A 57,671-nucleotide genomic window follows, 5' to 3' on the forward strand; every position below is an offset into this window, starting at 1 on the left:
TGTCGGAGGTCCCGTCGCCGGTCAGATCGCTTTCGGGGGCGGTCTCCGGTTCCGGAAGCGCGGCGGGAACGCGGGTCAGCGCGATCAGGTTCTGCGTCAGCACCTGATGAGGTGCCAGCGGAAGCCCGTCATGGGACTGGATGCGCAGCTCTTCCGTGCCGAAGCGCAGCACTGCGCCGTCGCTGGTCGCGGTGAACTCGATCTGTCCCAGATTGCGCAGCATCGGCCAGGCGGTCAGGTCGATCCGGTCCTGCGAAGGGTTGAAATCGCGGATCTCGTCATGGGTTCCATCCGCCTCCATGACGAAGACATCGCGCCCGGCCCCGCCGGTCAGCGTATCCTGGCCAGAGCCATCCATCAGCACATCGTCACCCCCGCCGGCCTCGATCATGTCATCCCCCGCGCGCCCGGCAAGCACCTCGCCCGCGTCGGTTCCCGTCAGGATGTTGGCTCCCGAGCCGCCGAGACGGGTTGTTCCGGTCGGGCCGGGATCGACGGTGAACTGGGTGATCCCGGTTTCGGTCCCGCTGCCCACAAAGACCTGCAACCGATTGTCCACCGCGGCGGCCCCGATGGCCGAGACATTTTCAAGCGTGGTGGTGAAGCGGTCGGCAATGGTGTCGTGCAAGAGCAGGCGACCGCCCGGCAGCAACTCGAAGAAGCTGACGCCATCATCCGCGCCCCCCGCAATGACGAAGGCGCGGTCATCAAGCATGACGGTTTCCAGCGATGTCACATGCTGAAAGCGTGTGGTCAGATCGTCGATGATGTGATCGACCGGGCTGAGCGTTCCGTCGGGGTCCATGCGCAGCACGCTGATGGACGAGCTGTCGCGTGCCGCCACGATCACGTAGTGACCATCGGCGAGGCTGATATGGTCCATGGTGCTGATCCCGGCGACGCCAAGCCCCTGATCCACGCCACAGACGCCGCCTTCGGTCAGGGCGCCGGTGCCGTCGACCCGGTAGCTGCGGACATGCTGGCCATCGGCATCGGCCATGACGAGGTATTGCGAGGCCCCGATATCTGCGCGGGCGAGCCCCGCCACATTGGCGGGGGAGGCCGAGGTTTCGACAACCGCGAGACTGCCATCGGGGCCCACCCGGAAGGCATCGAGCGCTCCGCTATCGGCATCGGTGCAGTAGAGGTAGCTTTCCTGCCCGATCTGCATCTGGACGAGGCTGTGCATGGCGGCGGTCTCACCTGACAGGGTCAGGGCGGTGCCGGTCATGCGACCCTCGCTGTCGAGGGTATAGAGCCGGGTGGAATCCTCCTGCGGGGCGAGGGTGACGACATAGGATTCGCCGCCCAGTGACAGGAAATCGATCCGGTCCGTGTCGGTGGATAATGTCTGGTGATCGGTCAGCGTGGCGCCGTCAGTTCCGGTGACGGTGAAGGCGGAGATGGCCGCGCCCGACCGGCTGGTCGCATAGAGGACCTGTTCGCCGGACTCCGCGATGCGGACATCCAGATCCGTTATACCCGTCAGATAGGTGTCGACGTCGCGTTCAAGCAGCGCAACGTAACTCAGTACCGGCATTCCCAGCCCCAGCCAAGCAGGGCCCCCACAGCTGAGCATCATGCCGAAACGGCGTTAACACTCGGTCAGGACTTTATGGCGCGGGCAGGGCGCTTGCCGTGAAGTTTCTGAAAAATGCACGAGGCCGAGGCAAGGGATGCGGGGGGGCAGGCGGGGGGTGGCTTTGCTGTCTAGCGACACGGCACGACAGGCGGTGTCGGGTGGGTCTGGCAGGTCCCGAAACGCCTCAGTCCGGCGTTTCGGCCCCGTATTCCACCAGTCGCTTGCGCAGGCAATCCGCCTCTGGCACCCCGGCCTCCAACGCATAGACATAGGCATGCGTCAGGTAGAAATTGCGCGCGACAACGGAACGGGCCGCCCCCGACGCCTCTTGATAGAGCTGGATCAGCGCCCCCCGGTCATCCACCGCGTGGGCTTCCAGAAGGCGCCGGTCGAGATCCTCAAGCATCGCGCTCGGTCCGCAGGGCCGCGACCTTGCCAGCCACCCAGTCGTGGAACAGATGCGTCGGTCCGTCCATTGCGGGTGAGAAGCGGCCGCCGTCGAAGCCCGGCGCGCTGCGGCCTTTCTGCATGCCCTCGACGACGAAAATGTCTTCGACGAAGACCGTCTTCCATTGCGTCGCGTTCTTCTGGCGCAGGGCAGCATCCGTGTCGGGCTGCGCGTAATACAGATGTACATGCTCGCGCGTTTGCATGTGGCTGACCGGTTCCAGAACGATGGCAAAGGCATGGTCGCGCTGCACGCCGAGCAGCACGTTGGGATAGACCGCGACGTATTCACCGCCCGCATCCCAGAAATCGGGAAGACCGTCGAAATCGGGGAATTTCTCGCCATCCTGCCCTTCGAGCTGGCGATAGACATAGGTGCCCTGACCCGAATAGTTGCCGGGCGATTCAATGTGGTAGTGATCTTCCAGCCGCGAATAGCTGTTCAGGCCCGGATGGACCCAGGGCAGGTGATAGCTTTCGCAGTAGTTCTCGACCGCAAGCTTCCAGTTGGTCTGCACGTCCAGCGTGAACCAGCTGTCCCATCCGCCATGGTAGAGCGGCTTTTCCACGTCGCTCCAGCGGCTCAGCAGATCGGCATGGACCTCTTCGAACGGAGCGGCATCGCCCGAGAGGTTGATGAACACCACGTCGCGCCACACATGGCTGCGCACCTCGATCAGGCCAAGATCGGAGCGGTTCATCTGCGGGTGGCTGTTTTGCCCCGGCCCGCCCACATGGGGGGTGGACACAAGACGTCCGTCCTTGGAATAGCACCAGCTGTGATAGGGGCAGCGGATCGCGCCTTCGATCTTGCGGGGTTCCTCGACAAGGATCATGCCGCGATGGCGGCAGATGTTTTCAAAGACGCGCAGGGTGCCGTCCTTGTCGCGCACCAACAGCAGGGGCTGGCCGAGAAACTCGATCGGTTTGCAGTCCGAGGGTTCGGGCACATCGGCGCCCACGGCCAGACCGGCCCACGTGCGACGCAGAACGGCCTCGTTTTCCTCGGCGATGGTGGCGGGGTCGATGTAGTGGCTGTTGGGTAGGCCCCGCGCGGCTTCGATGGGGGCGCGGACGGCGTCCAGCACGTTGAGTTCACGATCCTTAGGCATGTCATCCCTCCCGCTCGGTCCCAAAGACAATGGACCGGGGATAGGGCGTAATGGCCAGCTCGTCTTGCCTGTGCGCGACAGGGGAATGACGGAAATTGACACAGGTGTCGGGTTTGTCCCGTCAATCCAGAAGGAAGGTCACCGGCGCGCCGGGCGGCAGGTTCAGCCGCTCGCGCAGGGCCGCGCGGGCGCGCGACAGGCGAGAGGTGACCGTGCCCTCGGACAGGCCGGTGCGGATAGCGATCTGGGCGTAGGACAGCCCATCGACGGCGCGCATGCGGATCAGCGCGGCCTGCTCTGCGGGCAAGCTGTCCAGTGCCGCAAGCGTTTCGGCGCAGGCCAATCGGGCGGGCAGGGTGTTGCCGGCCACCGGATCGGGCAGATGCTCGTCCAAGCTTTGATCGGGCAGGGCCGCCCCACGGTCGCGCAGCCGATTGCGCAGGGCGGAAAACGCATAGGCGCGCAGATCGTCGATGGCGGGTTCGGCCGGGTCGGTCATTCGAGACCAGAGCCGCAGAACGATGTCCTGCACCATGTCCTCGGCGGCCGCCCGGTCGCGCAGCAGGTAGCGGGCCAGTCTCAGAAGGTCTGGCAAAAGGGCCTCCAGCTGGATGGCGGCCTTGGTGGGGATTGGGCGTGTCATGGCGCAACGAAAGGGGCGGAGCACCGGGCAAGGCAATCTCATTGTTCTGCCGGTCTCTGCGCGGGCCGCTCCTCGCCGCCGGTCGGCGGGGTTTCGCACGGGTTTTTGCCCTTGGCGGCTTGTTGCGCATGTCAGGCCGGGTTTTGGGCCTTCCGCCGCGCAGGGTACGGCCGCGATGGAAGGAATGCTCGGTCTGGCCGTCCTGTTCTGTGAGGCGCGGGGGACAGGCCCGGCCTTGCAACCAGGAACAGCTTGCGAAGGAGCAAGAGACATGACCTTTACTCATATCCTGCAACGAGGGATCTCCGGCATCATGGGCGCGGCCCTTGCCGGAGGCGCACTTTTGTTGGCGGCACTTGCCGCGCAGGGGGCACCGATGGATGCGGATGGCGACGGGCTGGTGACGCTCGAAGAGCTTCAGGCAGTGGTGCCCGAGGCCACGGAGGAGCTTTTCACCACCATCGACACCGATGACAGCGGCACGCTCGACCTGACCGAGGTGACCCGTGCCATCGACATGGGTCTGCTGCCCGAAGACGCCTGAGGGGTGCAGCCCGTGGCGGCAGCGATCCGGCAGGCGGGGTGCGCAAGGCTGGACTGCGGGACAGCCGCCACGACAAGGGGGCGCCGGAGTGTATCCGGCGCCCCCGATTTGTGTCTTTCAGTGGGCTTACAGACCGCGCGCCATAGCCGCGACGCCGGTCCGGGCCATCCGAACCTCGCCCAGGGGACGCATCAGATCGGCGAAGGCGTCGATCTTTTCCGGCGTGCCGGTCATCTCGAAGATGAAGCTTTCCAGCGTGCTATCCACCACATTGGCACGGAAGATCTCGGCAATGCGCAGGCTTTCCACGCGGGATTCCCCCTTGGCGAAGACCTTGATCAGCGCCAGTTCACGGCTGACATGGGGGCCTTCCACGGTCAGGTCGGCCACCTCGTGCACGGGCACCATGCGTTCGAGCTGCATCTTGATCTGGTGGATCACCTGCGGAGTGCCGCTGGTCACGATGGTGATGCGAGACCGTCGCCCGGTGTGATCCACCTCGGCGACCGTCAGGCTTTCGATGTTGTAACCGCGACCAGAAAACAGCCCGATGACGCGCGCCAGAACGCCCGGTTCGTTTTCCACCAGAATGGCAAGGGTATGAACTTCCACCACATCGGACATGTGGCTGCGAAGGTCGTAGGCGGAGTGGCTGGAAGAGCCTTGTTCGATATTGAGCGGGGACATGTGAACTTCCTTTCCCGAAAGCGGCTAGCGCGCCCGGCGGCGCGAGAGGAGGGTGGCCATCGCCAGGCCGAACGCGGCCAGGATGACAGGCGAGACGAAGAGACGAACGGGAACTTGGGCTCCGGTCGTCAGGATTTGAAACAGGATATAGGGCGCGGCCCCCAGCATCAGAAGCAGGCCGAAGCCATAGCCGACCCAGCCCGGCGGCAGAGCATCGGCGCGAAGAAACAGCAACAGCGCCGGGGCCAGAAGCGCGGTTTCACCGTACCAGAGATAGGGCGCAGAGAGGAGCGTGGCAGTCAGCAGAACGGCCCCTTGCAGATCGGGACCGATCCGGTCCGATGACCACGCGAGCCAGACCGCGATGGCCGCAACCCCGGCCAGCCCCCATTGCAGGCCAAGCGCCAGCGGTTCCGGCAGACCCAGTCCGACAAGGGCGGAATAGGCGCTGACCATGAAGTCGCCCTCGGCGATGCGGCTTCGCACGACCTCCAGATGGGATTGGCCCATCTCGGCCATGGCGGACCAATAGTCGGGGCCGAAGACAAGGGTGGCAAGCGCGGCGAATGCCACGGCCACGCCAGCGCCGACGCCAATGGCCGTCCACTGGCGACCGGCCAGAAGCGCGATGGCCAGCATCAGCCCCAGTTGCGGCTTGATCGTCAGCAGCCCGCAGATGACCCCGGCAAGCACCGGCCACCCCGCCTGCAAGGCTGCGAGCACCGCCACCAGACCAGCGGCCCATAGCACTGACACTTGACCCAATAGCAGCGCGGGCAGCATCGCCGGGGCAAGAGCGATGGCCGCCCACAGGCCGCGATTTCCGGCCGCCAGCGGGCGGATCGCCAATAGGATGGCCAGGATCGACAGGCCCGTGAACACAAGCCACGCGGCGAAGAAAGACAGATGCCCAAGCGGCAATAGGATCAGCAGGAAGGTCGGGGGGTAGACCCAAGGCAGCCAGTCATCGCCGGCGATGCCGTGGACCTCGATCAGCCGGGCCGGGTCGAACGCAGCCAGCGGGTCTCCGGCCACGGCCAACTGCGCGGCGGCCCAGAACACGCGGAAATCCACGTCGAAGCTGACCGCTCCACCGGGCAGCACCAGGCGCCAGATGAAAAACAGCCAGATCGCCAGCAGCAAGATTGTCGAGCCCGCAAACAGCACCCCGGCCCGAAGGCCGGTGCGGCCTTCGAGTCGATCAAGTGCAGGCTGCGAGGGCCCGGTCATCAGACCAGAACCGCGCCGCCGGACTGAATTGCACCCTGCGTGTCGGCCTCGCCCAGAAGCATCTCGTTATGGGCCTTGCCCGACGGGATCATCGGGAAGCAGTTCTCGTGCTTCTCGACGAGGCAGTCGAAGATCACCGGGCCATCATAGTTCAGCATCTCCATGATCGCGTCATCGAGATCCTTGGGATCGGTGCACAGGATACCCTTGGCGCCGAACGCCTCGGCGAGTTTAACGAAATCGGGCAGCGCCTCGGACCAGCTGTGGCTGTAGCGTTCGCCATGCAGCAGTTCCTGCCACTGGCGCACCATGCCGAGCCGTTCGTTGTTCAGGATGAACTGCTTGACCGGCAGGCGGTACTGCACTGCGGTACCCATTTCCTGCATGTTCATCAGCCAGCTGGCCTCGCCCGCCACGTTGATGACCAGCGCGTCGGGATGGGCGATCTGCACGCCGATCGAGGCCGGGGTGCCGTAGCCCATCGTGCCCAGGCCACCCGAGGTCATCCAGCGATTGGGGTCGTTGAAGCCCAGGAACTGGGCCGCCCACATCTGGTGCTGGCCCACCTCGGTGCAGATATAACGGTTATGGTCCTTGGTCAGGGCCTCCAGCCGTTCCAGCGCGTATTGCGGTTTGATGGTGGTCTCGGAGGGTTTGTAGTCGAGACAGCGGGTCTTCTTCCACTCCTCGATCTGCGCCCACCACTGTTTGACCGCCGCCGAATTGGTCTTGCGGCCCCGGCTTTTCCAGATCCGCAGTAGGTCTTCCAGAACATGGCCCACGTCGCCCACAATCGGGAAATCGGCGTGGATGACCTTGTTGATCGACGAGGGGTCGATGTCGATATGGGCCTTGCGGCTGCCGGGGCTGAAATCGGCGATGCGCCCGGTGATCCGGTCGTCGAAGCGCGCACCGATATTGATCATCAGGTCACAGCCATGCATGGCAAGGTTGGCCTCGTAGAGACCGTGCATCCCCAGCATCCCGAGCCATTTGTCACCATTGGCGGGGTATGATCCCAGACCCATCAGGGTGGAGGTGATCGGGAATCCGGTGGCCTCGACCAACTCGCGCAGCAGCTGGTTCGCGGCGGGGCCGGAATTGATCACGCCACCGCCGGTATAGAAGACCGGGCGTTCGGCGGTTTCCATCGCCTCGACCAGAGCGGTGATGATGTCGGGGTCACCCTTCACGCGCGGCTGATAGTGCGATTTGGAAACCTTGGGTTTGTTCGTATATGTCCCCGTTGCGAACTGAACGTCTTTCGGGACGTCAATCAACACCGGACCCGGACGACCCGAGGTGGCGATGTGAAACGCCTCGTGAATGGTGCCCGACAGGTTGTCGGTTTCCTTCACCAGCCAGTTCATCTTGGTGCAGGGGCGGGTGATGCCCACGGTGTCGGCTTCCTGGAACGCGTCCGAGCCGATCATGAAGGTGGGCACCTGGCCAGTGAGGCAGACGATCGGGATCGAGTCCATCAGCGCATCGGTCAGGCCGGTGACGGCATTCGTCGCGCCGGGGCCGGAGGTCACCAGAACGACGCCGGGCTTGCCGGTCGAGCGGGCATAGCCTTCGGCCGCATGAACCGCGCCCTGTTCGTGGCGCACGAGGATGTGGCGGATCTCGTTTTGCTGGAAGATCTCGTCATAGATTGGAAGCACGGCACCGCCGGGATAGCCGAATACGGTATCGACACCCTGTTCCTTCAGGGCTTCGACCACCATCCTGGCGCCGGTCATCTGGGTCATTGCTCTTGCTCCTTCCAGCAGTTGCCCCTCATGGGCTGTCCTTGTGTTTCTCTGTCACCGTCGCAAAAAAAAGCCCCCGGTGTGACGGGGGCGCATGGGGTACCGATATGGTTGTCGTCACCGACCCATGCGCGCCTTTCCTACAAGTACGAGAATGCGGTGCATTCGCGGGCTCCTCTTTGCAAGTTGCGGCAGCTTATGCACGGCTGAAAAAGCCCGTCAACCTTGCATGGGCGAAAGAATGTCGCGGATCGGTGTTTTTCCGCAACTTTCTGTCTGGAAAAGTGCGAGGGAAGTAATGTCCCCCCGCGCCGCTTGACGACATTGGGGCAGGGGACCGTTCAGGGGCGTTGACGTTAGGACACCCGGTCGCTCCGATTTCCCAGAAAAACCTGGTCGCAAATAGAGAATCAGCGGTCGCATTGAGACGCTGTTTGGCATTCATCTGCATACGACGGTGCACAGGTCGTTCGTGTTAGCGCCAGCAAATCGAGCTTTCTTCCGCAGCAACACCCGTTTTGCGGGAATTGGTAAAAAAATTTTACAATTTTCTGGCCAAACGCGCCAAAATGCGCTTTGTTGCGCTGAGAGGCTTCGCTAACGTGGCCTCACTAAAAACACTCAACCGCGGCCCGATGGGGGTCGTGGAGATCCAAATGGGGAGGATACCATATGGACCGTCGTTCTTTTCTGAGAACGTCCGCTGTCGGCGGCGCTGCTGCTGCTTCGACCGCACTGGCCGCACCGGCCTACGCACAGGGCAACCGCACCCTGACCATGGTCACCACCTGGGGCCGTGGCCTTGCGGGTGTGCATGACTCGGCTCAGCGCGTTGCCGATTCGATCACGGCAATGACGGATGGCCAGCTGACCGTCGACCTGCGTGCCGCAGGCGAACTGGTGGGCGCCTTCGAAGTGTTCGACGCCGTGACCTCGGGTCAGGCCGACATGTATCATGGCGCGGACTACTACTTCGTCAGCCAGCATCCCGGCTACGCCTTCTTCACCGCCGTGCCCTTCGGCATGACCGCGCAGGAACTGGCCAACTGGTACTACCACCAGGGCGGCATGGAACTGCATGACGAACTGGGCCAGATCTTCGGCCTGAAGTCCTTCCTCGGCGGCAACACCGGGGCGCAGTCCGGTGGCTGGTTCCGCAATGAAATCAACAGCCCCGAGGATTTCCAGGGCCTGCGCTTCCGCATGCCCGGCCTTGGTGGTCAGGCGCTTGGTCGCCTCGGCGCGTCGGTGCAGAACCTGCCCGGCGGCGAAGTGTACCAGGCGCTGGCATCCGGTGCGATCGACGGCACCGAATGGATCGGCCCCTGGGCGGACCAGTCGGCCGGTTTCCAGGAAATCACCAGCATCTACTACACCGCTGGCTTCCACGAGCCGGGTGCAGGCCTGTCGGTGGCGACGAACCGCGACGTGTTCGACAGCCTGTCGCCCGCGCATCAGAAGATCATCGAGATCGCGTCGGCAGAATGCCACCAGTGGAACCTCTCTCAGTTCCTGGCCAACAACTCCAACGCGCTGGCACAGCTGGTCGCGGGTGGCGTGCAGGTCCGCACCTTCCCCGACTCGGTCTGGGATGCCTTCGGTGCAGCGTCGCAGGAAGTGCTCGACGAGAACATGGGCGACGAACTCTTCGCCCGCATCCGCGAAAGCGCGATGGCCTCGATGCGTACCTCCTCGGGCTGGATCCAGGCCTCGGAAGGCACCTATCGCGCGCAGCGTGACCGCGTGCTTGGCTAAGGGCTGATCAAGCTCATACGGAAAGGCCCGCCCCCCGAGCTCAAAACCGGGGGGCGGTGCCACAGGTGACGGACGCATCCGGCGCAGGGCCGCATCTGCGACCGAAACGGGGGAGCATTCCACATGTTCGATGGCATTCTCTGGGCGCTGGAGAATATCGCTATGTCCTTCTACAATCTGGGCTATGCGATCACGCATCCCGGCGAGTGGCTGGCATGGCTTGGCGGATGGGCACAGGCCGAAGGCGACCGCGCGCTTGAAATCAAGCAGTCGCTGGCGCGGTTCATCTATTACGGCGGGTCCGTCGAATTCTTCTTCGTGATCTTCACGATCTTCCTTGTGCTGACCGCCATCGGTTTCTGGAAGCGGGAATTCCTCTGGGCGCTGGTGCGCGGGCTGGAGGGATTTGCCAACGGAATTGGCCGGTTCTTCGCTTGGGCGGGTCTGATCATGGTTCTGCAACAGATCATGATCGTCTTCCTGCAACGCATCTTCCGCGTGGCGGAAATCTCCATCGGGCCAATGGGACTGGGCTTCACGCAGGATCTCAGTTGGTTCTCGGAAGAGCTCAAACTCTACAACGCGATGATCGTGGCGCTTTGTGTCACCTATACCTTCGTGCAGGGCGGGCATGTTCGGGTCGATCTTGTCTATTCGGCCGTCAGCCACCGCACCAAACGGATCATCGACATGTTCGGATCCATCTTCTTCATGATGCCGGCAACCGTGCTGACCTGGATGTACGCATGGTATTTCCTGTGGCGCCACCTGGTCACGCCGAACCCGAATGCGGGCGCGACGCTGGACCGGATGATGATGCAGGCCCGGGCGCTGCGCTGGAACGTGGAAACCATCGGCTTCAGCCCGAACGGGTTCAACGCCTACTTCCTCTTCAAGATTCTGCTCGTCAGCTACTGCGCGCTGGTCTTCATTCAGGCGATGGCGTTCTTCTGGCGATCCTATCTCGAACTGGTCGAGGGGGAAGAGAGCGCCGGCAAACATCTCGACAAGGACTCGCTCGGTGAGGGCGAAGAAGCCTACGAAGGCGCGCATTAAGGGGACTGGGACCAATGCTATTCGGACTTGACGGAGTCGAGGTTGGCCTGATCGTGGTCTTCCTCTGCCTCTTCGGGGGCATCATGACGGGCTTCCCCGTCGCCTTCGCCATCGGCGGCGCCGGGGTGATTTCCTTCGGTATCATCGCCGCACTGGATAATGCGGGGCTGCTGATACACGCGGCCATCGACACAAGCTCGGCGGACTATGCCGCGCTGATCGCGGAGGGGGTGGCACGAGAGGCCATATCGGTCTTCCGATACCCGGATTTGCCAAGGATCGAGGAACATCTCTTCCCCGGTGGCTGGGAACAGGCGCTGGACCGAAATCTCGGCTTCATCGTCAACCGCATGAACGAGCGGGTCATTGCAGGTCAGTCCATCGAGACGCTGCTGGCGGTTCTGATGTTCGTGATGATGGGCATCACGCTGGAACGTTCCAAGATCGCCAATGATCTGTTGACCACCATGGCGCGCGTCTTCGGGCCGCTGCCGGGCGGTCTGGCGGTCTCCATCGTGATCGTGGGCGCCTTCCTGGCGGCCTCCACCGGGATCGTGGGCGCAACCGTGGTGACCATGGGGCTGCTGGCCCTGCCCACCATGCTGCGCAACAACTATTCGCCAGAGCTGGCGACCGGGGTGATTGCGGCCTCGGGCACGCTCGGGCAGATCATTCCGCCCTCTATCGTCATCGTTCTGCTCGGCACGCTGGCCGGTGACCTCTACGCCATCGGGCAGGAAAGCCGCGCCATCGCGGCAGGCTGTCGTGATGCGCTGACCTATCTGGGCAGCCCGGCGGTTCTGTCGGTCGGCACGCTCTTCCAGGCGGCGCTGTTGCCCGGGATATTCCTGGCCTTCCTCTACGGTGCCTATGCCTTCGGTTACGCGCTGCTGAACCCATCCAAGGCCCCCGCGGTGCAATTCGAGGGCGGCTCGGGCGAGGTCATCACCCGCAACGAGGGGCTGACATGGTTCCTTGGCGTGCCGCTGGCGATCATTCTTGCGGTGGTCGTGGCGGGGCAGGCGGGTCTGGTCGGCAGCCAGTCGATCTTCGTTTCCTCCTACTCCGAGGCGGGCGAGTCCGCTGACCTGCGCACCAACGTGTCCGACAGCTGCCGTGACGCCATGATTGAGCTGCATGGCCAGGACGCCTGGGATGCAGCCGTCGCGCAGCAGGAGGCCATCGACGCTTCCGGCGGGGTGGAGCAGTCGCATGAACGCTCCGCCGAGGAAATGGACGTTGCCCGCGCCGAAGCGCTGGCCAATATCGCGCCGATTGGCACCGGTGTGGCCGTGTTCTTCGTGATGCTGGCACTGGTTCTGTCCACGGCCCGCGGGATCATGCCCTCGGCCGATCCGCGCCCGCTGTTGATCGGCGGGGTGGGTGTTCTTGCCGCATTCGTGGTGGACATTGCCCTGATCGGCCCGACCTCGAGTTCCGGCAGCACCTTCATCCTGCTGGCCATCCCCTTCGCCATCACGGCCTATGGGGTGCTCGAAGCGATGAAGCGCTTGTCCACGAACGAGTTGCTGCGCGTGGTCTTCCCGCCGCTGGTGCTGATCGTGGCCGTGCTCGGCTCGATCCTCGGCGGCATCACCAACCCGACACCCGCTGCGGCGCTTGGGGCAGGTGGCGCAATCATGCTGGCGGCCTATCGCAAGCTGAGCGAAGAGCAGAAGTCCGGCAAGATCATCCTGTGGGCAAGCCTTGCCATCGTGATCATGATCCTCTTCGGCGTCAATTTCGACCTACGGGTCAATCGCGACTCCGTGGCCGTGGAAGATTGGATCGCCTACCTGATCACGCTTGGCGCCTATCACTTCTCCTTCTTCGGGCTGCTCTACGGGTGCTGGGTCTTGCTGCGCGGCGGTGTTCTGTCGCCGGTGGTGCGCGAAACCGCCAAGGTGACCTCGATGGTGTTCACCATCCTCATCGGCTCGCAGTTGCTGAACCTGGTGGTTATCTCCTTCGGGGGCGAACACTATATCCAGGCGTTCCTTCGCAGCTTCGACGAGGAATGGAAGGTCTTCCTTCTGGTGATGGTCATCCTCTTCATCCTGGGCTTCGTGCTGGATTTCCTTGAAATCATCTACATCGTGATCCCGATCGTCGGGCCGGTCATCTATGGCGGCACGATGGACCCGAAATGGGTGACGATCATGATCGCGGTGAACCTTCAGACCAGCTTCCTGACACCGCCTTTCGGCTTCGCGCTGTTCTATCTGAGGGGGGTCGCGCCAGCCAGCGTGACGACGGGCCATATCTATCGCGGGGTCATTCCCTTCGTGCTGATCCAGGTGATCGGACTGGCGCTGTTGTGGCTGTTCCCGCAGATCGTGACCATCGTGCCGGAGCTGCTGCCCAACAACTGAGGGCGTGGCCAGACGGACAAGAAAAAGCGGGCCTCCGATATCGGGGGCCCGTTTCGCTTTGCAGGCTAAGAGCCCGGCGTGTCAGTCGCCCATGGAGCGGGTATCAGGGAGGCTCAGCCGCGCGACCTGTTCCGCAATCGGATCGATCGACAGCGGGTGCGCCTCGGATTCATAGGCCTCGGGATCTTTCATATTCTGCCAAGCCCCCCCCAGATAGACCTCCAAAGCCGAAAACTTGGCCTTGTAGCCCATCTTGGAACTGCCCGGCACCCAGTAGCCCAGATAGACATAAGGAAGACCGGCATCCCGCGCGATCTGAATATGATCGAGGATCACATAGCTGCCAAGCGACCTGCTGGCCTGATCGGGACGGAAGAAGGAATAGACCATCGACAGCCCGTCATCGAGCACATCGGTCAGGCAGACGGCCGTCAGCGCGTTCTCGGCATCCGTGTCGCGATACTCGATGACCCGGCTGCGCACCGGCGTCTCCTCGATCATCGCGGCAAATTCGAACACGTCCATGTCGGCCATGCCGCCATCGGCGTGGCGGCTATCCAGATAGTCGCGAAAGAGCGCATATTGCTCCTCCGTCGCCCAGGGGCTGCGCGCCTCGCGCACAAGGCTTTGATTGCGGCGCATCGCGCGGCGCTGGCTTTTGGTGGGCACAAAGTCCGCAACCCTGATCCGGGCGGACAAGCAAGCGGAGCAGTCGGAACAGGAGGGGCGATAGAGCACGTTCTGTGACCGGCGGAATCCCTGCTTGGACAGCGAATCGTTCAGCTTTTCGGCATGGTCGCCCTGCAGGGCAGTGAACAGCTTCCGCTCCCGCTTACCCTCAAGATATGGGCAAGTCTGCGGAGCCGTCACATAGAATTGTGGCGCAAGCGGTAGGCTGTGGCGCATATCGTCCCGTCTGCAAAGGCTGCTGTTACTGTCCTGTCATCTGGAAGCCTGCAACAGGATCGGCGGGCGGGCAACCCATTTTGGCATGCCCACCCGGTTAACGGCCCGTTACCGCGGACGGTTGATGGCTGCCGTGCCCAGGAAGGCGTCCGGCAGGCTCTGATGACGCTGGCTGAGTGCGATCATCCCGATCGACAGAACCTGCGGCAGGAAGAAGCTGGCGCAAAGCAGGTATCCGCCCGTATGCATCATCGCCTCGGTGCCGCTCAGCCGTTGGCCGCGATCATTCCTCAGCTCGATATTCATCAGCCGCATTCCGAGCGTGGCAGAGCCCGCGCCGATGCTGAGACTGCGATACAGGAAACTGGTGGCGATCCAGAACAGCGGCCACAGGAACCAGGCCAGCGTCAGGGTCAGCAGACCTAGCAGCAGCATGGCGATGAAGATCAACGCCACGTCCACCACCCAGGCGAACAGGCGCTTTGCGGGAATGCCATCATAGAAGATGGCCTGGCGGTCGGGGTCGGGCAGGGAAGATGTCATGGGATAGGTCATGGCGCGTTTCGTAAGGTTTGAAAAGGGCCGACCGCGCGGGGACAGGCGCGGCCGGCGGGGGAAGAGGCCCGGGGTGGGGGATCAGGCCTCTACGGTTTCGGCATCCGTGGCGCCGTCACGGGCCCGGCGGGCACGATCGGTCATGAACTGATCGAACTCGGCCTTGTCCTTGGCTTCGCGCAGACGGTTCAGGAAGCTTTCGAACGCGTCCTGCTCTTCCTCCAGCCGGCGCAGCGTGTCGGCCTTGTAGCTGTCAAAGGCCGTGTTTCCCGAGGTGCGGAAGGAATGTCCGTGGGAACGGGTACGGGTGCGGCAGCCTTTGGTGAACATGCGTTTGCTCCAGATCATGTAGAAGAGAAGGGCGAGGCCAACGGGCCAGAAGAAGATGAAGCCAAGGACCATGGCGGCGATCCAGGCGCCCTTGCCCTTGTCATCGAGCCAGTCTTCGGCGCGCGAAAACCAGCCTTTGGCGGTGTCGGCCACATCGGTGTTGGTGGCGGTTGCGGTCATGGTGTCCTCCGTCTCGGGGTGAATGTAAATCCTCTTTACATGATCCAAGATGGGAAGGCGGACGGAGGCTTCAAGGGGTGATGTGAAAAGTTTTTACATTTTGCTCGTTGCAGCGGGACTGACCTACCCCCCACGGAACCTCCCTCGTTCTGATGTAGAGTCTACTCAACCTTTTGAAGAAGCAAACAGATGCGAAAGAGCCGTTTTACGAAAGCCCAGATCATCGGGATGATCAAGGAACGGGAAGCCGGGATGCCAACGGCGGAGGTGTGCCGCAAGCATGGCCTCAGCCAGGGCACGTCCTACAAATTCAATTCCAAGTAAGGGGGTATGGAGGTGTCTGATGCTGCCAGACTGAGAGCGTTGGCAGATGAGAATGCAGCGCTCAAGCGCCTGCTGGTCGATACGATGCTGGACAATGCTGTTCTGAAGGATCTGCTGGGAAAGCACTGACGACGCCGAATGAGCGGCGAGAGGCAGCGCTCAGGGCGATGCGGGATCATGACATCTCGCAGCACCGGGCCTGCCGACTTGTCGGTGTCGATCCGAAGACGGTCAGGCGTGAATGCTCACCTGACAATCCTGAGATCAGAGCGGAGTTGAAGGCCGTCGCAGCCAAGCGCCGTCGGTTCGGCTACCGGCGGATCGGCGTGATGCTGGAGCGCAAGGGAATGATCATGAACCACAAGAAGCTCTATCGGCTTTACACAGAGCAGAAGCTGGGCGTCAGGCGACGAAGGGGCCGGAAACGGGCCCGTGGTTCGCGGATGCCGATGCCAGAGGCTCTGCGGCCGGGCGAGCGTTGGTCGTTGGACTTTCTGTCCGACACGTTTGGGGCATCGCGCAGGTTCCGCATATTGGCGGTGAACGATGGTTGCTGCCACGAGAACCTGTGCCTGATGGCCGACTCCGGCATCTCGGGCGCCCGCGCACCGCGGGAACTGGATGCGCTTGTCCGGGTTTATGGCAGGCCTGCCAGCATTGTAAGCGATAGTGGGACAGAGTTCACCAGTCAGCGATCCTGAAATGGGCCAGCGATAGTGGCGTGGACTGGCACTACATCGACCCAGGCAAACCCCAGCAGAATGCTTTCATCGAGTCATTCAACGGCAGCCTGCGCGACGAGCTGCTGAACGAGGAGTTGTTCGAGAACCTGGAGGATACCTGCCGAATGATGGCGCTCTGTCGTTACGATTACAACAACGTCAGACCGCACTCAGCGCTCGGAAACCAAACGCCCGCAGAAGCGCGCCGGACGCTTGCGCAACTTGCGGGCACCGTGCCCGGCGCACTTGCCCAAACCGACGACCAGAACTATGAATAAAAGACCCGCAGCCTCTTGCTATGAATGAGGGAGCCTCGGGGGCAGGTCACGGGGATCGGCCTGTCGGTCACGGGCATGATCGCGGCCGCCTTCGGCTGATCCGTTCGGGCGCTCACAGCATCAGAGCCAGTGATCAATGGTCCCAACGCTGATGCCCTATGGATGGTCAATTCATTCCCGATCCAGAAGAAGCTTCGGACAATCGCCCTCTGTTCGGTCGCACATTCTCGCAGATGCGCGCGACTGAGGGTGGTCTCAAGGGACGATGCCGTCCAGAAAACACTGCATTTATTGATATAGCACAGCTACTTCTGGAAAATTGATGGTGCCGCAGGGGAGGATTGAACTCCCGACCTCGTCATTACCAATGACGCGCTCTACCACTGAGCTACTGCGGCCCGTTTCGTGTGGGCGGTGAAGGCCCGCTTCGTGTGGGCGGTGAATTAGACTCAATCGCAGCAGGGTGCAAGCGCAATCTGGACCCTTTTTCACCATGGTAGTAAGGAGGGGGCCATGAGCACCGAGAAACCCCCAGTGAACACAGGGCGATCCGCCCTGAAAAAAGCGCCGCAAAGCCGCGAAGACCGGTTGAAAGCGGCGCTCAAGGCGAACATGGGCAGGCGAAAGGCGCAGGCTCGTGCGCGGGCCGCGTCGGGGACGGAGCAGGACAAGGGCCAGCCGGAATGACCGGACGGCCCCGGACATAATCAGAGAGGCAAGGCATTGGATCGGATCATTATCAAGGGCGGGACGGAGCTGAACGGCTCCATTCCCATTGCGGGCGCCAAGAATGCCTGTCTCACGCTCATGCCTGCAACGCTGCTGAGCGAAGAGCCGCTGACCCTGACCAACGCACCGCGCCTGTCGGATATCCGCACCATGACGGAGCTTTTGCGCTCGCTCGGTGCGGAAGTGACGGCGATGAATGACGGCAAGGTCATTGCCATGTCCTCGCATGGGGCGGACAACCATATGGCGCATTACGACATCGTGCGGAAGATGCGTGCCTCCAACCTCGTGCTCGGCCCGCTTCTGGCGCGCCATGGGCAGGCCGAGGTGTCGTTGCCCGGCGGTTGTGCCATTGGCGCACGGCCCATGGACATCCACATCACCGCGCTGGAGGCTCTGGGGGCCGAGATCGAACTGCGTGATGGCTATCTACACGCAAAGGCCCCCGGCGGTCTGAAAGGCGCGGTGCATGAGCTGCGCTTTGCCTCTGTGGGGGCGACCGAGAACGTGGTGATGGCGGCGACGCTGGCCAAGGGAACCACTGTACTGAAAAACGCGGCGCGCGAGCCCGAGATTGTCGATCTGGTGCAGTGCCTGCGGGCCATGGGTGCGCAGATCGCGGGCGAGGGCACGTCAACTATCGAAATTCAGGGTGTCGACCGTCTGCACGGCGCCACCCATCCGGTTGTCACGGACCGGATCGAACTGGGCACCTATATGCTCGCTCCCGCGATCACTGGCGGCGAGGTGGAACTTCTGGGCGGCAAGCTCAGCCTCGTGGAAAGCTTCACCGCCAAGCTCAACGAGGCGGGGATTGAGGTCGAGGAAACCGACCGTGGGTTGAAGGTCCGTCGTGCCAATGGCCGCGTCAGCGCTGTCGATGTCGTGACCGAGCCCTTCCCGGGCTTCCCCACCGACCTGCAGGCGCAGATGATGGCGCTGATGTGCACCGCTGAAGGCACGTCGGTGCTGGAAGAGAAGATCTTCGAGAACCGCTTCATGCATGCGCCGGAACTGGTGCGCATGGGGGCACAGATCGACGTGCAGGGCGGTCATGCCACGGTGACCGGGGTTGACCGGCTACGTGGCGCGCCGGTGATGGCGACCGATCTGCGCGCCTCCGTGTCGCTGATCCTCGCAGCGCTCGCCGCCGAGGGCGAAACCGTGGTGAACCGGGTCTATCACCTCGATCGCGGCTACGAGCGGGTTGAAGAGAAACTGCGCGCCTGTGGGGCGCATATCGAGCGGGTGCATGGCGATGGCTGATGCGCGGTTCGAAGACGGCGGTGAAGAGCCGCTGCGCCTGAAGGCGCTGGACGAAGATGACCTGCGGGTCATTTCGGCACTGGTGCAGGATGCGATCTTCCCGATGACCGAGATGACCTGGGACCGAAAGCGTCGCCGCTTTGCCCTGCTGGTCAATCGGTTCCGGTGGGAAGACGGCACGCGGATCAGGGAACACCCGCCCGAACGGGTGCAATCGGTGCTGGTGATTGACGACGCGCTGGCCGTGGCCTCGCAAGGCATCGACCGGGGTGACCCGGAAACCGTGCTGTCGCTTCTGACGCTCGATTGGGCGGCGGGCGAGGACGGCACCGGGCGGATCACGCTGGTGCTGGCGGGGGACGGGGCGGTGGCCATCGATGTGGAATGCATCGACGTGACCCTGCGCGATGTGACCCGCCCCTATGTGGCACCCTCGCGCAAGGTGCCGGATCACCCGGAATGAGCCTTTGGCCCCGGCAGCGGGTCCGCATCAGGCGGCTGCGCGCCGAAGATGCCACGCTGTGGCGCGACCTGCGGCTGGAGGCTCTGGCCAAGCACCCGGAAGCCTTTGGGTCGACCCATGACGACTGGGCCGGGCGACCCCTGTCCGACTTCGCGGATCGGCTGGAGCAGGCCTGTATCCTGGGCGCGATCAAGGAAGAGACCCTTGTGGGCTGCATGGCCCTTGATTCTGCGAATGGGCGAGGAGAGATCACCGGCGTCTTTGTGCGTCGGGACTTGCGGGGAAGGGGTGTCGCACGTGCGTTGCTGAAAGCACAGAAGCGGCAGGCGCAGCAGCGGGGTGTTTCGCAGCTCTATCTGACGGTCGCGGAAACCAACCTGCCAGCCCTGCGGTTCTACGAAAGGGCCGGATTTCGCCACATCGAGGAACCGTCACGCGCCTTGGCGCGTGACGGCCAATTGCTCGATCTCATCACAATGACGATGGAACTGTGACGGGTGGGACATGGACCCATCACAAGCTGGTCAGCTCATTGCTGGATCGAGGCAAGGTACTCGGCAAGCTCCAGCACCCGACCGCGCACCATCAGTTCCGAGCCATAGGGACCGGCGACATCTGCCGCATCAGCCTGGAATTGCTGCCCCCAGACCGGCATCGGATAGCCATGGCCCCGGATTCCGGTGCGCCCGTCGATCACTTGGATCATCTCGAGCATCGGGAATACGCCGTCATTGTTCGCGGCGATCACGGTCAGGTCCGGGACGGGCACGGTCATCAGGTTGGCCAGCGGTCCATCCCCCATGCCGCCTTCGCCGTGGCAGGATGCACAGTTGTTGACGTATTCCTGTTCGCCAATGGATTGGGCATAGGCACTGCACGCTCCGAGCGAAAACAGGGCAAGGGCGGCGAGGCCGACTTTCAAGGGCAGGTGGGTCATCTGATTTCCTCCATCTCAGATGGGTAACAGTTGACTTAACTTACGATTGACTGAGTCACTAATTGCAATAATTCGCCTCTATCGAACGGGCTGCATTGATCTGAGTCAACGACGAACCGGATTGGTCTGACCTATGGGCGGGGTTTCTTCTGCACCTCCAAGCTTGCCCTGCGCGGTCGATCCCCGGCTACAAGCTCTGTCCCATGCGGCCAAGCAACGCTTGTCCCCCCTGCGCCTAGCGGATATCCCGTTCCGGCCAGTCAGGAGAGCCGCAAGATGCCCCAGTTCCTCACCACCAGTGACGCCGATTTCGATACCCGCTTCGACGCGCTGCTGAACATGAAGCGCGAGGATTCGCCCGAGGTGGATGACATCGTGGCAGGCATCATCGCCGATGTGCGCGCGCGGGGCGACGCGGCGGTGATCGAGCTGACCGCGAAATTCGACCGGATGGACCTGACGCCTGAAACCTTGGCCTTCTCATCCGACGAGATCGACGCGGCGATTGCCGAGGTGCCCGCCGCAGAACGCACGGCGCTGGAACTGGCCGCAGAGCGCATCCGCGCCTATCACGTCCGCCAGATGCCCGAGGATGCCCGCTGGACCGACCCCGATGGCGCAACCCTTGGCTGGCGCTGGACGCCGGTCTCCGCCGCGGGGCTCTACGTGCCCGGTGGCCTCGCTTCGTACCCCTCCTCGGTCCTGATGAACGCGATTCCGGCGCAGGTGGCTGGCGTCGAACGGCTGGTCATCTGCGCGCCCACACCGGACGGCAAAGCCAACCCTCTGGTGCTGCTGGCCGCCAGGCTCTCCGGCGTCGACACGGTCTACCGCATCGGCGGCGCGCAGGCGGTGGCGGCCATGGCCTATGGCACCGACACCATTCAACCCGTCGACAAGATCACCGGCCCCGGCAATGCCTTCGTGGCCGCCGCCAAGCGCCGGGTCTTCGGAAAGGTCGGCATCGACATGATCGCAGGCCCCTCCGAGATCCTGGTGATCGCCGACAAGGACAATGACCCCGATTGGATCGCGCTCGACCTTCTCAGCCAGGCCGAACATGACGAAAGCGCCCAATCCATCCTGATCACCGACGACGCCGCTTTCGGGCGCGCCGTGGCCGAGGCCGTGGACAAGCGCCTTGAAACGCTGGAGCGTACCGCCATCGCCGGGGCCAGCTGGCGCGACTATGGCGCGGTGATCACCGTCGATACCCTCAGTGACGCGGCAAAGCTCTCGAACCGCGTTGCCCCCGAACATCTGGAGCTTTGCGTGGCCGACCCCGAGGCGCTGGCCGAAGAGATCACCCATGCCGGTGCGCTGTTCCTCGGTCAATGGACGCCCGAGGCCATCGGCGATTATGTCGGCGGTCCCAACCATGTGCTGCCCACGGCACGGTCCGCGCGTTTTTCCTCTGGCCTGTCGGTCATGGACTTCCTAAAGCGCACAACCATCGCCAAGATGACACCCGAGGCGCTGAAGGCCATCGGCCCGGCGGCGGAAACGCTGGCCAGATCCGAAAGCTTGCAGGCTCATGGCCTGTCCGTGCGTGCGCGGTTGGAACGATTGAATGAAGGGGCAGGGGAATGAGCCGCGACATCTGTCATATCGAGATCGACGACAGCGGCCTGCCCGCGCCCACGCCCGAGATCGAACAGGAACGCAAGGTCGCCATCTTCGACCTGCTGGAAGACAACAGCTTCACACTGCCGGACCGCGACGGGCGCGAGGTGCCTGCTGCTCCCTATCGCCTTGGACTGGCGATCCGTGAACGGCGGCTGGTCTTTGATGTGGACACCGAAGCGGGCGAGGACGCGGCAGAGTTTCACCTGTCGCTGTCCCCCTTCCGGCAGGTGGTCAAGGATTACTGGCAGATCTGCGAGAGCTACTACGACGCGGTCAAGAAACTGCCCCCCAGCCAGATCGAGGCCATCGACATGGCAAGGCGCGGCATCCACAACGAAGGTGCCCGCGTCCTCCAGGAACGGCTGGAAGGCAAGGCCGAGGTCGACCACGACACCGCGCGACGTCTCTTCACCCTCGTTTGTGTCCTTCATTTCGGCGGGTGAGCGGCGTGGTGCAGGACTTTCCCCAATCCGTCCTGTTCTGTTGCGACCATAACGCAATCCGGTCCCCCATGGCCGAGGGGATGATGAAGAAATTCTACGGCCACCGTGCCTATGTGCAATCGGCAGGCGTGCATAACGATCTGGAGATAGACGGCTTTGCCATCGCCGTCTGCGCCGAACTGGGGGTGGAACTGGACAGCCACCGGTCCCGCAGTTTCGATGAAATGGAACAATGGGGCGATGACCTGTCGGGGTTCGACCTGATCATTGCGCTGTCGCCCGCCAGCCAGAGACGGGCGCAGGAACTGACCCGGCATTTCCACGTCGATGTGGAGTATTGGCAGATTCTGGACCCCTCGGGGATCGGAAATAACCGCGAGGCCAAACTCGACGCCTACCGCCAGACACGGGACATGCTGATCAAGCGGATGCAGGACCGGTTCGGTCCACCAACGGAGGAACAGGAATGAGCCGCGCCACCATCGACGCCTATTACGCCGCCTTCAACGCAGGCGACACCGAGGGCATGATCGCCTGCCTGACGCCCGACGTGGCCCATCACGTGAATGAGGGCGGGGTGCGCATCGGCACCGACAAATTCCGCGCGTTCTGCGATCACATGAGCCGCTGCTACCGTGAACGTCTGACCGACATCACTGTGATGATCTCCGAGGATGGCACCCGAGCGGCGGCGGAATTTACGGTGAACGGCGAATATCTGGCCACGGATGAAGGATTGCCAGAAGCGAAGGGGCAAACCTACTTCCTGCCCGCCGGCACGTTCTTTTCGCTGCAAGACGGCAAGATCTCCCGCGTCGTGACCTATTACAACCTCGCGGACTGGACGGCCCAGGTCTCGGCATGAGCCTGAGCTTCCGCAGCTTCACCGGCGCGGATGTGGGGCAGGTGCTCGATGACCTCGCCCGCCTGCGCATCGCCGTCTTCCGCGACTGGCCCTACCTCTATGACGGCGACCTCGCCTATGAGCGGCGGTATCTGGAGCTTTACACCAACCCCCGCGCCATCGTGGTTGGCGCCTTCGACGGGGATCAGATGGTCGGCGCGGCGACGGGCATGCCGTTGACCGATCATGACGACGATTTCGGCAGCGCACTGGCAGGCATCGCCGTACCCATGTCAGACATCTTCTATTGCGCCGAATCCGTCCTGTTGCCGCGCTATCGCGGGCAAGGCGCGGGCCACGCCTTTTTCGACGCGCGCGAAGATCATGGCCGCGCCCTTAACCTCACCCATGCCGCCTTTTGCGGCGTCCAGCGTCCGGTTGACCATCCGGCCCGGCCTGCCGACTATAGCCCGCTCGATGCCTTCTGGCGTAAACGAGGCTATGAAAAAGTGCCGGGGGCCATCGCCCATTTCGCGTGGAAGGATCTCGGCGATGAAGCCGAGACCGAGAAGCCCCTGCAATTCTGGATGAAACGCCTATGAAAATCGCCGCCGTTTCCTATCGTTGCGACCGCCATCCCGGCTGGGTCTCGCATGAGATCAAGCTGGAGAGTATTCTGAAAGAGGCCGCTGCCGATCTGGTCGTCTTCCCCGAATACGCGGCGATAGAAGCGGCGCTGATTGCCGGGCCGCCAAGTGCCACCGTCACCGAATGGCGCGATCTGGCGGCGGAGCGGGCGGGCGACTGGGTCAACCAGTTCCGGCACATGGCGCAGATGCATGGCTGCCACATCGTGGCGGGGTCCGGTCCCGTGCAGACCGACAAGGGCGTCGTCAACCGCAGCTGGCTGATTGCCCCCGATGGCAGCGTCGATCATCAGGACAAGCGCCTGTTGCTGCCCTATGAACGCGAGGAAATGGGCATGGTGCCGGGCGACGATCTGCGCCTTTTCGACACCGCGCTTGGCAAGATCGGCCTGCTCATCTGCTATGACAGCGAATTTCCCCTTCAGGCCCGCGCGCTGTGCGAGGCCGGGGCGGAATTCATCGTCGTGCCCTCCTGCACCGATTTTCCCGCCGGGCAGACCCGTGTGCGCCAGTCCTGCCGGGCGCGGGCTATCGAAAACCAGTGCCTTGTCGTGCAGGCCCCGCTGGTGGGCGAGGTGCCCGGTTGCGACATCATCGACCGGTCCACCGGGCGCGCGGGGTTCTTCTGCCCGCCCGATCACGGGCTGCCATCGGACGGGATTCTGGCCCAGGGCGAGACCGATCAGCCCGGCCCCGTGACCATCGAGGTCGACCCCGCCGCCATCGCCGCACCGCGCCTGACCGGGCAGGTCGGCAATTTCTCTCACTGGCCAGAGGGGCTCGAAACGGTCACACCCCGGCAAGTTCCGGCACGAAAGTGAGATTCGCCTTGAAAAACCCGGCGATCAGGCGCATTTAACCGCCACTTCTGCGCATTTGACGCGGATAACCACTATAGGAGAGACCATGGCCAAGGAAGAACTGCTCGAATTCCCCGGTGTCGTGAAGGAACTCCTGCCGAACGCGACATTCCTGGTCGAGCTGGAAAACGGCCATACGATCATCGCGCACACGGCAGGCAAGATGCGGAAAAACCGCATTCGTGTTCTGGCTGGCGACAAGGTGCAGGTCGAGATGACCCCCTACGATCTGACCAAGGGTCGGATCAACTACCGCTTCAAGTAATCGCTTCATGCGACTTGTTCTCGGATCGGGAAGCCCCCGGCGGCTGGAGCTGTTGGGGGTCTTGGGCGTTCAGCCCGACGCGATCCTGCCCCCCGATATCGACGAGGACCCCAAGCCCGGAGAGCTTCCGCGCCCTTACGTGGAACGCGTCGCGCGGGAAAAGGCTTTGGCGGTCACGGCTGACCCCGAAGACATCGTGCTTTGCGCCGATACCACCGTCGCCATGGGCCGCCGGATCATGGGCAAACCCGCCGATGCCGGGGAAGCGGCCGAATTTCTGACCGCCCTCTCTGGCCGCCGCCACCGGGTCTATACCTCGGTCGCTGTGCGCCGGGGCGAGCGTCTGTGGGAACGGACCGTGGAAAGCCGGGTTCAGATGAAGCGCCTGTCGGATGATGAGCTGAACGCCTATCTCGCCAGCGAGGATTGGCGCGGCAAGGCGGGCGGCTATTCCATCCAAGGCCCCGCAGGCGCGTTCATCCCGTGGATCAGCGGCAGCTTTCACGCCATAATGGGCCTGCCCCTGCCGGAAACGGCGCATTTGCTGACGGCCGCTGGCTGGCCTGTCTGGAGACGCTCATGAAAGGCCGCATCGTCCTGCTCGACACCCTGAACGACCGCCCCGCCGCCGCTTTGATGGTGGACGGAAAGTTGCAGGATCTGCTGATCGACCCGCCCGAGGACGGCCCGCCGGGGATCGGCGCGATCCTGCGCGGGGTCTGCGACCGGCCCTTGAAAGGGCAGGGCGGCATGATGCTGCGCCTTCCCGATGGTCAATCCGCGTTTCTCAGGCAAGGCAAGGGGTTATCCCCCGGTCAGCCGCTTCTGGTGCAGGTCACCGGCATGGGCGCGGATGGCAAGGCCACGCCCGTCACCACGCGGCTCCTGTTCAAATCGCGCTACGCCATCGTCACGCCCGACGCGCCGGGGCTGAACATCGCCCGCTCGATCAAGGATGAAGCGGAACGCGACCGTCTGCTGGAAATTGCCCATGAGGCCATGTCCGGCGCGCCCAATACCTTTGGCCTGATCCTGCGCAGCGCCGCCGATGAGGTGGACGCGGACGCGCTGGCCGAGGACATCACCGCGATGCGCGATCTGGCCGAGGCCGTCACCACCGATCTGGACGGCGAACCGGAACTGCTGGTCGATGCCCCCGACGCCCATCTGACCGCCTGGCGCGACTGGGCCAGCCCGGAACCGGACGAAGTCATCGCCCGCGAGGGTGCCTTCGCCGATCTGGGCGTGCTGGAGGAGATCGACGCGGTCCTGCAAGATGCCGTGCTGCTGTCCGCCGGGGCCTCGATGATGATCGAACCGACCTCGGCCCTCGTCGCGGTCGATGTGAATACCGGTGCCGACAGTTCGCTGGCCGCCGGTCTGAAAGCCAACCTCGCCGCCGCGAAGGACCTGCCGCGCCAACTGCGTCTGCGCGGTCTGGGGGGGCAGATCACGCTCGACGTGGCGCCCATGCCCAAGAAGGACCGCCGCCAGTTCGAAGACGCGCTGCGCCGCGCCTTTCGCGCCGATGGCACCGATACGGTGCTGGCGGGCTGGACGCCCCTTGGCATGTACGAATTGCAACGCAAGCGCGACCGCTGGCCGCTGACGGCCCTGATCTGATCAGGCGACGCTGACCGGCAGGCTGCTATAGCCCCGGAACCGCGCCAGCCCCATGATTTCCGCCGGGCCGTCCGCGCGCAGCTTTGGGAACCGCTCCACGAATTTGCCGATGGCAATCCGCCCCTCGATCCGCGCCAGGGTCGCGCCCAGACAGACATGGATGCCGGTGGCAAAGGCCAGGTGCCGGTTGGGATTGCGGGTGATATCGACCGCCTCGGGGTCGTCAAACACCGCCGGATCGCGGTTCGCCCCGGCAATCGAGGTGTGGATATAGGTGCCCTTGGGCAGCACGCAATCCGTCAGCTCGATTTCCTCGCCCGCCAGCCGGTTGCCGATCTGAAGCGGGCTTTGCACCCGCAGAAACTCCTCCACAGCGGTTCCAATATGCTCAGGTTCCCGCTGCAACAGCCGCAGCTGGTCGGGGTTGTCCAAAAGGATGCCGATGGAATTGCCGACAAGGCTGGTCGTCGTCTCGTGGCCTGCATTCAGCAGGAAGACGCAGTTCTGCACCAGCTCCTCCTCGGTCAGCCGCCGCCCGTCCACCTCGCCGAAAATCAGGCTATCCAGCACCTCGCCCTGTCCCGCGCCCTCGGGGTTCGCCCGTCGATGCGCAATCAGCTCCGCCAGAATCGCCCCGAACTCCGCCACCGCGTCATTGCCCGCCTGCAGTCGCTCCGGCGAAATCACCGGGTCGAGCGCGCCCAGAATGGCCAGCGAAAAGCCCCGTAGCTTGGCGCGATAGTCCTCTGGAATTCCCAACATGAAGGAAATGATCTCGGTCGGCAGCACCATCGCAAAGGCCGGGATCAGGTCGAACGACCCGAGGTCTTCCAGATCGTCCAGCATCCGATCCACGATCCCGTCAATCAGCGGCTCCATCTCGGCCAGCTTGCGCGGCGTGAAGGCGCCAGCCAGCAGCTTTCGCACCACCGTATGATAGGGCGGGTCGTTGAAGATCAGGCTGGTCGTGTGATGGGTCAGCAGCGGGCCGGGGCCGAACTTCTTGCCAAACTCCTCGGTCTTGTCCGACAGCATCGCGCGCGACTGATAGACCTTCAGGCAATCGGCGTGCCGCGTCAGGTAGACCGAGCCATCGGGGTTGCGGTGCACGGGACTTTGTTCACGCAAGGCACGCAGGACGGGGAAGGGATTGTCGATGAATTCCCGCCCGATACCGTTGAGGTCGAAGTCGCGGATGGATGCTGCCATGTAAAATTCCCCTCTCCCAGACTGTCACGCTAGGGCAGGTCGGAACAGGCGGCAAGCGGGCTGGCATCCCGGCGCGCATGATGGCAATATGACGTCCCGTCACAACGGAGCATCGCCCATGTCCTGCCCGATCTGCGCCAAAGACACGGATCAGAAATACCGCCCCTTCTGTTCGCGCCGCTGCGCCGATGTGGATCTTGGCCGCTGGCTGAATGGCAGCTACGCGGTGCCCTCGCAGGACCCCGAAGATCTGGAAGCGGCGGCAGAGGCATTGGCCGCGGACAATGACCGGCTGCACTGACTCGCGCCTTGTTTCGTTCATGGCGGGCCTGAAATTCGGGCGATGTGCCAAGAAAATGTACGGCTCTTCGGAAATCTGAAATCGGGGATAATCCAGAGCTTAATCTACCAGTCCAGACTGAGAACTTCATCAGTCCAGCCGGAACGATTTCCTTGACGTAAGCGCTTTCACCCTCGCAAGCTGCAACATGCAAAAAGCATGGGCGCGGGCAAGGCCGCGCTGAGAACAGGGAGACTACGAATGAAGAAATTTGCACTTGCGGGAACTGCTCTTGGTCTGGTGATGAGCGCTCAGGCGTCCGTCGCCCAGGGACTTGACGAGATCACCGTCGCCTATTTCCTCGAATGGCCGATGCCGTTCGAATACGCCAAGCAGATGGGCATCTACGAAGAAGAGATGGGCGTAACGATCAACTGGCGCGCCTTCGACACCGGCACCGCCATGTCCGCCGCCATGGCCTCGGGCGATGTGCATATTTCGGTCAGCCAGGGTGTGCCGCCCTTCGTGGTCGCGGCCTCCGCCGGGCAGGATATTCAGGTTGTCGACGTGGCGGTCAGCTACTCGGACAATGACAACTGCGTGGTTCATGAGTCGCTTGAAATCGACGCCTCCAATGTCGCCGATCTGGAAGGTCAGCGGGTCGGTGTGCCGATCGGCACCGCCGCCCATTACGGCTTCCTCCGCCAGATGGAGCATTTCGGCATCGACGTCAGCACGCTGGAAGTGGTCGACATGGCCCCCGCCGATTCCGCCGCTGCACTGGCGCAGGGCTCGCTCGGCATGGCCTGCGGCTGGGGTGGTGCGCTGCGCCGCATGATGGAACATGGCAACACCCTGCTGACCGGCGCGGAAAAACAGGAACTGGGCATCTACGTCTTCGACGTGACCTCGGTCCCCGCCTCCTTCGCGGAAGAAGAGCCGGAACTGCTGGCTGCCTTCCTGTCGGTCACGGCCGACATGAACGCCATGTGGAACTCGGGCGAGCATACCGACGAGATGCTGCCGGTGATCGCGCGTGACGCGGGCATGGATGAAGACGCAACCGCCGCGACGCTGGCCGGCTTCGTCTTCCCCTCCGTGGAAGAGCAGCTCTCCGAGGTCTGGCTCGGCGGTGGCACCCAGGACTTCCTGCTGGAAGTGGCCAACTTCTTCGTCGAGACCGGCAATATCGATGCCGCCCGCGAGTCCTACGAAAGCGCGGTCAATACCGGCCCGTTGCAGATGGTGCATGACGGGATGTAATCCCGACATCACGGACGGCGCGACATTGCTTCGCGCCGTCCTTTCTGCAGATTTTCTTTTTATACTTGGAAGGTAGGGCAGTATGACCGGGCTTGTGCTCGATAGCATCTCCATGCGCTTCGATCTGCCGGATGGCGGGGTCGTGCAGGCGCTTCAGGATGTATCGCTGACCATCAAGGAAGGGGAGATCCTGTCTGTCCTAGGCCCCTCGGGCTGTGGCAAGACCACCCTTCTCAACATCATCGCGGGATTTCTGGCCCCGACCGAGGGCAAGATCGAGCTCAATGGCCACTACGTGACCGGCCCCGATGCCGAACGCGGCATGGTGTTCCAGAAGGGCGCGCTCTTCGAATGGATGAGCGTGCGCCAGAATGTCGATTTCGGCCCCCGCATGAAGGGCATGCCCAAGGCCGAGCGCGATCAGATCACCGATCACCTGCTGGAAACCGTAGGCCTTCAGGATTTCAAGGAAAAGGCCGTCTATGAACTCTCCGGCGGCATGCAGCAGCGCGTGGCCCTGGCCCGCTGCCTCGCCAATGACCCGGACGTGATCCTGATGGATGAACCGCTGGGCGCACTGGACGCGCTGACGCGCGAGAAGATGCAAGGGCTGGTGCTGAAGCTCTGGAAGGAAACCGGCAAGACCATCATCCTGATCACCCACTCGGTGGAAGAGGCGCTGCTTCTGGGCGAAAGGCTGATTGTGATGGCCCCCCGCCCCGGCCGCCTGCACCGTGAATACAACCTGCCCTTCGCAGATATGGGCGTGAATGCGGATCTGCGAGAGGTCAAGAAACACCCCGAATTCGGCGAGCGGCGCGAGGAAATCCTGTCGATGATCTGGGATATGGAAGAAGAGATCATGGGCCGGACAGAGGGGGCCGCGTGATGTTGATTGCAGCCCTCTATATCGCCATTTTCGTGATCGCCTTCGTTGCGGTGAAGGCATTCAATTCGATGCGCGAATCGCGTCACGATTTCACCTCGCTCAAAACCGTGACCTTCGGCGACGAAAGCGCCGTGCGCCCGACGCGGGCGGCCTCGGTCATCTCGGTCCTGTCGATCTTCCTGATCTGGGGCGCCTTCACCGGCTCGGTGATTTCGCCCATTCACGTGCCGGGCCCGTTCCTCGGCGACACCAGCTTTACCTACACCGCCGAAAACGCAGCGGGCGAACGCGATGACGCCACGGTGACCGTGCTTGTCCGTCCCGTGGGCGAAGAGGTGGACCTGCCCGAAATCGACCCCGGCGACGGCTTTGCGCTGAACGATGTGGACGCCATCAGCGGCGGGCGGTCCAGCCTGATCCAGACCGGCGACAACGATATCGGCGCCGATGAAGACGGGTTCCGCGTGGTGGCCATCAATGGCCAGCCGCTGGAGCCGGAGGTGGGCGAGGTCGATACCGGTGACGGGATCGTGACGCTCAGCCGCCGGGGCACCGTGCGCTTCACGCCGAATGCGGGCATGCAGATGGAACCGATCTGGCTGCCGCCGCCAGAGGCCGTCTGGAGCCGGGTCATCGAAATCTCGCGGGAAGGCTATCGCGATTTCACCCTCGCCGAACATCTGGGCTACTCGCTGTTCCGGGTGCTGGCAGGCTTCGCGCTGGGCGCCGCCGTGGGGATCCCGCTGGGCTACGCCATGGGCCTGTCCAACTGGTTCCGGGGCTGGTTCGACCCGATCGTCGAATTCATGCGCCCGGTGCCGCCGCTGGCCCTGATCCCGCTGGTGATCATCTGGTTCGGGATCGACGAAAGCGGCAAGATCTTCCTGCTGTTCCTCGCCGCGCTCTGGATCATGACCATTGCCGCAAGGGCGGGCGTGTCGGGCGTGTCGATTTCCAAGATCCACGCGGCCTATTCGCTGGGGGCCTCGAAAAGCCAGATCATGCGCCATGTGATCATCCCCAACAGCCTGCCGGAAATCTTTACCGGTGCGCGGGTGGCGATGGGCGTCTGCTGGGGCACCGTGGTCGCCGCCGAACTGGTCGCCGCCGAACAGGGCGCCGGTCAGATGATCGTGGCCGCGTCGAAGTTCCAGCTGACCGATATCGTGATCATGGGGATCATCCTCATTGGCATCATCGGCTACGGCATCGACATGCTGATGCGCTGGGCCGAGCGGGTTCTTGTCCCCTGGAAGGGCAAGGTCTGAGCGCCGCGTGATGATCGTTGCGAAAAGGCCCCCGGTGTTCCGGGGGCCTTTTCGGTTTCGCCGCCTACGGCGTCGACCCGGGGTCGGCCCGGTTTGCCCCGCTGGCGCGGGGGCTTCACCGGGCCGCAAGCGCCCGCACCGTGTCTCTGCGTCAACCGATTGCAAATGATTTCACCGGTAAGAATTGCTTGGGAAAGCTTACCGGGGCAAGGCGATTTCGCCGCGCCTTTGGCGCGTCGACCGGGGTGGCCCGGCTTACCCCCCGCCAGGGCGGGGGCCGCGCCGGGCCACTTGGGGCTCTGCCCCAAACCCCGAGGTATTTGGACCAAGATGAAAGGAAAGGGGCTGAAAACGGCGATCCGTCTGCACGGGGGGTGTACAGGGGGTGCACGCATGGCACCGGGGTGTTCGGGACGGAGAAAAGCCCCGGAGCGCTGTCGCACGCCGGGGCTTTTGGGACCGCTGTCGGGCGATCAGATCAGCCGAAAACCTTGCTCAGCGCCTTGTCCACCGCATCGGTGATCGCGTCGATATCCTCTGCGGTGGCAATCAGCGCGGGGCTGAAGCACAGCACGTTGTTGCGCCCCGGAATCGAGCGGTTGGAGGAGCCGATGATCACGCCCTGCGCGGCGCAATCCGCGACCACGGCCATCACGTCCTTTTCCTCGACCGGTTCCTTGGTCTCGCGGTCCTTGACCAGTTCCGCGCCCAGGAACAGGCCCTTGCCGCGCACGTCGCCGATGATCTGGTGCTTGTCCATCAGCGCCCTGAGGTTGCCGATCATCCGGGCGCCCATCCGGGTGCAGTTTTCCAGGAGGTTTTCCTCCTCGATGATCGCCATATTCTCCAGCGCCGCCGCCGGGCCACCGGTACAGCCGCCGAAGGTGGAGATGTCGCGGAAATGGTTCAGCTTGTCCGTGGGGTCGGTCTTGAAGAGGTCGAACACCTCCTCCGTGGTCACCATGCAGGCGATGGCCGCATAGCCGGAGGCGACGCCCTTGGCCATGGTCACGAAGTCGGGCTTGATGCCGTAATGCTGGTAGCCGAACCATTCGGTGCCGGTCCGGCCCACGCCGCAGACGACCTCGTCGATATGCAGCAGGACGTTGTATTCCTTGCAGATTTCCTGCACGCGGTCCCAGTAGCCCTCGGGCGCTTCGATGACGCCACCGCCAGCGGTGACGGGTTCAAGGCAGAGCGCGCCGACGGTCTCGGGCCCTTCGCGCAGGATCACCTCTTCGATCTGGTTGGCCGCGGCAATGCCGAAGTCGCGGCCTGAAAGATGGCCGAGCCCCAGCTCTTCCTTGCGGTATTCCATGCAATGGGGGACGCGCACGAAATCGGGCGCGAAGGGGCCATATTGCATGTTGCGTTCATCCTGGCCGCCCGCCGACATCGCGGCGAGGGTGGAGCCGTGGTAATCACGGTCGCGGTAGAGGATCTTGGTCTTCTTGCCACCGTATTTCTTGTGCGCGATCTGGCGCACCATCTTGAAGGCCTTCTCGTTCGCCTCGGACCCCGAGTTGGTGTAGTAGACGCGGGACATGCCCGGCATCTTCTCGATCAGCTTTTCGGCAAAAAGCGCACCGGGGATGGATCCCGCGGCCTGCGCGAAATAGCACATCTTCATCAGCTGCTCATGGACGGCATCGGCAATGCGCTTGCGGCCATAGCCCACGTTCACGGTCCAGACAGCGCCGGACACGGCGTCGATATATTCCTTGCCATGGGCGTCCCAGACCCGCATGCCCTTGCCCTCGACGATGATCCGGGGCTCGCCGGTTTCGAAGGGTTTGTGCTGGATCAGATGGTGCCAGACATTGGCGCGATCCGCCTCGATCACATGGCTGATATCATTGGGATTGAAGGGGGTGTTCATATCTCTCTCCACCGGAAAACGGTCTCTGGGATCACAGTGCCGGGTTGCGCCTGCGCCAGATAGGGCCAGTGCCTATCCATGCATAGCGCCAGTGGATTGACAAGCACCCCGTGCCCCGCGCATGTGGTGTGACCAAAGTTAACCGGAGGTTAAGTCCAGCCGTGCCGATCCCGGTGGAATCGTTCTTTCTAGACTCGCAAGCCGAGGGAACCCTTCAACAGAAGGTCCAACGGCTCGTCGCGGAAGGCATTCTGTCCGGGCGATTCAGGCCCGGGGAGAAGCTGCCATCCAGCCGGAAACTGGCCATTCATCTGGGGATCAGCCGGATCACGGTGACCAACGCCTATACCGAATTGGTGGCTGATGATTACCTGAATTCGCGAGGACGATCAGGCTATTTCGTGTCCGACACGGCACCGACCCCGCCTGAATTCGATCTGGCCGGACGCAAGGAAAAGGCCGGAATCGACTGGTCGCGCGCCATCGGGCAGCGCTTCGACAGCCCGGCGCTGCCGCTGCGCCCACTGAACTGGCATGAATACCCCTATCCGTTCATCTACGGGCAAGCGGATCCGTCGCTGTTTTCGCACCAGACCTGGCGGCAATGCGGGTTGCAGGCGCTCGGGCAGAAGGATTTCAAGATCCTGACCGCCGATCGCTACGAGGAAGATGACGAACGCCTGCTGGAACATATTCAGCGCCATATCCTGCCACGCCGGGGCATTGCCGCCCGCAAGGAGGAAATCCTGATCACCATGGGCGCGCAGAACGCGTTGTGGATGACGGCGCAGATCCTGCTGACGCAGCGGCGCAAGGCGGTGCTGGAAAACCCGACCTATCCGGGCCTGCGGGAGATCCTGACCCAGACCAGATGCCACCTCGTGCCCGTCGATGTGGATGACGAGGGCTTGCCGCCAGAGGCGCTGCCCCCCGATACGGATGTGGTCTTTACCACCGTCTCGCATCATTGCCCGACCAATATGACCATGCCGGTGGACCGCCGCAGGCGGCTTCTGGATCTTGCGACCGAGCGTGGGTTCGTGGTGGTTGAGGATGACTATGAATTCGAACTGTCCTTCAAGAACGCACCATCGCCCGCGCTGAAGTCGATGGATGAAACCGGGGCGGTGATCTATATCGGCTCGTTCTCCAAGTCGCTCTTTCCGGGGCTCCGGCTTGGCTATGTGGTGGCTGACGAGGAATTTATCCGAGAGGCGCGCGCGCTGAGGGCGCTGGTCTTGCGCCACCCGCCCGGCCACATCCAGCGTACCGTCGCCTATTTCCTGTCGCTCGGCCATTACGACGCGCAGATCAACCGGATGCGAAAAGCCTATGAGATTCGCCGCACGGTCATGGCCGCCGCAATCGAACGCCATGGATTGTCCATTTCAGGGGCGGTTGCCACGGGCGGCTCCAGCTTCTGGATGGCCGCCCCGCCGCGCGTCGATACCGAAATTCTGGCCCGCAGGCTCTATGATCGCGGCGTGGTCATCGAGCCGGGGCGCAGCTTTTTCAGCCCGGCAGATGACGCCCGCCGGTTCTACCGGCTGGCCTACAGTTCCATCCCCTCTGAAAAGATCCCCGAAGGCATTCGCCGGATCGCCGAAGAGATCGCCGCCTTTGGCCATAGCGAGCCGCGCTAACTGGCCCTAACTGCAGGGCGGGGCAGGGCGCTACAACCGACGTCAAAGCACAGACAGTGCCCATCCTTTTCCGTGGAGATGCCGCCAATGAAAATGACCACCGAAGAAGCCTTTGTAAAAGTGCTGCAAATGCATGGGATCGAAGATGCCTTTGGCATTATCGGCTCTGCCTTCATGCCGATTTCCGACCTGTTCCCGCAGGCGGGCATCCGTTTCTGGGACTGCGCTCATGAGGGGTCTGGCGGGATGATGGCCGATGGCTATACCCGTGCCTCCGGCAAGATGAGCATGATGATCGCCCAGAACGGACCCGGCATCACCAATTTCGTGACCGCCGTGAAAACCGCCTATTGGAACCACACGCCGCTGTTGCTGGTCACGCCGCAGGCCGCCAACAAGTCAATCGGGCAGGGGGGCTTCCAGGAAGTCGAACAAATGGCCGCCTTCAAGGATATGGTCGCCTATCAGGAAGAGGTGCGCGACCCGTCGCGCGTGGCGGAAGTGCTGAACCGGGTGATCATCAACGCCAAGCGTGCCTCAGCGCCCGCCCAGATCAACATGCCGCGCGATTACTGGACCCAGGTGATCGATATCGACCTGCCCGCCATCGTGGAATTCGAACGCCCCGGCGGCGGAGAAGAAGCCGTGGCAGAGGCCGCGCGCCTGCTGTCCGAGGCCAAGTCGCCCGTCATCCTGAATGGCGCGGGCGTGGTCATCGGCGGCGCGATCCCCGCCTCCATGGCACTGGCCGAACGTCTCGATGCCCCGGTTTGCGTGGGCTACCAGCACAATGATGCCTTCCCCGGCTCTCACCCGCTTTTTGCCGGTCCGCTTGGCTACAACGGATCGAAAGCCGGGATGGAGCTGATCAGCCAGGCCGATGTGGTCCTGTGCCTGGGCACCCGTCTGAACCCGTTCTCGACCCTGCCGGGCTATGGCATCGACTACTGGCCGCGCGACGCCAAGATCATCCAGGTCGATATCAATCCCGACCGCATCGGCCTGACCAAGAAAGTGAGCGTCGGTATCGTGGGGGACGCGAAGAAAGTCGCAACCTCGATCCTCGCGCAGCTGTCTGACACGGCAGGCGACGAGGGCCGGGCCGAGCGCAAGGCGCGCATCGCGCAGACCAAGTCGGCCTGGGCACAGCAGCTGTCCTCGATGGACCACGAAGATGACGATCCCGGCACCACCTGGAACGAACGCGCCCGCGCCGACAAGCCCGACTGGATGAGCCCCCGCATGGCCTGGCGTGCCATTCAGCGCGCCCTGCCGAAAGAGGCGATCATCTCCTCCGACATCGGCAACAACTGCGCCATCGGCAACGCCTACCCGTCCTTCGAGGAGGGCCGCAAATACCTCGCGCCGGGTCTCTTCGGCCCCTGCGGCTACGGCCTGCCTGCCGTCGTCGGTGCCAAGATCGCCTGCCCGGATACGCCCGTCGTCGGCTTCTCGGGCGATGGCGCTTTCGGCATTGCGGTGACCGAGTTGACCGCCATCGGCCGTGGCGAATGGCCCGCGATCACGCAGGTGGTGTTCCGCAACTACCAGTGGGGGGCCGAGAAGCGGAACTCGACGCTGTGGTATGACGACAACTTCGTCGGCACCGAACTGGACGAGCAGGTGAGCTATGCGGGCATCGCCAAGGCTTGCGGGCTGCAAGGCGTCGTCGCGCGCACCATGGACGAGCTCTCTGACGCGCTGGACCAGGCGCTGAAGGACCAGGCCGCCGGCAAGACCACGCTGATCGAGGCGATGATCAACCAGGAACTGGGCGAACCCTTCCGCCGCGACGCGATGAAAAAACCGGTCGCGGTGGCGGGCATCGACGCGGCCGATATGCGGCCACAGAAAACGGCCTGATCACGGGACGGAACAAGGGCAAGGGCTGCGGCACAAACCGCGGCCCTTTTCCTTTGTCTTGAGGGCCCTAGCCGGTCCCCTGCGGGACACAATTCGCCGCAAAACCGCGTCACCCCACAAGCCCGCAAAAAATCTCTCAAACCCTATGGACAGCCCCGCCCGAACCCCCTAGAACGCCTCTACCCGCAGGAGACTCTCCTGCTCCCGTGCCCGGGTAGCTCAGGGGTAGAGCAGTGGATTGAAAATCCTCGTGTCGGTGGTTCGATTCCGCCCCCGGGCACCATTTGCACTTCCAGCACTGTTCAGAGACGTCCATCATGGCGGTTAACGTCATGATTTTGCTGCATTTCGAGTCCAGGGTCGTTCAGGCGATTCCGGGGGCAGCCAGAAGATTCCGGGGTATTTATGGGGGTATTTTGAAGACCACATTTCCATCTGTTCCAATGCGATTCCCACCGCCATGCCTTTGACCGACACAGCCCTCCGAAACGCCCGGCCCAGAGACCGTGCCTACAAGCTGTTCGACGGCTCCGGGCTGCATGTCCTCGTCACAGCGTCCGGCTCCCGCCTGTGGCGCATGAAGTACCGCTACAGGGGCAGGGAGAAGCTCCTGTCATTTGGCCCCTATCCCCTGGTCTCTCCCAAGCTGGCCAGAGAGAAGCGGGATGAAGCGCGACTGATGCTGCTCGAGGATCGGGATCCCTCTGAGGAGAAGCAGCTTGCCCGTCTGGAAAAGGACCGCGAGCGCGCCGTTACCTTCGCCTCGGTCGCGGAGGAGTATCTGGACAAGCTTGAACGCGAAGACCGCGCTCCGGCAACGATGAAGAAGTTGAGATGGCTGATTGGCCAGACCGAACCTGATCTCTCCAGGCGCCCGATCCGGCAGATCGAGGCGCCGGATGTCCTTCGTGTCCTGAAGAGGGTCGAAGCCGCCGGAACATTTGAAACCACCAGAAGACTGCGCAGCACCATCGGCTCGGTATTTCGCTATGCGATTGCATCGGGCCGGGCGAGCCATGATCCCACGGAGGCTCTGAAGGGCGCACTCGTTCGCCCGAAGGTACAGTCACGATCCGCACTTCTGGATCGTCGGACAATCGGGGAGTTTCTCTGCCGGCTGGACGGGTTCACCGGCCAGCCAACAACCAGATTCGGCCTCGAGCTTCTCGCAATTCTGGCGCCCCGGCCCGGCGAGCTGCGCCAGGCGCTCTGGTCTGAGTTTGACCTCGATGAGGCTGTCTGGCGCGTCCCGGCTGAACGCATGAAGATGCGCAGACCGCATCGAGTACCTTTGCCGCGGCAGGCCGTGAGCCTGCTCTCCAGCCTTCGCGACCTCACCGGCACCAGTGAATATCTGCTGCCATCCTCCCGCTCCTGGCACAAGCCCATCTCAGAGAACACGTTCAATGCCGCTCTCCGGCGCCTTGGATACACATCCGGAGAACTGTCCGCTCACGGGTTTCGAGCGACATTCAGTACCTTTGCCAACGAAAGCGGGCTCTGGAACTCGGACGCAGTCGAGAGGGCGCTGGCCCATGTCGAGGGTAACGATGTGCGGCGGGCTTATCTGCGAGGTGAACACTGGGACGAGCGGGTACGGATGGCAGCCTGGTGGGCCGACCAGCTTGACGGGATGAAATCAGTTGTATCGAAGGGAGAGTGAAAGTTTTGCGATTGGCAGACCAGTTCCAGCAGGTTCTCTGGCTTCAGGGTCAGGACACCTACGAAGCCATACAGCTCGTTAAGGGTAAAGAAGACCTCGAGGGTGTTCCGATTGGCGAAGTCCAGAAAATTCTCAGTGAAATAATAAATCAAAGTGTCGAAGAGCAACTCAACAACATCCTCTCAAGAGAAACACAGAAGAAGGTTCTGAGAACTATTCGGAATGCAATTGAGTACTCTGAGGTCGCAGAAACAGCGTCTGGCATCGGGATTTTGCTACCGTCTTTTAGTAAAGAGCAGCTTTCCGTCCTCATGGCTCAAGAGGAAGCTTTGTGTCGAGAGTTGAGCGCAAATCGCGCGCGCAAGCGCAGGGTGGGCGCCTGGCGGGATAAATTCTTTCCCAGAATCCTTGGCCTATACAGTGCCCTGAGTGGGGACGAGCCTCGCTACACTTTCGGCGATCATGATCAAAGCGCACAGAAAACGCTGGTTTTCATTGAAAAAGTACTTAGCGCAGTAGTTGAGCAGCAGAAATCATTGCATTTTGAGCGCGTCCTCAGTGGGATTCCTTCTGACATCAAGCTGTCCTGGTCATTGCCAAGCCTCAGGCGCATTTCAGAACTCGTTCAAGAGTACAAGCATGTCGCGTCTCGAGATGCAAAGGATGAGATGATGTGGGAGAAGTTCCAGAAAGAGTATCGGGAAAGGCTTTTAGCCTGCTGATATTAAAAGAAATATTTTTCTGTTAAATTTTCAGATTTTCCGCCCTGCCGGGAGATCGAGTGCAGTGAAATGCTGGGTCCAGTGACGATCAAGGTCACACGGTCAGAGCCGAAAGGATCCAGAAATGAACAAGATTAACCACTTGCACTCACCCGACTGGCAAAGCATCGAACCAGCCGGACGGATGCTGAGGCCTGCGGAAGTTTTCTCGCGCGTAGGGCTGAGCCGATCTCAGGTCTATGCGATGATTAGCGAAGGGCGTTTCCCTCCTTTCATCAAGCTGAGTGAGCGTGCGTCGGCGATGCCCGAGGCTTGGCTTGATGCTTTTATTGCAAGCTGTACCGCGGCTGTATTCGCCAAGGAGTGTTCTCTGGATGCACTGGAGGCAACCAATGCCTGAACATGAAGAACTTCACTGGGACCACACGATTGCCGAAGACACCCTCGAGGCGCTCGCTTGTTCGCGAGCGGCGCAGCTCGTGAATCGGGGCATGGACCGTCAGTTGGCGAGGTATTTTGCTCTGCTTGAGCGCAAGGAGCGCGAGATGCTGGCTCGAAGGGTGGGGGCTGATGAGGCACTCATGGCCCGCCTTGAGTGGCTCCCGGATCTGCTTGGGGGATACGCTTGCAGGCTTGTGCTCGATGATATTCCTGAGCACACCAGTACGCGCTTTTTTCACGGTTTTTTCCCCGAGGGTGAGGGACCGTCCAATGATGACTAGTGTCAGCTCAGCGGCTGTGTGCTCCGGCCAGATTCGGGACCCTGACCCACAGAAGTCACTGATCGATAACACCACGCTCAAGATCGCGGTGGGTAAAGGCAAGGGCCTTGGCCGCATCGCGAATGAGCGGTGGTCGGTCAAGAAGCTGATCCGCAAGCTGTCCGAGCCGCTTGAGGACACGTCGATCACCTTCGCGCAGTATCAGGCGTTGAAGATGAAGGCGGCCAAGGGCGACAAGGACGCCAACGACCGGCTCCTGCGTCACAAGCGGATGCCCGGCAACTACACGACCGCCGTCTACTCGGGGAACGCCCGCAAGAAAACCGACCTCCTCGGCAAGTCGGCTGTCGTGCTGGACATCGACCACGCGAACCATGAGCAGATCGCGGCGATCCGGGCCGGGCTGACGCCTGTCAGCAAGTGGGCGTGGTTCATGCACACCAGCCGGTCGCACTACCCGGAAAAACCGAAGGTTCGCCTGATCGTCTGGGTCAACCGACTCATGACGCTGGACGAGAGCCATGCGATCCACCGGCTTGTGGCGACCTTCCTGTTGGACGAGCCGGGCGAGAGCATCGAGATCGTTGACCTGGTGTCCTTCCGGGCGAACCAGACGATGTTCTGGCCGTCGATCTCGAAAGGTCAGGAGTTCTTCACCGAGGAGAACGTCGCGCCGGTCCTCGACGTGGACGAGTTCCTTGCCGGGCACCCGGAATGGTCCAATGTCCTCGCGCTCCCGCACCAAGAGGATGAGAAGGTCCGCAACGGCGATCCGAACGCCACTATGGCGGACCCGCGCGAGAAGCCGAACCCCATCGGCGCGTTCTGCCGGGCCTATACGGTCGAGGACGTGATCGAGAAGTGGCTGTCTGAAACCTACATCCCGGGCGATAGCGAGACCGAAATTCGCTATACCTACGCCCCGGGCACGGCCTCGAACGGGGCGGTGGTCTACGAGGACGGCCTGTTCTTGCACTCCAACCACGGCTCGGACCCGCTGGATGGCAGCGCGAACGCTTGGGACCTGCTCCGCGTCCACAAGTTCGGGCATCTGGACGACGACACCAAAGAGGACATGTCGCCCTCGCAGTTTCCGTCGTACAAGGCGATGGTGAAGCTGGCGCAGGCCGACCCGGATGTCGCCTCCGCGCAGTTCGCCGGGCTGGACGACGTGCTGGACGAACTCGATGACGAGGACGAGGACGACGCCGAGGGGCAGGGGGGCGACGATCTCGCCGATCTGATCGGCGAGGTCCCGGACGATCTGGACGACCTGATCGGGGAGCCCAGCGCCAAGAAGAAAGACAAGCCCGAGAAGAAGAAGGACAAGGCTGAAAAGTCCAACGAGGGCTGGCAGGCGAACTTCCTCCGCAAGGCGAATGGCGACCTCACCCCGGCGCTGAACAACATCACCTTGATCTGCCAGAACGACCGGCGGATCGCGCCGAGCGTCCGGTTCAACGACTTCACCAAGGACCCGGTGTGCATGAAGCCGATCCGGGCCCCGAAGATGCAGCTACCGTCGCCGACGGTCTCTCCGAAGGACCGCAAACACGGTCGCAAGTGGGACGAGAATGACGACATCGCGATCACCCTGATCGCGTCGGGCAACGCGGCGCGCGGGGGGTACGAGACCGAGTTCTCCAAGCAGAACGTCCAGGCCGCCGTCATGGCCGCTGCCGTCCTGAACCCGATCCACCCGGTCAAGGATTTCCTCGAAGAACATCACGCCGAATGGAAGCGCCGGGGCAGCCCACGCGGGATCGCCGAGCGCGTCAGCGTCGATTACCTCAAGACGCCCGACACCCCGTTCCACCGGCAGTCCATGCTCCTCTACCTCGTCGCCGCCGTGGCGCGCATCTACGAGCCGGGCTGCAAGTTCGACCAGATTTTCATCATCGAGGGCCCCGAGGGCTCGCGGAAATCGTCGTTCTTCAAGGTCCTGCACGGGGGCTTCGCGGCGGAACTGGATTGCGACCTGGAGGATACCGGGCGCTTCGTGGAAGCCACGCGGGGCCGCTGGTGCCTTGAGATGGCCGAAATGCGGGCCGCCAAGGCCGCAGACTCGGAGACTCTGAAACGGATGCTCTCCACGGCTTCTGACACGCACCGGCTGGCCTACGCCGCGCGGGAGATGACCTTCGACCGGCAGTTCGTCGTCGGGGGCACCTCGAACCTGGACAACTATCTCAGCGACCCCACGTCGAACCGGCGCTACTGGATTCACCGGACGCCTCTCACCCGCTTCAATCCCATCGACACCGACCTCCTGCACGAGAACCTGTGGGCGATCTGGGGAGAGGCGATGCAGGTCTACCTCGACATGCGGGCCGAGCAGCCCACCGGGGAACTGCGCCTCGATCTGACCGACCGGGAGGTCATCCTTGAGCAGGCGGCAATCGCCGAGGGCAGCCGCAAGCTGACCAACACCGAGGAACTGGCTTTCGTCATCCAGGACTGGCTGGAGAAGCCCTTCCCGGCGAACGAGGTCATGGTGGACGAGGACGGGCTGGTGTTGGACGAGTATGCCGACGACACGACCCCCATGCTCCGCAACATGTTCACAGCGGCTATGGCTTGGGAGGCCGTGAGCCACAACCCCGCAGCGTCCCACATACGGGAGGGCGCGAAACTGACGGGGCGGGCGATCAAGCTGATCCCCGGCGTCACCGTACTGCCCCGGGGCCGCCACCACGGCTCCAACCTCGTTTGGGCCTTCCGGTTCGAGGAGGGGCCGCTGTGGGTGCCCGCCGAGGGGCGGGCCGGGGCACCGGACGACGATCTGGACGATCTGATTTAAAAACTAGACTGAGGAGAAACCTGTGACACCGACCGACTGGAACTCTGAGCCTGAAAACTACGACTACGTTAATCCGGCGTGCCTCCCGGCGCGCTACTGGTTCGACGAACGCAACGGGGTGGAATACCTGTTGAACGCGGGAGGAGACGTGATCCTGGCGCGCGGTATTGCGGCCCCGAAAACCATGCTGCCTTGTGCAGAGCTGCGCGCAGAAACCCTCGCGCCGACCTACACCCACCGGCTGATCGACACGGATAGCCCGGCCCGGCCCACGCCCCCCGAGGAGTATATGCGGCTTTACGAGGTCGTGGCTTGCTTCGCTCTGGGATACGAAGTGACCGAACTGCTCCCGGCGTTCGGCTATGAACTCGAAGCGCCGATACCCTACATCGACGCGCCGTTCGAGGAGTCGACTTACTTAGAGGGCTGAATCCGAGTCTGGCGAAATCAACCAAACGTGGAGAACCCGGGTTTTGCCCGGGTTTTTCTTTGCCCGGTGGACAACGAAAACGAGAAAGGTCAGGCGTTGATGGCTGACGCGCGTTCCACGGTCGGTGGAAATTCCGGTGTCGACGATTGGTGGATACACGTTAAATGTGTCCACGGGTGGTGGAGGCGGTGCGTTTTCCCGCCGCGCTTACCGGGGCGGCTCAAAATCGCCCGGGTGTTCCATCGTGGCGGATTTGATGGAAAGGGGTTTAAGTCACTGATTATAAAAAAGTATCTCGGGAGGTGTTCCATTGTTCCATCAGGTTTCCCCTATGTGCCGGAGTCGCGCCTCCGAAAATGGCGTTTTGTGCATCCTAGGGCTGTAGGGCACCCCGGCCCGCTTACCGGGGCATCACCCCCTATTTCCCTTTCCCCTCTCTCTCATCCTATAGGGATATTTGATGGAACAATGGAACAGTAAGAAGGAATCCCCTTAAAAATAAGGCCGAAACTGCTGTTCCATCAAAAATCGGCTTGATGGAACGTGATGGAACAATGGAACAGCAACGGATCGTGGAATGAAAACGGCTGTCCAGCCAACGGTTCGTGGAAAAATTGGGAGCCCACCTCCCGGATCGCCCGACTGCCCGGCAAACCGACCGCCGCGTCGAGCGCGCCCGCCCCGGCCAGCGATCAAGCCTCCTGACCTGGAACCGGACAAATCAAGCCTCCGGGCTTGCCGTCTGTGCGTTCATGCGGAGGTCGCTTTGGGGGTGAGCCCGGATACCCTGAATCCCCGCACAGAAAATAGGGCATACGCCCCAAGATTATGAGCAATATCGAACACATGGCCGAACATTATGAGTCAAGGCGCAGGTAATATAGGAGTGTCCCCTAGTTAGTGTACCGAATCGTCTAATATCGCGCTCCGCGCCCCCCGCGTCAGCCCCGAATCCCGAGTAAGGACCCGGAGCGAAATCCGTGCAATCGGGCCAATCGGTACTCCTCTCTCTTTGACCCGACGTCCGAGCCTTCGAAATGCTGGCAATGGTACCCGACGCTGGGCTGGCCGGATCCCAGCGACCAAGCCTGCGGGCGCTGCGCGTTGCATGCATGGCTACGAAACGAGCGATTGCTGCCCTTGGCTGTTGCGTGAAGGATCGAAGATAGACCCGCGTCGAGGAGCTTCTATTGGTATGCTGCAGTCTCTTACTCGGCGGAGCTTCAGGCCGGCGAAGAGGTTGGTTCGAGGAGTTGCTCGATTTTTTCACCTCATCTATGGCCCGTATTGTGTGCGGCCCGCGCCCCAAAATTTTTTTTGGCATTATTTTGAGGCGAATGACCATGAGCGAACCGGTCGATCATCACTATTTGACAATCTTTTAACTCAATCGCTGGGCCGGCGAGGATGGGAAAGTGCTACGGTTTAGCCGCCCCCATGGTGACAAGGTAGTGTCGAACGTAGCCCTGAACGAAGGGCGGGAAGTGGCCATTGGCTGCATATACGTGGGCGGTCTTGGTCTCCCGTAGAAGCTGACCTACATTAGCGGGGTTCTTGGTAGGGAGGAAGTTGGAGCGTATTTCCGATTGCACATGGTCGCAAAAATAGGTTTCAAAAAAATATATCGATGCGCATCTTACTTTCTAGAAATATCCAAAACGAAAACATCAAATAAGCCTCGAAGCTCTAGCGGGATTTCGGCTACTAGGTTACGTTTTAGATCGATCGGGTTTTTGATGCCGTGTCTCTTCTTTCCTGCAACTTTTTCGTTCTCGCCAAACCAAAGGACAAGATAGATTCCTTGTTTTTCTGCATCTGGGTGGATCGCATACAAGTTATTCAATTGTTCAGAAGCAGCCTCGTACAGCTTTGAATGCCATTGCCCTTTGACCTCGGTGACAAGCAGACGTCTTTCGCTGCCTATGAGCTTTCCAGCCGTAAAGTCGCAGCGCTTATCATGCTTTAGATGGTGTTCTGGAGTTATTGTAATGCTTTGAGGCCTCAGTATCAGGTCTAGCCGTTCAGCAATGATCTTGGTGCACGGTTCTTCATCTAGCCTCTTATCTCCAGCGTAGAAAAGCTTTGCCGTATCGAACTCTCCACCGTTTATTGCAGCTTGGTGTTGCGATAATTCGTGCAGCACGAGCTTTCTCAACCCATCGACCGTTACAACCGCGCCGTGGTCTAGCATTTCCACAATTTGCCGTGGCGTCGGTGGGGTGAAATCTGCAAGAGCTTTCTTTCTCGTCTGTGCGGTGCGTATGCTCTTGAGGTCTTTGACCATATCAGCGTAACGGCTATCAGCGATCAGGCGTTTTAACACGGGTATTGCTGCGTCAGGATGGTCGCTGGAAATTGACCAAACCAGTTCAGTAAGGCAACGATAAGCCTTCTCACCTTTTGGACTCTCCGAGCCATGGCTGCTGGGTAAAGGGACTTTTGGCCAAACCCCTATGAACGCATCAAGGATGGCCTCTACTTTGCAAGAGGTCAGGCTTGGCCACGCTTCATAGTCGATGCGATTGCCTCGTCCGCTCCGCTCATAGATGGCGAGGACCGCATCTTTGTCTGCTACAAGCCATTCAAAGTAGACGTCTGGTAGCGAAGGAATGAAATATAGTGCGCGCAAGAACCAGAACTTTCGCCTTTGCTCAAGTTCTTCGTCTTCGGTCCGATTTGGCCAGAAAAACATAAACTCGGCACAGCGTTCGAGAATGAGTTCCTTAAGCCGCTCACGATCCGCAAACCCTGCCGCGATGTTGAATAGCGTATCCAAAGTGTGGAAGGGAAGTGCTCGATAGCGAGCCAACCAGTCAATGGACAGTTTTGCTCGGAGTGGGTGGAACTCCTCTTTGTATCCAAGCCAGCTTGAGTTGGTGTGGCCTTTGGTTCCTTGCGCTAACTGAGGTTCGACATATCTGCGGACAAACGTCTCACGATCTTGTATCGTCAGAAAAATTCTTCGATCTATCTCACCTTCAAATTCCTCTGCCTCTTCCTGTTCAATACCATTGTATCCGCCGCAATCTGGCTTGACGACTTCGAGAATGGCGACGTCCACATTGTTCAAATTACCTTCTGTCCGGTACTCTGCCAAACAGGCCGCATGAAGAGTGCGTATAATGGCCAAGTTACCGCCACTAGTCGCTACCTGTTCGAGTGTTGGTATGTGGGGAGCAAGAAACGCGAAACTGTTTCTCAGCACTAACTCGGGGTCAATGTCCGGTCCAATTTCCTTTGTTAGTTCATCCGGAGATAGGAGGTAGTAGTTCGCAATGCATCGTAGCCAGCCCCAATGCTGGCCGCTCTCGATTAGCGCTTTGTTCTCTTGAAGGGATTTCGCGTTCGCGTCCTTGATTGCAGCGTCTCGCCGTTTCCGCCTCCTCTCAAACCAGTATTTTTTGTCCCGATGCTCGCGCATCATGACTTCGAATTGGCGATTTTTTTGTGTCCACACCTTCAAAAAATCGATATGCTGGAGTGCCTGTTCGCGCATGAGCCGACGCAGTTTATCGGGCCCGCGATCTTCCGGCTTTCGATGGTGACTGTGGGTTGCAACAAAGCTACTCCAAAGACCTATGTTTTTTGATTGAAACGCTAGGTTCGCCATGAACTCCCAGTCCTGAGGCTGGAAGTGAAGCCCGGAGTGGGACTCCCATTCGAACTGCTCAAATCGGATTTCTCTTATTCGCTCTTCGTCGGTTTCATGACCTAATGCGATTTGCATGATACCTTGCCGAAGATCGTCGTCATCCCTCAGCAATCGGACAGATGCTGAGCGATCTGGCGACATAGAGCTATGGAAATTTAGGTTCTTTACCCAACCCCAGAATCGCTTTGGGTCGTGCGGTTTGTCGCTGACATCGCAATAATGATCCAATAATAATCCGATGATCTTGCTGGTTCCATTTCGACAGTGGCAATCATGGGCTTTCTGGCCACATTTACACGTCAAATCCACCGACAGAGAGTCAAGCACGTCTGTAGTCTGCTTGTAGTCCAGTGTTTTGATAAGGTTACGTAAAAAGTACCTAGCGCCAATGACACGTTCACTGGACCGTCTCGCTCGTGGATACAGGTTTGCAAAGACTCGTAGATAGCCCGTCAGATAGCTGATTGAGAATTGAGAAACCCCCGACTGTTGGATGAGCTTTGCAGCTACCTTCATAGACACGGGATCGGCTTGGAAGATCAACTGAGCCAAGTTGGCATCATGGCTGTATCCCGGAGTTGCCAGCAACAGCATAGCCGCCATGACACGCGTATGTTCATTTGCTTCGTTCGAAAGACAAAGTGCACTCAACTCAACAGACATTTGCGCCGTCGCTGGCGAGCCTTCCAGCAGTTCAAGAATTAGGTCGCGAAATTGTCCTTCTGATTGTGGGGAAAGGTGAGGTCTGACCTCCTCAATGACTTCCGCACTGAATAGGCCTGCAACACTAAATCGCCTCCAGAAGTCACCTCTACGAAAATACGGGTCTTGGTCTTCAACGTCCTTCAGGCACCGAATAAGGCGGCGCTTTGATGTTGAGGCCAGTTGGGATGGATCGCCGTTCGCAAGAACAGCGTAAGCGTCGAGGTCAATGGCAGCTTCTTGTATGGGCTTGTTTCCAAGCGAAGCCATCCAGCCAACAAGTCCTCGTAGTTCATCACGTACAGTTGAGTTTGGCGCGATGATTGGCAAGCATCGCTCAAGTGTAAGCACGTCACTTGGGTCGGCTATTCGTTTTGTGAGGTAGTCCGCTGCCGAGTATTCTGCGATGATCTTGTGGACCGGCCGATGACTGTCAACAGTCTCACCCGGTTTGAACATCCGGGTTGCTAGGATTGTTTGCTTGCTGCTAGCGTCCGCAACCAGAGTTTCCATAAGCGGATAAAGAGCGTCTTCGCTTGCTTCACTGGTTGTTACGCCTTCTGCACCTGACATTAACAATTTTGCAAATACCTCCGATGCGGCTTGCACCTTCTGGATTGCAGACAAAGAACCGGAAGCCTTCCTCACACTAGGATTGACTTCTTTTGCTAATCTCTCCAACGCTTGTTGAAAAATTGATCGTTTGTCGGAAAATCTACGACCGCTCTCAATGAAGGCGTCTGCAAAGAGCTTAAGAAATTGAGGATTGGGTAGAAGTGCCTCTAAGTCAAACCTCGCAACCTCGGATTGGAAAACATCGTAGTCTTCGCTTGGGACATAGTTTTCGAAAATTCTCTTTTGCTCATCCGTGGTGAACTCGGTCAGCCGCGCGACAAGTGGCTTCTCGCCAAAATAGTCTTGAAAGACGCTATTTGCTGAGTTGTCCCATTCGCTTGATCTACTTGAGATTAGTAACCTTGACGGGCCTACGGAAAGCGCGGCTGCGAGCAGTTTGTCAATGCCGCTTGCGTCTACTTTTGCCAATTCATCGTAAGCATCAATGACAAGTGGCTGGCCGGTAGCAAATGCGCCAGTATGGATGAACCGGTTAGCTGTAACGACTGTGGTCTTAAGTTGCCTTGCCAAGCTCTCCATAAGGCTGGTTTTGCCGCCGCCCGGCTCCGCCAAGACAACAACAAAACGCGGACCTGCAAGAAGCTGAGCTTCACTGTAGGTTTGGTTGTCGTCTAATAGTGTGCGTGGCAGGTAGAAACTTGCGCTCATGGATGCAAGATATGGTGTTGGGCTGCATCCTTCCAGCTAAATTAGGTACTGAAGTCACGCCGGCGACCTTCCTTCCAAGTGCCTGCATCATGAGCTCGCGACACAAACAAACTAAACTCGTGGCGAATGTCCGGTCTGACGGGCCGCGCCGCAGCATGCCGATCATCGAGTGAATGGCAGCAAAGGGCCGAGAGCGGTGGGGGCACCGGGCTTCGGGCCGAGAGCGGTGGGGGCACCGGGTCGAACACCCCGACTGTACCGCACCGTCGCAAGTCGGCTCGAGCCCATATCACCGGATGATGCACGGCCCATGACTGTCGGAAAGGGTGTTTGCTCCGACTTCATGTCATGGGCCCCGCAGCATTTACCATTTCAATTTCTGAAGGTCAGCCAGTGTAATGTGGCGCTTCGACATCAAGGCGGCGGCGGATGGCGAGCCATTCCAATTCGCCTTCGTACCCGTACCAATCACTAGTGCTCATATCGGCGAGATGGCGTTTGATTTCCTGCTCGGGGATTTCACGAATGGTCGCGCCGCCCGCTGCTGATTGCTGCACCTCGAGTTGAACTGCACAAGCCTGATCGAGATAGAAGGACCGGAAGAAGGCTTCCCCCGCAGTGGCACCGAAGACAAACGCGCCATGCCAGGCCTCGACGATTGCCTTTTTTCCGATCCCTGCTTTCAAAAGACCCGCCAGAAAATCGTCCGTACATTCGAATTCATAATCGGTGTACCCAAGAACATCGCCGCCACCGATCATCAGGTAGGCCTGACTGAGTGGTTGAAGCCCTTCTTTCTGTGCCGACACGCCCATGATCGCCTTGGTGTGAATGTGCATGATGCAGTTCATGTTCGGGTGCGCTTCAAAGAACAGCTTCCCGATTTCGGTGGCAGATGGGTTCGGCGCGCCGTTTTCGGGATTGTGGTTCGTCCGATCAAAGCCAACCTTGATCAGGTTGGATGCGGTGACTTCCTCATGCATCCAACCATAGTGATGTGTCAGCAGAGCGTCTTCTCCGGGCACGCGGATCGCGTGCCATTGGTTGGTCACGTCTGTCAGACGGTACTTGACCAGCGCATTGTAGATGGCCGCTAGTTCGCAACGGGCTTCCCATTCTGCATCACCGCAATTGGCAGGTCTCTGGCCGGTCGGGGTTGGGGTCATGATGTTCATAAGGTCTCTCCTCAATTTTCGCAGGAGGATAGACCTTCTTCGACAAGAAACTTGACTTGAAGTGTCGAATTTTGCGCCAAATACTCCCAGTATGGCAAATGTCACGTTCATTCTGTTCCCGGAATTCCAGATGCTGGCCTATGTTCTGGCAACCGAAACACTGCGCGTGGCCAACAAATGCGCAGGTAAGGAGGTGTTTTGCTGGCAAACACGGTCCGCTACAAATCTCCCGGTTCAAGCGTCAAACGGCGCGCTAATCGCCCCGGACACGGTCGATTGGCAAGACGGCCCAGATGCGGATCTCATACTCCTTTGCGCCGGATGCAATCCCTTAGATCATCTCACGGCGCGGGTGCGTGCTTTCACATCGCGCGCCACAACACGCCCCTGTGTGATCGGAGGTGTTGATACAGGGACGGTCATACTTGCAGAACTGGGTTTGCTGGATGGCGTAAAGGCCGTGCTGCACTATGAAGCGGAAGCCGCATTTCGCGAACGCTGGCCCGATATCCACATCACCGATCAGATATACTGTCTGGACGGGCGACGGCTCACAGCGGCTGGCGGCACAGCAACAGGCGATGCAGTTCTGGCCTGGATTGCCCGCGACGTTGACGAGGACCTCGCATCGGTCACTGCGTACGGTATGGTGCACGGCGAGGTCAGGCGCAGCGAGACCCCACAACGTAGCCCGAATACAGCTGATCCCGTGCTACTACAGATGCACCAGCTCATGGCTGAAAACGTGTCAGAGCCAATCTCGATCAAAGAGATATGCAAGCGCTTGGGCGTGTCGGAAAAGCAGCTGCGCAGACGCTGTCAGGCGACTTACAATCAGACCCCTTCCGCCTATTACCAAGCACGAAGGCTGGAGGTCGGACACCATTTCATCATCAATTCCCAGCTAAGCACCACCGAGATCGCGCGGGCCAGCGGTTTCGAATCCCTATCGAGTTTCACTCGGGCAATACGTGTCCACTACGGTTATTCGCCAAGACAGATACGAAATCGGGCCACAAAGCCAAAAAGCAATACGGCAGCTTAGTCCGCAGTATGTGAGTTCGAGCACGAGCGGATATTGCGCTCGCAGCGATAGTCCGGTTCGGTGAAGTGTATTGCGGCGTGGCCAGTCTCGATGAACGGCAGGAATGGGCCGAGAGCATCAACTCCGTAAAGCCAATCGTGGCAGGGCTCGGAAGAGGTTTCGGCCTACTGTCTGGCTTCGAAGATGACGGCCACCCGGCTCAGAACATCGATCGGTTGCCCCTCTGACAATGCCGTGCACCGAGCAAAGAGTTCCTGCATCCTTTCACTTACAGCTGAGCGGACATCGTCTGGTTGCTCTTGGAACGCCTGGTAGATCGCGTCGATCCCCAGATAGTCAGGGATTTCGGTGCCAGACGCACTCCTTTGGCTAACCGTCTCTTTAGCCTCGATCCAGAATACATCGAGTTCGTGTGCCCAGGCTTCTGCGAGCTTTTCCAGCGTCGGCAGCGTTAAGGAACCGAAGAGCGCTTGACCTGCATCACCTTTTTCGTTGCCTGACAGAAAACTAGCAAGAGAGGAAAGAAGTGAAACCGTTCGAGCTGGCCGAACATCCCAGTGGGTCAGATGCGCAAGGGTGCTGCCAAGCCGGCTAAAAGTGCCGGATATCGCATTCAGTTCTAGGCGGTGGCTTTGCATGCCTCGGCGGCGCGTTTCGGCATAGGCGGCGGATAGGAGTCTAGCTGCTTCGACCTGGTCGCCAATGATCTCTGCGCGCCCATCGGCATCTCGAACGGCAATCAGGCGAGGCGGTAGGACCGCAGGGTCTTGGGGGTTGCCTGTGCGACTGCCCAAGAGAAGAATTGTGAGTGGCTCAACTGAGGACAGGAGGCAAAGTTCGGCGCCCCAAAGGCCACGAGGGTTTGCGTTCGAGACCCGTTCCAGAACGTCAGCCGGCAACACACGCCGCAGAGTTTCAAGCTGATCGAAGTAGTTGTTGGGACGGAGGATGCGAGGTTTCTTGACCTGTTCGAGAACAAGATCGGTCAGATCACCTGCAGAAAACTCAACCAGTTCCGATGGTAGGTCTTCCGCGCCAACACCCGACAGTAGCGCGATGCTAGCTACACGAGCGCGCGCCTTGTGATCTGACGACAGAACCAGCCCGGGAAGGTCGAAGGTGTAGTAGTGGATGCGGGAATTGGGACTGTCGATCCGGTCGATCCGGCCCAAACCCTGAATAAGGCTCTTGACGTCCGACGTGACGCCAATGATCCCAAGCGCAGAAGCGATTTGGAGGTTGATCCCTTCTGCCATCTGGAATGTGAGGAACATGGCCCGTTGCTTTAGCGGGTCGACATGCTTCCCGTCGATGCCAAAGTACTCCTGCGCATCTGCTCCGGATCGGATGTGATGCAGCTTCTTGCCGGTCTTGATCCGTGCACCAGGTGCGACCACGAAGACTTCGGGTCCTCTTCCGCGATGCCCAGCAAGAAGCCTGGCATAGACCTCGAGCACGCCGACCCGTTCTGCAAGGAAGATGGCATGGCCATGCTTTCGAAGGATGTCTCGCATGACGCCGGCCCTGGCTTCATCAATGCTGTCGAGGCTAGGGTGATTCAGAAGTCTGCTGATCCGGTCACAAATCGGCGTTTCGCTGCCCTCAGTTTCGGCATCGACTTCTTCGGTTAACGCGCCATCCGGAATGGCAATACCGCGGGCGTTCTGTTTCTCGGCGCGTCTTAGGTTTTCTCCGATTGATGCCCGCCCTCGCTGATCGGCTTCGCTGTCACGCTCGCGGGCCCATTCTTCGCGTGCAAAGGTTATCGACGCGCGCAGCAAAGCGAGGAAGTTCCGGATGTGAATGCGCGATTTGTCGTGGAATTTGATTTCTGTGTGGGCGGCGCGTTGGGGATCAGCAGACACAAGGGTCACCCCAGTCGTAATGCATTCCGCCAATGCCTTGATCCGCTCAATAATTTGGCGCTGCTGATCACTCAGCGCCGTATCCTCTCGGTGGCTTCGGATAGTTGGGTAAACGAAAGCGCCGGACTTTCGATCCGCACTCTCCCCAATGCAATCCCGTTGGCGCCGCACGACGTATGGCGCCAGGGCGTCGGCCAATCCTTCCTGAAGCGCACTGATTTGCAGCCCGCCGGTCTCTAGCTGGCGTTCGACTTTGTTGACTTCGACCTGTAGTGCTTCCGCGCTGTCGAACAGGTCGTCCTGCACGCTTTGATCTTCGATCCGGCGGTTCATCTGGTCGAGGTGGCGCACGAGCTCTCCCCGCTTTCGAACCTTGGCCATGTGTTGGTTGATCTGCTCCGTGATGGGCGGAGGCACATAGATCGAGGCGCGCTTCTCATGGAATGCAAGTAAGCCGTCCAGGCCCTGGTTTCCCATTAGCGTGGCCGACAAACAGGCAGTCCAGATCGCCGGACTGCGTTCGAAGACAAGCGAACGTGCAGAAGGTGAAAGGTATCGCGAACTCAGTCGGTGGCTTTCATCGACGATCATTGATGCAGACGAACGGACCGCCCGGTTGATCTCGTCCAATTCCGCAGTCTCCTCCTTACCTCGCCGCGACAGGTGACTGTGCTTGATCGGTTTGAAGTTCGTAGGCGCGTTTGTTGTCCAGTTCTTCAGAACGCTGGCCGGAATCAATGCAAGTGACCCAAGCCGTTGTTGGTCGGCGCGCTCGCCCCAAGAAAAGACCGTCTGCCCATGGCTGACTGGCAGAACCGTTGCCAAGTGTTTTCCGATGTCGGTCTTCCCGGCACCAGTTGGCGCTTCGACAAAGGCAAAGCCATGCTCATAGACCGTGCACGCGGCCTCATAGACAAGTTCGGCCTGGAAGGGCTGTGGCAGACGTCCGGCGCTGGTTTCGCCCGCGACACGCCAGGGGGTGAAGGTTGTGGCTTCGTCAACCGTTCTAGCCATTGCTTCTTCGGGGGAGACGAGGCGGATGAGCGCTCGCAGGATTTCCAGCGCTGGTTCAGTCCAATCGCGCCCCATGTCCCAATATTGCTCAGCGGCCGCGCAACGCGCAGTCGCAAGTTCGGGCCAGGCATCGGCGTCGTCCATGAATTCCAGATTGCGGCGCAAACCGTTGATCGAGAAATTGGCACTTCCCGAAAGCGCCTTGTGGCTACCAACAATAAGCTTCGCGTGAAGCATTGGTGGACGGCGCCCTAGTTTCTCTTCTGCCAGATCAGGATCGAAAATACGAAATTTGATTATCCCGCGCTCGATTGCGTCCATTGCAAGAACTGCCCGCAGATCGGCGAGATCAACAACCGAAAAGCCCCTAGCGCCAAGAAAATGCTGGCGCGCTTCCTCTGCTACTGATCGGCTGCTGCCACCTAAAGCCTGTCGTGTTTCGGAGTTGGAGCCAAAGACAATGCGAATGCTGCCCTCAGGGCGTTCGCTAAGGTCATCGACTGTTTCAAGCAAGATGGTCAGAGAAGACAGGAAGTCCTGATAACCTGTGACAATCAAACAACTCGGTTGCCTTAGAACAGTTTTGACTAGGTCACTCACTGGGCGCGTTGCATTGTCTCCCCAGGCCCTGTGACTAGACGCAGGAGGCATTTCGGTCGTGCGCTCATCTGGATCAGAGTCGCTTCCGCGCGAGAAAAACCGTGAGATCAGTCCCTGCCGCTCCCTAGTTCCCATACGTCGTTGTCTTCCTCCGCCACCAGGGACAGTGTTAAATTGATTTTGTCTAAGCTATCAGTCTTGATTTGGAATTCCGAGCTCCGCCCAAAGCTCGCGCGGTGCTGGCGTAGCTAATTCCCACTGTACCTCAATTGGCTTCTCTCCTTCCCATCCGGCGAACCTGGGCTTCCCACAATAGATGAACGGATTGACCTTGCCGTTCACCTTGTTCCCTCGGCGGATGAAGAGGTGTACCTCATGACCTTCTTCACCGCTGATGATCCGGCCATGCTTGCTATCCTGTCGCGTCTGGTTCTGGCTGAACCATTTCAGTCGTGACGGGCAGAGAAACGCGTTCTCGTAAGTCAGGTCCTGGGTTGAGACATTGGCGAGAAGGATCATGATCTTCTTTTCGGGCAGCGCCTTCATCCCGGTGCGCCAGAGGTTTTGCTTGTACTCCTCGCCAAAGAACTCGGCGATGTCAGGCACGAAATAGCGCTGCCAAAGCTCCAGAGCTTGTGGCTTGCCGACAAAGGTCGGGGATGCTTCGGCGGCCTCGCGCACGATGGGCGTTTCCGCCAGACGCCATTCGACCAACTCGCGCACAAGCGGCTCCAACTCGCCGGAAGCGTCAGGTCTCGCCAGCCGAAAGCCGTCGCTGCCTTGGGCCAGGAGCGGGTTGAAGGCCAGCTCTGACGCGCCATCGCTTGGTTGTCGCCCGGCTACTACGTCGCGCAACCCGGTCAAGGCGGATCGGGACAAACCCCTGGGCCGTTCCAATTCACGCAAGAGACGACCGTGAGTGGCGAAAGGACGTTCGGGCAATGGATCGCCCATGTCCCGCACGAAATCGAACCAGCCGCCATGGCCGGAGGCGCGGGGGTCGAATCCGTTGCGGAAGACTTCGACGGCCGTCGGGCGGATGCCGTTCCGATCCCGGAAGTCAATATAGAAGGCTTCGAGCTCCGCAGCGCCTTCCTTCGGGCGAAGGAGATTGCGCAGGATGTCGATGACCTCGAGCTCATAGGTGATCTCGCAGCCCTTGGGCATCAGGAATTCCCCGGCCTGAAGCGCGTCCAGCTTGGTCGAGATCGAGCGATCGCCTGCGCTGGCCTGCAATAGTGTCGTGACCTTGGTCAGGAAGCTGCGGTGGTTGCCGATATAGTCGATCACCTGAAGCACCTTGCCTTCGACGCGGCGCAGGCCGCGGCCGAGTTGCTGCAGCCAGATAATCGCGCTTTCGGTGGGGCGCAGCATCAGGACGGTTCCAATCTCGGGCACGTCCACGCCTTCGTTGAACATGTCGACCGCGAAGAGGACGTCGATCTCGCCGCGACCAAGCGCTGCCAAGGAACTTGCTCGAGGCGCGGAGCTCTGGCCCGAATGGACGGCAACAGCGTTCAGGCCGGCGGTGCGGAAGTAGTCCGCCATGTAGTCGGCGTGACGCATGGAACAGCAAAAGCCGATCGCGGGGCCGCTTGCACGTTTACGGTATTGCTCGAACGCGTTTTGGGCTCGCGCCTCGGTGGCAAGTGCTGCGTCCAGCGCGGTGGGGTCGAACTGGCCGGAGCGCCAGGGGATCTGTGCGTAATCCACGTCATCCGGCACGCCGAAATAGTGGAAGGGCGACAGATGACCCGCGTCGATCCCGCGAAACAGGTCGCATTCGTAGACGAGGTTTTCGCCGCAAAGGCCAAGCAAGTCGGCGCCGTCCGTCCGGTCTGGCGTCGCGGTCAGACCCAGCAGGAAGCCGGGCGTGAAATGCTCGATCAGCTTCTGATAGGTGCGGGCGGCGGCGTGGTGGAACTCGTCAACCACGATGTAGTCGAAATGGTCCCGGTCGAACTGGCGCAAGTGTCCGACGCGGCCGAGCGTTTGGACCGAGGCGAAAAGGATTTCTGAATCTGCCTCCTTTTCGGTGCCCGTGTAGCGGCCCAACTTAGCTTCGGGGCGGACCTTGCGAAAGGCTGCCATCGCTTGGGTCAGGATTTCGTCGCGATGGGCAACGAAGAGGATGCGGCCCGCCCTTGCGCGGATCGTGTCGAAGGCGGCCAGCCAAGTCTTGCCGAGACCGGTGGCCAACACGACAAGCCCGGCTCGGTGGCCGTTCGATTGGCTCTGCTCGAGCGCTTCCAATGCCTCCTGCTGGATCGTGTGCGGCTCTGGCGGCGGGCCTTCTTCGGCGACGACGCGGGCAGTGAACTCGGGCATCGGCCGCGCCCTGCGACGTTTTGCATAGGCATCGATCCACGCTGCCGTTAACGGCTTGACTTCTGGCCGTGCTAGGAGGTCCTCGAAAGCCGCTCCGACGCTGTCTGCTGCGTCTTCGGAATGCAGGTTCCATTCCACGCCATCGGTCAGCGCCGATTGGGACAGGTTGGAGCTTCCGACAATTGCCGCCCCGCGCGTATCGGCGGCTCGGAACAGCCAAGCCTTCGGATGAAAGCCGAGGCCGCCGGTTTCGAATACGAAGAGCTCCGCGCCCCCGAGGTCCAGCAGTCGTGCCAAAGCGGTCGGATCGGTCGTGTCGAGATAATTGCCCACCACGATCCTGAGCCGTCCGCCGCGTGCCAGCAGTTCACGGAACCACGGCTCGAGCAGGGCCACGCCGCTGTCCATGGCAAAGGCAATGGCAAGGTCGACCGATTGCGCGGTGTCCAACCGTTCGGCGAGCAACGGCAGGAGCGGATCGTGGCCGCCGGTCGTTAGACGCGCGCCACTAACTTCCCGCAGGTGAAAATGGCCGTGATCGGATGAGGCAACGAAACTAGCCGTGCCGCGACTAAGTGCAGTGCCCACTTCAGCCAGCATGGTCATCTGTTCCGGGCCGGTCAGGTCATCCCACGCGGGCACATGCCGAGGGGCGGGGATTAATCCGGCCTCACGGTGCATGCAGATCGGGCAGGTGAAGCGCGGGTCAGTCACACTCGTCCAGATTGATCGTTTCTACTGAGACCATTGGTAAGGATCGCCGATGGGATGTCCAGGCGCTGGAGTGATGCGGTGCCGGCTAGAGCGATTATTTTCGGCCCTCAACTCCATCGGAAAGGAGGGACACACATCCGAAAAAATCCAAAAAAAAATTTGAAAGAAAAAGCCCCGCCAACCTCTAACATATTGCAATAAAAACAATAGCTTATGATGTTCTCGGGCAGCGCCTAAATCAACAAATTCGGCCGGAAACGGATTTTCAGGATAACGGCCAAAACGGCCCTATGCATTCTGAAAACTACCTGCCCAGCATTGTAAGCACCGCATCAGGGTACCCATGCGCGCGTGCGGACAAGGTCAGGTGAGGGCCCGGAACAGTTTATCTGGTCAATTTGCCAAGGTTCGGCTTGGTCCTGCATGTCAGGCATTCGATCGAATAGAGCGATGGGCCGTTTCCACATGCTAGTATTTTTCTCGG

The 57,671-nt window shown here is 61.0% G+C and carries 47 protein-coding genes, 2 tRNA genes and 1 pseudogene; 32 read left to right on the forward strand and 18 right to left on the reverse strand.

Annotated elements, in window-relative coordinates; translation table 11 throughout:
• The 4 genes from EP237_RS18735 to EP237_RS18750 all read right to left on the reverse strand — a co-directional run.
• A partial coding sequence (locus EP237_RS18735; protein ID WP_420812535.1) for a M10 family metallopeptidase C-terminal domain-containing protein occupies positions 1 to 1,540 on the reverse strand: 1,540 nt, incomplete at its 3' end.
• A 226-nt stretch (positions 1,541 to 1,766) separates the two neighbouring features.
• A complete protein-coding gene (locus EP237_RS18740; RefSeq protein ID WP_127562425.1) occupies positions 1,767 to 1,988 on the reverse strand; it encodes a hypothetical protein in 222 nt (73 codons plus the stop codon).
• On the reverse strand, positions 1,981 to 3,141 hold the full coding sequence (locus tag EP237_RS18745; protein ID WP_127562426.1) for an aromatic ring-hydroxylating oxygenase subunit alpha: 1,161 nt from the start codon (positions 3,139 to 3,141) through the stop codon (positions 1,981 to 1,983). The genes EP237_RS18740 and EP237_RS18745 overlap by 8 nt, the downstream gene beginning before the upstream one ends.
• 121 nt (positions 3,142 to 3,262) lie before the next feature.
• Positions 3,263 to 3,784, reverse strand: a complete 522-nt coding sequence (locus EP237_RS18750; protein ID WP_164744764.1) for an RNA polymerase sigma factor — start codon at positions 3,782 to 3,784, stop codon at positions 3,263 to 3,265.
• A 271-nt stretch (positions 3,785 to 4,055) separates the two neighbouring features.
• Here EP237_RS18750 and EP237_RS23205 point away from each other — a divergent pair, with 271 nt between their 5' ends.
• Complete coding sequence (locus EP237_RS23205) at positions 4,056 to 4,328, forward strand: EF-hand domain-containing protein (RefSeq protein WP_164744765.1); 273 nt, start codon at positions 4,056 to 4,058, stop codon at positions 4,326 to 4,328.
• Positions 4,329 to 4,454: 126 nt separating this feature from the next.
• On the opposite strand, the gene ilvN is transcribed toward EP237_RS23205, so the two are convergent.
• The 3 genes from ilvN to EP237_RS18770 are packed head-to-tail and all read right to left on the reverse strand — an operon-like array spanning position 4,455 to position 7,987.
• The gene (ilvN, locus tag EP237_RS18760; RefSeq protein ID WP_071688964.1) at positions 4,455 to 5,015 is read right to left on the reverse strand and encodes an acetolactate synthase small subunit; all 561 of its coding nucleotides are present in this window, start codon (positions 5,013 to 5,015) and stop codon (positions 4,455 to 4,457) included.
• A gap of 24 nt (positions 5,016 to 5,039) precedes the next feature.
• The gene (locus EP237_RS18765; protein ID WP_127562428.1) at positions 5,040 to 6,245 is read right to left on the reverse strand and encodes a glycosyltransferase family 87 protein; all 1,206 of its coding nucleotides are present in this window, start codon (positions 6,243 to 6,245) and stop codon (positions 5,040 to 5,042) included.
• The gene (locus tag EP237_RS18770; protein WP_420812536.1) at positions 6,245 to 7,987 is read right to left on the reverse strand and encodes an acetolactate synthase 3 large subunit; all 1,743 of its coding nucleotides are present in this window, start codon (positions 7,985 to 7,987) and stop codon (positions 6,245 to 6,247) included. Before EP237_RS18770 ends, EP237_RS18765 begins: the two co-directional genes overlap by 1 nt.
• A gap of 681 nt (positions 7,988 to 8,668) precedes the next feature.
• Between EP237_RS18770 and EP237_RS18775 the strand changes: the two genes are divergently transcribed.
• From EP237_RS18775 to EP237_RS18785, 3 genes are all read left to right on the forward strand, one after another.
• Positions 8,669 to 9,751, forward strand: a complete 1,083-nt coding sequence (locus tag EP237_RS18775) for a TRAP transporter substrate-binding protein (RefSeq protein WP_127562430.1) — start codon at positions 8,669 to 8,671, stop codon at positions 9,749 to 9,751.
• A 123-nt stretch (positions 9,752 to 9,874) separates the two neighbouring features.
• On the forward strand, positions 9,875 to 10,807 hold the full coding sequence (locus EP237_RS18780) for a TRAP transporter small permease subunit (protein WP_127562431.1): 933 nt from the start codon (positions 9,875 to 9,877) through the stop codon (positions 10,805 to 10,807).
• A gap of 14 nt (positions 10,808 to 10,821) precedes the next feature.
• Positions 10,822 to 13,179 carry a TRAP transporter large permease gene (locus EP237_RS18785; protein ID WP_127562432.1) on the forward strand — a complete coding sequence of 786 codons (2,358 nt, stop codon included), beginning with the start codon at positions 10,822 to 10,824 and terminating at the stop codon, positions 13,177 to 13,179.
• 81 nt (positions 13,180 to 13,260) lie between these two features.
• Here the strand turns inward: EP237_RS18785 and EP237_RS18790 are convergent, their stop codons facing one another.
• The 3 genes from EP237_RS18790 to EP237_RS18800 all read right to left on the reverse strand — a co-directional run bounded on the left by EP237_RS18790 (position 13,261) and on the right by EP237_RS18800 (position 15,150).
• On the reverse strand, positions 13,261 to 14,085 hold the full coding sequence (locus EP237_RS18790; protein WP_127562433.1) for an arginyltransferase: 825 nt from the start codon (positions 14,083 to 14,085) through the stop codon (positions 13,261 to 13,263).
• 108 nt (positions 14,086 to 14,193) lie between these two features.
• A complete protein-coding gene (locus EP237_RS18795) occupies positions 14,194 to 14,628 on the reverse strand; it encodes an RDD family protein (protein WP_164744766.1) in 435 nt (144 codons plus the stop codon).
• 93 nt (positions 14,629 to 14,721) lie between these two features.
• Entirely contained in the window at positions 14,722 to 15,150 is a 429-nt protein-coding gene (locus EP237_RS18800; RefSeq protein ID WP_127562435.1) for a DUF2852 domain-containing protein, read from the reverse strand.
• Positions 15,151 to 15,339: 189 nt separating this feature from the next.
• Between EP237_RS18800 and EP237_RS18805 the strand changes: the two are divergent.
• Positions 15,340 to 16,474 (forward strand): annotated as a pseudogene (locus EP237_RS18805) (IS3 family transposase).
• Between the two features lie 323 nt (positions 16,475 to 16,797).
• On the opposite strand, the gene EP237_RS18810 reads toward EP237_RS18805, so the two are convergent.
• Positions 16,798 to 16,872, reverse strand: a tRNA-Thr gene (locus tag EP237_RS18810).
• 115 nt (positions 16,873 to 16,987) lie between these two features.
• Between EP237_RS18810 and EP237_RS23210 the strand changes: the two genes are divergently transcribed.
• From EP237_RS23210 to EP237_RS18825, 4 genes are read left to right on the forward strand one after another with little or no spacing between them, the layout of a single operon-like run.
• Positions 16,988 to 17,161, forward strand: a complete 174-nt coding sequence (locus EP237_RS23210; RefSeq protein WP_164744767.1) for a hypothetical protein — start codon at positions 16,988 to 16,990, stop codon at positions 17,159 to 17,161.
• Positions 17,162 to 17,197: 36 nt separating this feature from the next.
• Positions 17,198 to 18,469, forward strand: coding sequence for a UDP-N-acetylglucosamine 1-carboxyvinyltransferase (murA, locus tag EP237_RS18815; protein ID WP_127562436.1), 1,272 nt, complete (start codon positions 17,198 to 17,200; stop codon positions 18,467 to 18,469).
• Positions 18,462 to 18,932, forward strand: coding sequence for a DUF2948 family protein (locus tag EP237_RS18820; RefSeq protein WP_127562471.1), 471 nt, complete (start codon positions 18,462 to 18,464; stop codon positions 18,930 to 18,932). The genes murA and EP237_RS18820 overlap by 8 nt, the downstream gene beginning before the upstream one ends.
• Positions 18,929 to 19,426, forward strand: a complete 498-nt coding sequence (locus EP237_RS18825; RefSeq protein ID WP_164744768.1) for a GNAT family N-acetyltransferase — start codon at positions 18,929 to 18,931, stop codon at positions 19,424 to 19,426. The genes EP237_RS18820 and EP237_RS18825 overlap by 4 nt, the downstream gene beginning before the upstream one ends.
• Positions 19,427 to 19,461: 35 nt before the next feature.
• Here EP237_RS18825 and EP237_RS18830 read toward each other — a convergent pair whose 3' ends face one another.
• The gene (locus tag EP237_RS18830) at positions 19,462 to 19,869 is read right to left on the reverse strand and encodes a c-type cytochrome (RefSeq protein ID WP_127562438.1); all 408 of its coding nucleotides are present in this window, start codon (positions 19,867 to 19,869) and stop codon (positions 19,462 to 19,464) included.
• Positions 19,870 to 20,145: 276 nt separating this feature from the next.
• Here EP237_RS18830 and hisD point away from each other — a divergent pair, with 276 nt between their 5' ends.
• From hisD to EP237_RS18875, 9 genes are all read left to right on the forward strand, one after another.
• The gene (gene hisD, locus EP237_RS18835) at positions 20,146 to 21,459 is read left to right on the forward strand and encodes a histidinol dehydrogenase (RefSeq protein WP_127562439.1); all 1,314 of its coding nucleotides are present in this window, start codon (positions 20,146 to 20,148) and stop codon (positions 21,457 to 21,459) included.
• The gene (locus EP237_RS18840) at positions 21,456 to 21,938 is read left to right on the forward strand and encodes a UPF0262 family protein (RefSeq protein ID WP_127562440.1); all 483 of its coding nucleotides are present in this window, start codon (positions 21,456 to 21,458) and stop codon (positions 21,936 to 21,938) included. Before hisD ends, EP237_RS18840 begins: the two co-directional genes overlap by 4 nt.
• An 8-nt stretch (positions 21,939 to 21,946) precedes the next feature.
• On the forward strand, positions 21,947 to 22,408 hold the full coding sequence (locus EP237_RS18845) for an arsenate-mycothiol transferase ArsC (RefSeq protein WP_127562441.1): 462 nt from the start codon (positions 21,947 to 21,949) through the stop codon (positions 22,406 to 22,408).
• Complete coding sequence (locus tag EP237_RS18850; protein ID WP_127562442.1) at positions 22,405 to 22,803, forward strand: ketosteroid isomerase-related protein; 399 nt, start codon at positions 22,405 to 22,407, stop codon at positions 22,801 to 22,803. Before EP237_RS18845 ends, EP237_RS18850 begins: the two co-directional genes overlap by 4 nt.
• Positions 22,800 to 23,384 (forward strand): GNAT family N-acetyltransferase, encoded by a 585-nt coding sequence (locus EP237_RS18855; RefSeq protein WP_127562443.1) that lies wholly within the window; start codon positions 22,800 to 22,802, stop codon positions 23,382 to 23,384. Before EP237_RS18850 ends, EP237_RS18855 begins: the two co-directional genes overlap by 4 nt.
• Positions 23,381 to 24,250 carry a carbon-nitrogen hydrolase family protein gene (locus tag EP237_RS18860; RefSeq protein WP_127562444.1) on the forward strand — a complete coding sequence of 290 codons (870 nt, stop codon included), beginning with the start codon at positions 23,381 to 23,383 and terminating at the stop codon, positions 24,248 to 24,250. Before EP237_RS18855 ends, EP237_RS18860 begins: the two co-directional genes overlap by 4 nt.
• Before the next feature lie 85 nt (positions 24,251 to 24,335).
• Entirely contained in the window at positions 24,336 to 24,554 is a 219-nt protein-coding gene (gene infA, locus EP237_RS18865) for a translation initiation factor IF-1 (RefSeq protein WP_008186030.1), read from the forward strand.
• 7 nt (positions 24,555 to 24,561) lie between these two features.
• A complete protein-coding gene (locus EP237_RS18870; RefSeq protein WP_127562445.1) occupies positions 24,562 to 25,137 on the forward strand; it encodes a Maf family protein in 576 nt (191 codons plus the stop codon).
• Positions 25,134 to 26,177, forward strand: a complete 1,044-nt coding sequence (locus tag EP237_RS18875) for a ribonuclease E/G (protein ID WP_127562446.1) — start codon at positions 25,134 to 25,136, stop codon at positions 26,175 to 26,177. Before EP237_RS18870 ends, EP237_RS18875 begins: the two co-directional genes overlap by 4 nt.
• On the opposite strand, the gene EP237_RS18880 is transcribed toward EP237_RS18875, so the two are convergent.
• Positions 26,178 to 27,386 (reverse strand): cytochrome P450, encoded by a 1,209-nt coding sequence (locus tag EP237_RS18880; protein ID WP_127562447.1) that lies wholly within the window; start codon positions 27,384 to 27,386, stop codon positions 26,178 to 26,180.
• Between the two features lie 118 nt (positions 27,387 to 27,504).
• Here EP237_RS18880 and EP237_RS18885 point away from each other — a divergent pair, with 118 nt between their 5' ends.
• The 4 genes from EP237_RS18885 (at position 27,505) to EP237_RS18900 (ending at position 31,086) form a co-directional block, all read left to right on the forward strand.
• Positions 27,505 to 27,687, forward strand: a complete 183-nt coding sequence (locus EP237_RS18885) for a DNA gyrase inhibitor YacG (protein ID WP_127562448.1) — start codon at positions 27,505 to 27,507, stop codon at positions 27,685 to 27,687.
• Positions 27,688 to 27,927: 240 nt separating this feature from the next.
• Entirely contained in the window at positions 27,928 to 28,929 is a 1,002-nt protein-coding gene (locus tag EP237_RS18890; protein ID WP_127562449.1) for a taurine ABC transporter substrate-binding protein, read from the forward strand.
• Positions 28,930 to 29,011: 82 nt separating this feature from the next.
• Positions 29,012 to 29,818 carry a taurine ABC transporter ATP-binding protein gene (locus EP237_RS18895; protein WP_127562450.1) on the forward strand — a complete coding sequence of 269 codons (807 nt, stop codon included), beginning with the start codon at positions 29,012 to 29,014 and terminating at the stop codon, positions 29,816 to 29,818.
• Entirely contained in the window at positions 29,818 to 31,086 is a 1,269-nt protein-coding gene (locus EP237_RS18900; protein WP_127562451.1) for an ABC transporter permease, read from the forward strand. The genes EP237_RS18895 and EP237_RS18900 overlap by 1 nt, the downstream gene beginning before the upstream one ends.
• Positions 31,087 to 31,564: 478 nt before the next feature.
• Here EP237_RS18900 and EP237_RS18905 read toward each other — a convergent pair whose 3' ends face one another.
• Positions 31,565 to 32,965, reverse strand: a complete 1,401-nt coding sequence (locus EP237_RS18905) for an aminotransferase family protein (protein WP_127562452.1) — start codon at positions 32,963 to 32,965, stop codon at positions 31,565 to 31,567.
• A 161-nt stretch (positions 32,966 to 33,126) separates the two neighbouring features.
• Between EP237_RS18905 and pdxR the strand changes: the two genes are divergently transcribed.
• The 9 genes from pdxR (at position 33,127) to EP237_RS18950 (ending at position 42,808) form a co-directional block, all read left to right on the forward strand.
• Positions 33,127 to 34,608 (forward strand): MocR-like pyridoxine biosynthesis transcription factor PdxR, encoded by a 1,482-nt coding sequence (gene pdxR / locus EP237_RS18910; RefSeq protein ID WP_127562472.1) that lies wholly within the window; start codon positions 33,127 to 33,129, stop codon positions 34,606 to 34,608.
• An 87-nt stretch (positions 34,609 to 34,695) separates the two neighbouring features.
• A complete protein-coding gene (gene xsc, locus EP237_RS18915) occupies positions 34,696 to 36,471 on the forward strand; it encodes a sulfoacetaldehyde acetyltransferase (protein WP_127562453.1) in 1,776 nt (591 codons plus the stop codon).
• 208 nt (positions 36,472 to 36,679) lie between these two features.
• Positions 36,680 to 36,754 (forward strand) — tRNA-Phe (locus tag EP237_RS18920).
• A 177-nt stretch (positions 36,755 to 36,931) separates the two neighbouring features.
• Entirely contained in the window at positions 36,932 to 38,134 is a 1,203-nt protein-coding gene (locus tag EP237_RS18925; protein ID WP_127562454.1) for a tyrosine-type recombinase/integrase, read from the forward strand.
• Positions 38,135 to 38,145: 11 nt separating this feature from the next.
• Positions 38,146 to 38,856: a hypothetical protein gene (locus EP237_RS18930; protein ID WP_164744769.1), complete on the forward strand. Its 711-nt coding sequence runs from the start codon at positions 38,146 to 38,148 to the stop codon at positions 38,854 to 38,856.
• A 124-nt stretch (positions 38,857 to 38,980) separates the two neighbouring features.
• Positions 38,981 to 39,256, forward strand: coding sequence for a helix-turn-helix transcriptional regulator (locus EP237_RS18935; RefSeq protein WP_240661693.1), 276 nt, complete (start codon positions 38,981 to 38,983; stop codon positions 39,254 to 39,256).
• Positions 39,249 to 39,578 carry a hypothetical protein gene (locus EP237_RS18940; RefSeq protein ID WP_127562456.1) on the forward strand — a complete coding sequence of 110 codons (330 nt, stop codon included), beginning with the start codon at positions 39,249 to 39,251 and terminating at the stop codon, positions 39,576 to 39,578. The genes EP237_RS18935 and EP237_RS18940 overlap by 8 nt, the downstream gene beginning before the upstream one ends.
• The gene (locus EP237_RS18945; RefSeq protein WP_127562457.1) at positions 39,568 to 42,378 is read left to right on the forward strand and encodes a VapE domain-containing protein; all 2,811 of its coding nucleotides are present in this window, start codon (positions 39,568 to 39,570) and stop codon (positions 42,376 to 42,378) included. The genes EP237_RS18940 and EP237_RS18945 overlap by 11 nt, the downstream gene beginning before the upstream one ends.
• Before the next feature lie 22 nt (positions 42,379 to 42,400).
• Positions 42,401 to 42,808: a hypothetical protein gene (locus EP237_RS18950; RefSeq protein ID WP_127562458.1), complete on the forward strand. Its 408-nt coding sequence runs from the start codon at positions 42,401 to 42,403 to the stop codon at positions 42,806 to 42,808.
• Positions 42,809 to 44,444: 1,636 nt separating this feature from the next.
• Here EP237_RS18950 and EP237_RS18955 read toward each other — a convergent pair.
• Both EP237_RS18955 and EP237_RS18960 read right to left on the reverse strand, forming a co-directional pair.
• Positions 44,445 to 48,446 carry an NACHT domain-containing protein gene (locus tag EP237_RS18955; protein ID WP_127562459.1) on the reverse strand — a complete coding sequence of 1,334 codons (4,002 nt, stop codon included), beginning with the start codon at positions 48,444 to 48,446 and terminating at the stop codon, positions 44,445 to 44,447.
• Positions 48,447 to 48,832: 386 nt separating this feature from the next.
• Positions 48,833 to 49,621 carry a class II aldolase/adducin family protein gene (locus EP237_RS18960; RefSeq protein ID WP_127562460.1) on the reverse strand — a complete coding sequence of 263 codons (789 nt, stop codon included), beginning with the start codon at positions 49,619 to 49,621 and terminating at the stop codon, positions 48,833 to 48,835.
• 91 nt (positions 49,622 to 49,712) lie between these two features.
• Between EP237_RS18960 and EP237_RS18965 the strand changes: the two genes are divergently transcribed.
• Entirely contained in the window at positions 49,713 to 50,666 is a 954-nt protein-coding gene (locus tag EP237_RS18965) for a GlxA family transcriptional regulator (RefSeq protein ID WP_127562461.1), read from the forward strand.
• 164 nt (positions 50,667 to 50,830) lie between these two features.
• Here the strand turns inward: EP237_RS18965 and EP237_RS18970 are convergent, their stop codons facing one another.
• On the reverse strand, positions 50,831 to 54,145 hold the full coding sequence (locus EP237_RS18970) for a phospholipase D-like domain-containing protein (protein ID WP_240661694.1): 3,315 nt from the start codon (positions 54,143 to 54,145) through the stop codon (positions 50,831 to 50,833).
• A 192-nt stretch (positions 54,146 to 54,337) separates the two neighbouring features.
• The gene (locus EP237_RS18975; RefSeq protein WP_240661695.1) at positions 54,338 to 57,187 is read right to left on the reverse strand and encodes a DUF3427 domain-containing protein; all 2,850 of its coding nucleotides are present in this window, start codon (positions 57,185 to 57,187) and stop codon (positions 54,338 to 54,340) included.
• Positions 57,188 to 57,671: the final 484 nt, after the last annotated feature.

The organism is Nioella ostreopsis (assembly GCF_004000255.1).
In the GTDB taxonomy this organism is placed as follows: domain Bacteria; phylum Pseudomonadota; class Alphaproteobacteria; order Rhodobacterales; family Rhodobacteraceae; genus Nioella; species Nioella ostreopsis.

What these genes read in the sequence shown, in the direction of transcription:
- EP237_RS18740 (WP_127562425.1), bottom strand. Translation starts at nt 1,988, where the DNA reads ATGCTTGAGGATCTCGACCGGCGCCTTCTGGAAGCCCACGCGGTGGAT.
- EP237_RS23210 (WP_164744767.1), top strand. Translation starts at nt 16,988, where the DNA reads ATGAGCACCGAGAAACCCCCAGTGAACACAGGGCGATCCGCCCTGAAA.
- EP237_RS18895 (WP_127562450.1), top strand. Translation starts at nt 29,012, where the DNA reads ATGACCGGGCTTGTGCTCGATAGCATCTCCATGCGCTTCGATCTGCCG.
- EP237_RS18890 (WP_127562449.1), top strand. Translation starts at nt 27,928, where the DNA reads ATGAAGAAATTTGCACTTGCGGGAACTGCTCTTGGTCTGGTGATGAGC.
- EP237_RS18935 (WP_240661693.1), top strand. Translation starts at nt 38,981, where the DNA reads ATGAACAAGATTAACCACTTGCACTCACCCGACTGGCAAAGCATCGAA.
- EP237_RS18840 (WP_127562440.1), top strand. Translation starts at nt 21,456, where the DNA reads ATGAGCCGCGACATCTGTCATATCGAGATCGACGACAGCGGCCTGCCC.
- EP237_RS18765 (WP_127562428.1), bottom strand. Translation starts at nt 6,245, where the DNA reads ATGACCGGGCCCTCGCAGCCTGCACTTGATCGACTCGAAGGCCGCACC.
- EP237_RS18770 (WP_420812536.1), bottom strand. Translation starts at nt 7,987, where the DNA reads ATGACCGGCGCCAGGATGGTGGTCGAAGCCCTGAAGGAACAGGGTGTC.
- EP237_RS18955 (WP_127562459.1), bottom strand. Translation starts at nt 48,446, where the DNA reads ATGAGCGCAAGTTTCTACCTGCCACGCACACTATTAGACGACAACCAA.
- ilvN (WP_071688964.1), bottom strand. Translation starts at nt 5,015, where the DNA reads ATGTCCCCGCTCAATATCGAACAAGGCTCTTCCAGCCACTCCGCCTAC.
- EP237_RS18830 (WP_127562438.1), bottom strand. Translation starts at nt 19,869, where the DNA reads ATGACCCACCTGCCCTTGAAAGTCGGCCTCGCCGCCCTTGCCCTGTTT.
- EP237_RS18960 (WP_127562460.1), bottom strand. Translation starts at nt 49,621, where the DNA reads ATGAACATCATGACCCCAACCCCGACCGGCCAGAGACCTGCCAATTGC.
- EP237_RS18900 (WP_127562451.1), top strand. Translation starts at nt 29,818, where the DNA reads ATGTTGATTGCAGCCCTCTATATCGCCATTTTCGTGATCGCCTTCGTT.
- EP237_RS18925 (WP_127562454.1), top strand. Translation starts at nt 36,932, where the DNA reads ATGCCTTTGACCGACACAGCCCTCCGAAACGCCCGGCCCAGAGACCGT.
- EP237_RS18825 (WP_164744768.1), top strand. Translation starts at nt 18,929, where the DNA reads ATGAGCCTTTGGCCCCGGCAGCGGGTCCGCATCAGGCGGCTGCGCGCC.
- EP237_RS18775 (WP_127562430.1), top strand. Translation starts at nt 8,669, where the DNA reads ATGGACCGTCGTTCTTTTCTGAGAACGTCCGCTGTCGGCGGCGCTGCT.
- EP237_RS18875 (WP_127562446.1), top strand. Translation starts at nt 25,134, where the DNA reads ATGAAAGGCCGCATCGTCCTGCTCGACACCCTGAACGACCGCCCCGCC.
- EP237_RS18800 (WP_127562435.1), bottom strand. Translation starts at nt 15,150, where the DNA reads ATGACCGCAACCGCCACCAACACCGATGTGGCCGACACCGCCAAAGGC.
- EP237_RS18855 (WP_127562443.1), top strand. Translation starts at nt 22,800, where the DNA reads ATGAGCCTGAGCTTCCGCAGCTTCACCGGCGCGGATGTGGGGCAGGTG.
- xsc (WP_127562453.1), top strand. Translation starts at nt 34,696, where the DNA reads ATGAAAATGACCACCGAAGAAGCCTTTGTAAAAGTGCTGCAAATGCAT.
- EP237_RS18785 (WP_127562432.1), top strand. Translation starts at nt 10,822, where the DNA reads ATGCTATTCGGACTTGACGGAGTCGAGGTTGGCCTGATCGTGGTCTTC.
- EP237_RS18750 (WP_164744764.1), bottom strand. Translation starts at nt 3,784, where the DNA reads ATGACACGCCCAATCCCCACCAAGGCCGCCATCCAGCTGGAGGCCCTT.
- EP237_RS18820 (WP_127562471.1), top strand. Translation starts at nt 18,462, where the DNA reads ATGGCTGATGCGCGGTTCGAAGACGGCGGTGAAGAGCCGCTGCGCCTG.
- EP237_RS18905 (WP_127562452.1), bottom strand. Translation starts at nt 32,965, where the DNA reads ATGAACACCCCCTTCAATCCCAATGATATCAGCCATGTGATCGAGGCG.
- EP237_RS23205 (WP_164744765.1), top strand. Translation starts at nt 4,056, where the DNA reads ATGACCTTTACTCATATCCTGCAACGAGGGATCTCCGGCATCATGGGC.
- EP237_RS18940 (WP_127562456.1), top strand. Translation starts at nt 39,249, where the DNA reads ATGCCTGAACATGAAGAACTTCACTGGGACCACACGATTGCCGAAGAC.
- EP237_RS18860 (WP_127562444.1), top strand. Translation starts at nt 23,381, where the DNA reads ATGAAAATCGCCGCCGTTTCCTATCGTTGCGACCGCCATCCCGGCTGG.
- infA (WP_008186030.1), top strand. Translation starts at nt 24,336, where the DNA reads ATGGCCAAGGAAGAACTGCTCGAATTCCCCGGTGTCGTGAAGGAACTC.
- hisD (WP_127562439.1), top strand. Translation starts at nt 20,146, where the DNA reads ATGCCCCAGTTCCTCACCACCAGTGACGCCGATTTCGATACCCGCTTC.
- EP237_RS18885 (WP_127562448.1), top strand. Translation starts at nt 27,505, where the DNA reads ATGTCCTGCCCGATCTGCGCCAAAGACACGGATCAGAAATACCGCCCC.
- EP237_RS18965 (WP_127562461.1), top strand. Translation starts at nt 49,713, where the DNA reads ATGGCAAATGTCACGTTCATTCTGTTCCCGGAATTCCAGATGCTGGCC.
- EP237_RS18850 (WP_127562442.1), top strand. Translation starts at nt 22,405, where the DNA reads ATGAGCCGCGCCACCATCGACGCCTATTACGCCGCCTTCAACGCAGGC.
- EP237_RS18795 (WP_164744766.1), bottom strand. Translation starts at nt 14,628, where the DNA reads ATGACATCTTCCCTGCCCGACCCCGACCGCCAGGCCATCTTCTATGAT.
- EP237_RS18780 (WP_127562431.1), top strand. Translation starts at nt 9,875, where the DNA reads ATGTTCGATGGCATTCTCTGGGCGCTGGAGAATATCGCTATGTCCTTC.
- EP237_RS18790 (WP_127562433.1), bottom strand. Translation starts at nt 14,085, where the DNA reads ATGCGCCACAGCCTACCGCTTGCGCCACAATTCTATGTGACGGCTCCG.
- EP237_RS18870 (WP_127562445.1), top strand. Translation starts at nt 24,562, where the DNA reads ATGCGACTTGTTCTCGGATCGGGAAGCCCCCGGCGGCTGGAGCTGTTG.
- EP237_RS18945 (WP_127562457.1), top strand. Translation starts at nt 39,568, where the DNA reads ATGATGACTAGTGTCAGCTCAGCGGCTGTGTGCTCCGGCCAGATTCGG.
- EP237_RS18745 (WP_127562426.1), bottom strand. Translation starts at nt 3,141, where the DNA reads ATGCCTAAGGATCGTGAACTCAACGTGCTGGACGCCGTCCGCGCCCCC.
- EP237_RS18880 (WP_127562447.1), bottom strand. Translation starts at nt 27,386, where the DNA reads ATGGCAGCATCCATCCGCGACTTCGACCTCAACGGTATCGGGCGGGAA.